This is a genomic window from Flagellimonas halotolerans (assembly GCF_035818535.1).
Classification (GTDB): domain Bacteria; phylum Bacteroidota; class Bacteroidia; order Flavobacteriales; family Flavobacteriaceae; genus Flagellimonas; species Flagellimonas halotolerans.
Genome location: NZ_JAYKYV010000007.1, coordinates 1 through 56,861, shown reverse-complemented (window position 1 = coordinate 56,861; position 56,861 = coordinate 1). Strand labels below are relative to the sequence as shown.

Genomic DNA, 56,861 nt, shown 5'->3' with positions numbered 1-56,861 from the left:
CGATTTTAAGGAATTGCCAATCATCAAAAACTCGCTCACATCTATATTTAAATGTTCGAGTAAATTTTTATAGTTGCTCTCTTTTTTATCGCTCAAAACTTCTACATGGTGAAAATATTTGGAAAGCCCGGATTTTTCCAACTTCCGTTCTTGGTCCAACAGGTCTCCCTTGGTCAGAACGATCAACCTATATTTTCCCACCAATTTGGATAGGACTTCCTCCACCCCGTCGAGCAATTCCACGGGATGGGATATCATTTTCTTGCCCAGGTTCAGTATTTCTCCAATGGTTTCTTGCGAAACCTTATTATTGGAAAGGTCCAAAGCAGATTCTATCATGGAGAGCATAAATCCTTTTATACCATATCCATAAATATCCAAGTTGGCCATTTCTATTTTAAATAGCTCTTGGTCTATCTTATTCTTGGTTTCGTAGCCTTCCAAGAGTGCTGCAAACTTTTCCTCGGTATCCCTAAAATAGGTCTCGTTTACCCAAAGGGTATCGTCTGCATCAAAACCGATTGTTTTTATGTTGGAGAAATCTACTTCCATATTTTTCTGGCTCGTTCTAAATCCTCAGGGGTATCAATTTCGATACCCGTGACATGGGTTTCCACCATTTTTATTTTCCTACCATACTCCAAAAACCGTATGGCCTCTATTTTTTCCTTGGCCTCCAATGGCAACATGGGTAATTTTTTAAAATCCATCAGAGCCCGCTTTCTGAAAACATATACCCCTTTATGCTTGTAGTAGGGGGCCTCCACTTCTTTGTCCCTTGGATAAGGAATCGGGGAACGTGAAAAATAAAGGGCGAAATCTTGATGGTCCACGATAACCTTTACCGTGTTGGGGTTGGATATTTCATCCCAGTCGGTAATCGGTGTCATTAATGATCCCAAATCAATTTCTTTCGCTGTATCATTTTTGAATACGTTGATGATTTTTTCCAAGCTTTCGGCATCAATAAAAGGTTCATCTCCTTGCACATTGATCACAACATCAACATCCATATCTTCCACGGCCTCCGCAATTCGGTCGCTACCGCTTTCATGCGTTGTTTTGCTCATAATCACATTTCCTCCTATCTCTTTGATCACATCGGAGATTATGGGGCTATCGGTGACTACGTACACTTCGTTAAACAGTTTTGTGTTGACGGCTGCTTCATAGGTTCGCACAATCACAGGTTTCCCACCAAGGTCCTGCATCAATTTAGCGGGAAACCTGGAGGCCTGATAGCGGGCGGGAATCATGGAAATTATATTCACTTTATTTCTGTTGCTTGAATGAATGTTATTTTTTGGGTCTGATTTTTCTGTAAATCCTGAATATGACCAATAATATAATGATCACCAGAATGGCTGCAATGGGCGGCACCAAGATGGATGCCGTACTAACGGCCACAGCTGCCCCGGTTTCCACCGTCGATACCAATGGATTGGCCAATCCTCCTGTGGTTCCGGTGGATGTTAACCTACCTGCTGCATTGGCCCCTTTTATGGCTGTTGCCGTTCCTCCCCCTGCAATTATGGCCAGGGACCAAGTGACCACGGGATCCAAATTTGCTGCTGTGGACACCACTACAGCGGTACCTGCTATTCCGGCCAAGGGAATGGCGATACTGTCCAATACATTGTCCACCCAAGGGATGAAATAGGCGAAAATTTCCACAATGGTTGCCACGCCCAAAGTAATGAGGGCGGTTAAACTTCCAATCCATTGCCAGCTATCATTGAGTTCCCAAACACCCAAATATGCGGCAAAACTAAGGGCGAAAAGCGGCAGAAAAACACGGAAGCCTACCGAGGCCGCCAATCCGATTCCAAGGAACAAACTTATTATGGTATCTGGTTCAATATTCATGCTGATGTCTAAAATAGGTTTTTCCTAGTCAAGAAAAAAATCATCCTTAAAACCTATCAAATAGAGTTGCCGCTGCGCCCTTGTAACAGCGGTATACAACCATCTTAAGTAATCCTTGTCCACTCCATTGGGCAAATAGGGTTGTTCCACAAAAACGGTATCCCATTGTCCCCCTTGCGATTTATGGCAGGTAATGGCGTAGGAGAATTTCACCTGAAGTGCGTTAAAAAAACGATTGTTCTTCACCCCTAAAAACTTTCGGTATTTGGATTTTTCGTGGGCGTAGTCTTTCATTACCTCTTGGTAGAGTTTGTTGCCATCTTCATAGGAGAGGGAAGGCGTCACCGCGGTGATCGTATCCAACAACAGAACGGTCTCGAATGGTTTTTGATTGGGGTAATCGACCATCTTAACCTTTACCTCCGCAAACTTAAACCCATAAAGCTCTTTGATGGCAAAGAGTTCCAACACCTCTATAATGTCGCCATTGGCTATAAAACCGGCTTCGGAATTGGGTTTTAGCCAGAAGTAATTGTTCTTTACGACCATCATGTAATCCCCGACCGAAATTTCATTGTCCAAAAAGAGAATGCGTTCACGAATGTTCTGATTGTACAGATTGGCCCTTTTGTTCGAGCGTACAATTATGGCCGTCTGTTCCTTTCCATTTTCACCATAAGATGAATCAATGGCTTCCTGTATTTCGTTACCATCGATTAAACGGACAATGTCCTTGTAATGGGCCAAATCAAATTTAAAGTCCTCAAAAAAATCGGATTGCAATTGCTCCCTAAGGTTGGTCGCATTGTAAAGGATGCCCGAATCATCCGATTGCCGCATTACCTCGTCCAGCTCCAAACATTCCACTTCCTTGTCATAATTCAAGGATAGGCGGTTTTCATCAAGTGCAGGACTCAACTCCAATTTTACGGGCGGTAATTGGGCGGTATCCCCGATCAATATTAATTTACAGTTATGCCCAGAGTGTACATAATACATAAGGTCATCCAAAAGCGAACCATTTTCGAACAGTTTGGAATCCGCGGGCGTATCCGGAATCATGGATGCTTCATCCACTATAAAAACGGTGTTCCGATGCTTGTTCGGAGCCAGGACAAATTGGATTCCCCCACCCGATTGCTTTTTGGGGAAATATATCTTTTTGTGTATGGTAAAGGCTTTATTTCCCGAGTAAACGGACATAACTTTTGCCGCCCTGCCCGTAGGAGCCATCAAAATCGAACTCATTTTAACTTTCCAAAGACTGCTCACCAATGTGGCCACCAATGTCGTTTTTCCCGTTCCAGCGAATCCCTTCAACAGGAATACATTGTCCTTTTTGCCCTCTAAAACAAAGTTAGCCAGCTTATTAAGTGCAAGACCTTGTTTTTGGGTAGGTGCGTGTGGAAATTTTTCAGTTAAAACCTTTAAAAAAGTGGGTGCGTCAAAATCCTTCATGAGTGCTAAATATAGTGGTCTTTTTTAAAGCAAAAAGTTTCCCAATAAAAAAAATATTGTAGATTTGTCTGTAACCACTAAATTAACTTTGAAAGACAGTATCAGATATGTTAAACTTAATTCTTATTGTTGTATTAATATGCCTTGTGACCATAGGGCTTGTTTTCGTTATTGATAGATTTTTACCTCAAAAAGTAAAGCCCGTTTTAATAATTCTATTTGGAATCCTGAGCATTTACCTTGGCTATAAAATATATCATTCCATAAACGCTCCTATTGAGTTTAACAAGGTAAGAAATGAAAGATTCACCAAAGTAATCAACAAGTTAAAGGACATTAGAGACTCGCAAGAAGCTTATAAAACTGTAAACGGAAAGTATGCCAACGATTTTGAAAGCTTGATCAAGTTCATCGACACCGGCAACTATACCATTACCACACAGCGCGACTCCTCTTTTATGAGGTACGACAGGGTATATCAAATTGAAATGCAACAGGACACCATTATCATTGACACTTTGGGTACTGTTAAGGTTAAGGACTCCCTTTTTGGGGCAGATGACCGTTACAAAACAATGATGAACGTACCTTACGCCCAGAACAATGAAAAGTTTGAAATGAAGGCCGACATTATCGACAAAAGTGGTTATAAAGCCCCAGTGTTCGAAGCCAAGGTCAAGAAAAGTGTAGTGCTTTACGATCAGCCAGAAGACTTGGTGGAAAAGGAAAACTCTTACCAGAGTGTTGAAGAAGTTAATGGTTCGGAAATAAAGGTTGGTTCCTTGACCGATGTTAGTACAAATGGAAACTGGCCACCTATATACGATAGGAAAAAGATAAATTAGCTATAGTACCGAACGATACAAATAGTGCCTATAGAAAACTGTCCATTCAAGCCGGCTTGAATGGACTTTCTTTTTGTGCACTGGACACCATTACCAATAAAATCTTAGCTTTTGAAAGGGTGAATTTCCAAACACAGCTCACCCCCTACCTGATGCTAAAGGAGTTAAAAGAAAAACTCAGTAAGCAGGGAGAAATAGAGAGGAACTTTTCCGAGGTTATGGTTATCCACAAAAACAATATGTTCGGTTTGGTGCCAAAGCCGCTTTTTAACAAAGAAGAGCTGCCCAACTACCTAAAATTCAACGCCAAGATAATGGCAAACGACCTTATTGCATACGATGAGGTTCCCAACCAAGAAATTATGAACGTTTACATTCCCTACACCAATGTAAACAACTATATTTTTGAACTTTTTGGAGAGTTTGAATTTAAGCATAGTGGTACCGTTCTTATCAACACCTTGTTGAACCAAAATAGGACTGCTTCGGAACCGATTTGCTATGTACAGGTATCCGAACGCGAGATGGAAATGATGGTGATGTCCGATAAAAAATTGCTCTTCTACAACCAGTTCGAGTACAAGAACAAAGAAGATTTCCTTTACTATCTATTGTTCAGCTTGGAGCAATTACAAATGGATTTGGAAAAAATTCAACTTAAACTCTTCGGAGCTATAGAAGAAGGCGACCCTATCTACGAACTTTGCTACCAATACATTAAAAACGTTTCCGTTTTTGCACCCAGCAATCCTTCCTTCCCTATGGACCAATTGGAAAACGAGAGCATAGACTTTTCCATTTTAAGCTCCCTTTAATGCGCATTATTTCAGGAAAATACAAGGGCAAAAGATTGACTGCCCCAAAAAAACTACCTGTTCGTCCTACAACGGACATGGCCAAGGAAGCCTTGTTCAACATCTTGAACAATCGCTTTTATTTTGACGAGCTCAAAGTGCTGGACCTATTTTCGGGAACAGGGAACATTGGTTTTGAATTTGCTTCGCGGGGTACGCAAAAGATAACAGCCGTAGATGGCCACCAAGGTTGTGTGCGATACATCTCCAAAACGGCACAGCAACTGGATTTTTCCATCAACACGGTAAAATCCGATGTATTCAAGTTTTTGCAAGGAACGCCGGATAAGTTTGACCTTATTTTTGCAGACCCACCTTATGATTTTGATACCGAACAATTTTTGAATATTGCCAATCTGGTGTTTGAACAAGGGTTATTGTTGGATGATGGACTTTTAATCATTGAACATTCCGACCAAACCAATCTATCCGAACATCCCAAATTTTCGGAGCAGCGTAAATATGGTGGTAGTATCTTCAGCTTTTTTGAAGTAAAATAAAAGCAGGCCGTAAGCCGGATTCTGTGCATCCCCGATTAATTTGGGAAACTCCTTATCATTTATCTAGACAAATGGTTGCCCAAGTGTTCCAACCGCCTACCCTCCAACTCGGGCGTGCAGCCCTCAAACATTGGTTTACATGACGTTTCACCGCATAGAGTTTGCCGATTTCACTACAGCCGAACTGTACTTGCTTTCTGTTGCACTGGTCCTCGCCTCACGGCGGACGGGCGTTACCCGCTATGCTGCACTATGGTGTCCGGACTTTCCTCCTTGCCCTGAACTTGATTCAGGATCCCAATGGACGCCGAAACAAGTTCGGCACACGGCGATAAGGTGGCCTGCTATTTGCAAAGGTAATCCAATTGTTAATAAAAAACGGCTTAACTCTGCACAAGCAGGCAACTTTGCCCGTTCCTATTTTTATATTTGTAGTAATTCTATTTTTCCCAGCATTGGAACCATTTATAGTATCAGCGAGAAAATATAGACCCCAAACATTCAAGGATGTAGTGGGCCAATCGTCCATTACCAATACCCTGATGAATGCCATTGAACACAACCATTTGGCACAGGCACTGTTGTTCTGTGGCCCTAGAGGTGTCGGGAAAACCACTTGTGCCCGTATTTTGGCCAAAAAAATAAACCAAGATGGCACAGAAAGGGAAGATGAGGATTTTGCCTTCAATATTTTTGAATTGGATGCAGCCTCCAATAACTCTGTGGACGACATTCGTAGTTTGATAGACCAAGTGCGGATTCCACCTCAAACGGGAAAATACAAAGTGTATATCATCGATGAGGTCCATATGCTCTCCCAATCGGCCTTCAATGCATTTTTGAAGACCTTGGAAGAACCCCCAAAGCACGCCATATTTATTTTGGCCACAACGGAAAAACACAAAATAATCCCGACCATTCTATCCCGTTGCCAAATTTTTGATTTTAAGCGGATCACGGTAAAGGATGCTTCACAATACCTAAAACATATTGCAGAACAACAAGGTATAGAAGCTGAAGAGAGCGCTTTGCACATCATAGCGCAAAAAGCCGATGGTGCCATGAGGGATGCATTGTCCATTTTTGACCGTGTAGTCAGTTTTTCCGGTAAAGAATTGACGAGAAAGGCCGTAACGGAAAACCTCAATGTTCTCGATTACGATATCTATTTCTCGACCACGGATTTGATTCTGGAGAACAACATTCCGGAACTTCTGGTGCTTTTCAACAAAACCCTGTCACTTGGGTTTGATGGCCACCATTTTATTACTGGATTGGCTTCGCACTTTAGGGATTTGATGGTTTGTCAACACCCCGATACCTTAAACCTGTTGGAAGTAGGTGAAGATGTAACGCAACAATACCAGGAACAGGCCAAAAAGGCCTCAAAACAATTTCTATTAAAGGCCATAGACCTCGCAAACGATTGTGATCTGCAGTACAAGACCAGCAAAAATCAGCGATTGCTCGTCGAGCTCACCCTCATGAAATTAGCGTCCATCACTTTCGATGGAGAAAAAAAAAAGCTGATTTCATAATTCCCGCCTCCTTTTTTAAAGGAAAAATCATCGGAACAAACGCTACAAAAGAACCCGAAAACAAGGGAGCTGGCACCGCCCAGGTCCCAAAAGAGGAAGCGCAAATACCAACACCGGCCCCAGAAGCAAAACCGGTAAACAAAGTTCCAGAACCAAAACAAGGGGATAAACAAGTGATAAGCGGACCCAAGGAAACGTATCGGCCCAAAAAAATTGAAATCAAGACTTCAGAAAAGCGGGTTTCCGGACTTTCGTTATCGAGCATTAAGGTCAAAAAAGCGCACGAGAACTCAAAATCGCCGGGCATAGACGAAAAGGACCTGCCCAAAGACGCTTTTGAAGAAAAAGAGATGCAACAACATTGGGATGATTTTGTACATCAACTGGAAAAGCAGGGCCGAAAAATATTGGCGAGCAATCTACAAAGTGATGTACCAAAACTCAAAAACGAGAACACCATTTGGATAGAGCTTCCCAATGGCACAATGAAGAAGGAAATAGAGCGAGAACAAAGTTTGATGCTGGATTACCTGAAACAAAAATTGAACAACTACTCCATTTCTCTTTACATTACCGTGAATGAGGAGGTGGCCAAAAAGTTCGCCTTTACTCCAGAAGAGAAATATGAAAAGTTACGGGAGAAAAACCCAAACTTGGATTTACTCCGTAAAGAGTTCGATCTAGATTTTTGATTTGTTCAGGAAACGGGTTCTCAATCCATATACCAACATCACAACGGCAGCGATCAAAGACCCCAAGGATTCCCTTCCCTCTTCAATATTTACGGTTTTCATGCCCTGGTCCAACCGAACACCTTCATAGGTTTCTGGCCAATACATGAAGAACAGCACCAAAAAGAAAATCGTTAGCAAAAAAAAGATGATAGGCTTAAGCTTCTTCAATAGAAAAAGTATTGATGCCACCGCAGCGGCCAAATAGAACAGTATCCATTTTATGGCATCCGGATCATTGAACTGTACTACTATGGCATAGCCAAACAAAAGCGCAAAAACAACCGCAAAAATTTTGAAAAAGGTTTCCATATCTATTGAATTACATGATTTTTCAGCACTCCGTAAACTTCCGTGGCAAGCAATTCCTGTTGGGGCAGATCACTTTCGCTATTGGTCACTAAAATGGGCCAATCTTCCTTGTCCTCTGGAATTCTTCCGTGGGACCCTTTCACCAATTCAGCCTTTAACGGAATAATGTCCAATACGGTTCTAAAGCCCAGTTTCTTTTTTAAGAGTTTCAACATCACCTTGGGCATAACCAATTTATCCGAAGGGTCGGTAAACATTTCTACGGGGTCATAACCCGGTTTTTTGTGGATGTCCACCATACGGGCATAATCGGGCGCCACGGCCTCATCTTCCCAAAAGTAATAGGTGAACCAACTATCCTTGTCCGCCACTAGCACAAAATCGCCTGCCCGTTCGTGATCTATATAATGGGCATCCCGTTCGTTCTTTGGGATAACTTTTTCAATGCCTGGAATTGTTTTCAAGTATTCATAAAGTTTGTCGTAGTCAACGGAATCTTTTGCATAAACGTGCGCTATTTGATGGTCGGCAACCGCAAAAGCCTTGCTTGCACCTGCATCCAAAAGTTCCAGTCCTCGCTCTACTCTAATACCCAAATACCCTTCTTTTCGTAAGTGTCGGTTAATGTGGATAGGGTTGGACACGTTGGTGATGCCATACTCGGACAACAAAACTATATTGGCCGATTGTGCTTCATAATACTCGACCAAATCCTTGACCACGGCATCAATTTCCCTCAAATCCTTTTGAAGGACATCAAAATTTAATCCGTGTCGCTGCGTGTTATAATCCAAATGGGGCAAATAGACCAATGTCAAGGTTGGATTGTTTTCCTTATCCATTTCCATCGTGGCATCAGCAATCCATCTACTGGATGCTATGGATGTTTTGGGTCCCCAGAATTTAAACAACGGAAATGTTCCCAACTTGTCTTGAAGCATATCCCGCAACTTGGCCGGATAGGTGTATATGTCCGGGATTTTTCTGCCGTCGGCCAGATAATTGGGGCGTGGCGTGGCGCTAAAATCCACAGTGCTGTACATATTGTACCACCAGAACATATTGGCACAGGTGAAGTCTGGGTTTAATGTTTTTAGTTCATCCCAAATCTTGTTTGATTGCACCAAGGGATTTCCCTGCCGCCAAAATTTGACTTCCAATTCTTCCTTAAAGAACCATCCGTTCCCGACAATACCATGTTCTGTTGGCCACTTGCCCGTTAGATAAGTACTTTGTGCCGAACAGGTGACAGCTGGCAAAACTGGTTTTACAACACTGCCCTTCCCTTTTTCCAGAAAAGTTTTTATAAAGGGGGTGTGTTCCCCAATCAATCTATTGGTAAGCCCCACAATGTTGATTACAACGGTCTTCTTCATTTTAATCTTGATTTCATCCAGTCCAGTTCCCGTGCAATGGACTCTGTAATCGGCACTTTGAGTTCATTGGGCAAAACATCCCAGGTATAGGTTTCCACTTCCATGTGATTGCTGACAAAATTGTCCTCCAAATGGTCCAACACCTTCTCAATCTGATCTTGTGTGGATTGAAGCAACCCATAATCCTTTAAAAATATGGGCACGTGAAAATGGGAGCGCAACTCTTTAAAAGGCTTCCTTTTTTCCAAAACAATGGGCAGATCGTTATATGTTTTCACTTTTCCATCCACCATTTCCGTAACCTGATGCAAATACACGGGCTCGTTGAATTGGGCCAAGGTGTTCCACAACTCCTCTTCCCTATCGCTGTCATACATTATTTTGAGGGCGGCACTCACTTGAATCTTACCTACATAAATGTTAGCCGCCTTGAACTTTTCAAAAGTCAAATTTGGCGCTTCGTAGGCCAATGCGAAATGACACACATCATAACATACCGTAATATATCTTTTGATTAGCCCCTCTGTTTTTTCCGCACTGAATTGAAACGGTTCAAAAGCCTTGGTGGCCTCGGGAACCAAATAATCTTGGTAGTAATCCAGTACCTCTTGGGTGTTCTCCAAAAACCCGTCGGGTTCCGGTTCTACATCCAAATGCATGTACCTACCCGTTGCTTTTTCAATTTGGTACAATTCAAGCGCAACCTTGACCATATTTTCCGCTCCTTTGGCAAAGGCCTGTTGCTTTTCTGATTCACCATCAAACCAATGCTTGTAGGAAACGGGCGATGTAGAAATACCACATTCCATGCCTTCCGGTGCCAAAAAGTCCAATTGTTTAAACAATCGTAAGGTATACTCCAACCGCTCATGTGTTGTCCAATCGGGCACATGCACTTGGTCTTTTACGGGCTCACCGTGAAAGTTCCCGTAGGGAAATCCGTTCATCGTAAAAACGTAACAGTCATTTTCGGATAGCCAATCTTTAAAGCCCTGAAGCTGTCCATTGTCCAGTTCCAAACTGGCCGTGTTGCCCAATCGAAGCCCCAGACCAAACGACTTGTTTGGGGAAACGGATTTCTTGATTTTTGGTAAATGTTGCTTTAGGCTGGTAAATGTTTCTTCCCAATCTCCACCGGCGTGGATATTGGTGCAATAGGTCAGATGATATTTATCCTTGATCCTCATAGAGAGTTTTGCGGTTTGTACATAAAGCTTCGCACTGCTTTTTCCATTAATTCATAATCGATACTGTGAACATCGGTTTTGGTCCCTATTTTGGGAATTAAGGGAATGGTGAGTTCGCCTCCCAAATGCTCCCGAAACTCTTCAATCCCGTTAAGGAGTTCTTTGATTTCCGCATCTTTTTCCAAAGGAACCTCCAAGTTAAAGCCTACTTTTCTCATGACCGATAGCACTCGCTCCAAATCATCTTGCAACACACCTACCAAACTGGCGTACACCATGTCTATGGCCATACCTATGGCCACGGCTTCACCGTGTCTGAGGCTGTACCCTGTCATATATTCCAATTTATGGGCCGACCAATGGCCAAAATCCAAAGGTCTGGAAGAACCATTTTCAAAAGGATCACCACCTTTGGCTATATGCTCCATATGCAATTCTGCGCAACGATGGATCAGATAGGCCATGGGCTCCATTTCCCGATTGGCCAGTGCTTCCGCATTGGATTCAATATACTCAAAGAATTGTTTGTCCTTGATCAAGGCCACTTTTATGGCTTCAGCTATCCCCGCCACCCAGTCACGCTGTTCCAAGGTCTTTAGAAATTCCAAGTCGTTGATGATAGCATAGGGAACAGAAAAAGTACCCAGGAAGTTTTTCTTATCAAAAGCATTTACGCTGTTCTTCACCCCCACAGCCGCATCGTTTTGGGCCAAAACGGTGGTTGGAATTCGGATGAGTTGTACCCCCCTATGAGCAATAGTGGCGGCATAACCCACCATATCAACCACTGCCCCACCTCCAATGGCCACTACAAATGAATGTCTGCAAATGGCATTTTCATTGATGGCATCAAGACATTTGTTAACACTGGATTGGTCTTTTTTGCTCTCTTCCCCACCTGGAACGGCAATAAGGTCAGTAAATTGGATTTGCTCCTTAAAGTGATTGCAATAATCTTCGATTTCCTTTCCTAGATTCGGATGATGGTCCAATACTCCTTGATCTAGCACGAAAAGACATTTTACGGCATAATTGGGACGATATTCTGCCAAAATGTTTTTGAACAAAGGGTTCCCTACCGCAAATAAACGCTGGGTAAAAAGCAATTGATATGTATACCGTACTTGAAATTCTTGTCGAATCGTAGGTAGCGTATTTTTATTCATAAGCTAGGTAACTGCAAATTGTTTGGCCAAATACATGGATAATGGCAACAGTAAGAGCGTCAATACTCCAATAATTAGATTGGCATGCGCAACAGCCATAGCGGCATCCAACAATATAATGGACAACACACCGGACTTTACAGCCTTCTTTATATTTTCTGGTGTATTATGTTGATATGCCCTGATCAAAGGTTTGAAAACCATAAAAGCAAAAAGCCCCAAAAACAATAGATACCAAAGGTCGCCATTTGCATACACTTGATGCAAATAAAACACGCCCGACAGCACTGCAACGTACAACAAACCCGCCAGCAGTATATTGCCCTTGTTCTTTCCGTGCACCTCTCCCCTGCTGATCATGGTCACAGCAAAAATAAATACGATGGGAACCAAAACATAGGGCCAGTTTTCCATTGAATTCAGTAAAGATATACCCATTAAAAGGTTAAGTCCCCTACAAATTCCCATATTGAGGGGTCCAATGAAAGCATGGTGCTTTGCAAATTTATCATAGGACAAAATGGCCAAAGCCAAAAAAATGGAAATGATACCACTATTGATATTGACCAAAAAAGCAAAGTAAATCCCCACCAAAAGCAAACCAAAGCCAAATGACCTTGCTTTGCCCAAAGGAACCATCCCACTTGGAATTGGCCTTTCGGGACGCTCCACTTTATCAATTGCAATATCAAAAACATCGTTGAGCACCACACCGCCCGCATACAAAAACACGGAGGCCAATACCAACATGAAAAATGGAAACCAATCCACAGTTGGTATTGCAAATATTCCTATTCCAGCAAATAGGCCCGATATGGACATACCTGCCAAAATATCGGCTGCGGCGGTAGGTAAATTGGGAGGCCTACACAGTTGGAGATATGCCTTTACACGTGGCCCCATTAAACAATTTTATTGTCCTCTACCTTTGGCTCCTGACCGCGCAAAACACTATTGTCATTAAACAGCTTTCGTTGGTCAATAGCCTCTGGATTCAACCAGTGTTCCTCTTTCATTTTTCCGGATCTTCCAAAAAAGTCCAAAGCATTTTGGTAGCACGTCTTTACCACGTCTTCACGAGCAATTCCGTTTTGCAACATCAGGTTTGCCGTTTTTGGAACGGCCAATGGATCGCTCACGCCCCAATCGGCAGAGCTATCCACGATAATATTGTCACTGCCGAACTTTTTCACCACTTCCACCATACGTTGGTTGCCCATTTTTGTTTTGGGGTAAATGGTAAATGCAGCGGTAAACCCTCGGTCCAGTACATCTTTGACCGTTTCTTCGTTGTTGTGATCTATCACCACCATTCCCGGGTCTATGCCATGCTCCAAACAGACTTCCATACTTTTAATGGTTCCTGCTTTTTTATCCCTGTGCGGGGTATGTACTTGGACCATCATGTTAAAGGCCTTGGCCAATTCCAATTGTTCCCGAAAAAAACGGTCTTCGGCCTCGGTTTGGTCATCGTAACCGATCTCGCCAATGGCCACCACATTTTCTTTGTGCAGATACAGGGGCAACAATTCCATCACCTCTTCGGCCAAGGGCACATTGTTGGCCTCTTTTGAGTTCAGTCCTATAGTGCAATAGTGTTTTATCCCAAACTGTGAGGCCCTGAACGGCTCCCAACCCACAAGACTGCTAAAATAGTCTTGAAATGAGCCTACCTGGGTCCTAGGCTGGCCCAACCAAAAAGATGGCTCTATCAGAGCAACAACCCCAGCCGCTGCCATAGCCTCATAATCATCCGTGGTTCTGGATGTCATATGAACGTGTGGATCTATTATCATTAAGGTATCATCCATGATCTTATAAATTTTTCCAGGTTATATTACCCTTCTCTACTTTTTGTAGGTGGGTATCATAGGTTTTGAGTAATTTTTTCGCTTCATCAGAGTTTGAATGGAAACAAACCAAGGTCGCTGCCTTTTGCTCCCTTTCCGTATCACTTTTAAATAAGCGCTCAATGTCATCAATTAGATTACCTTCCAGAAAATTGGATACGGGTCTCCAAAACATAGGCTCCACATCTCTTGATGCCGCCCATCTTTCGTGTGCATAATCGGAGATGATGCGCGCCAAATCCTTATTGGCCATTTTCTCTATTTCGGGTATCTTTTTCAAATCTTGCTGCATAAAGGCAGCCTTAAGGTACATTTGGTTCCACTCCGCCGTAGTAAAATATTGGGCCGAATATGGGTTATATTGGGATATCGCATTAAAAACCGTAGCAATATTGGTCCTTAACGCCTCTACGGCTGCAAAATTGAAATTCTTTGGTTCTGGCAAGAAAACCAAATATTTTAAAAAGGTTTCCAATTCGGTTTTATCAGCAACCTGAATCAATTGCTGCACGGGTTTTAAAAACTCATCCCCTGCTTCGAGGGCAGAAGAAAGTATAAAAACCCTGGAAATCTCCAAGGTGGATGCCTTTTGTGTTTCCAAGTACGTTTTCCATGCAAAATCCTGAGTACCAAAATCGGCAATGGGCGTATTTTGGATTTTGGAGGTGCACAGACTGTAGGTCATGTACAGATCCTTTTTGCTTTTTGCTTCAGAAATTTGTGCTACAGCATCAATTAACCATTGAAATTCAGAATTATTTAAATTTAATTGCAGAATATCGGAGAGATAATCTTTAGAGGTTTTGGCCATAAGATATAGACTAGAATCTGTTGGTTTTACAAATATAACTAGGGCACGGCGAATTTATTTAATCCTGTCGGATTATCTTTGCGGAAAAATACACATCATGCTAGGCCTAAAATTACCAACTGACCCAAGATGGGTAAACATTGTTGAAAAGAACATCGAAGAGATTCTGACGGATCATGCGTATTGCGAGCAAAAAGCAGCCAGTACTGCCATTTCGTTGATCATTGGTTTTCCGGAAAAGTCGGAATTGGTAAAGGAAATGACCGCTCTTGCCCGTGAGGAAATGGGTCATTTTAACATGGTGCACGATAAAATAGTAAAGCGCGGCTGGGTCTTGGGCCGCGAACGCAAGGATGAATATGTCATCGAGTTGATGAAATTCTTCCCAAAAGGCGGCAGCAGGGAAACCCACTTGGTCCACAAACTTTTGTATGCTGCCCTTATCGAGGCAAGAAGCTGCGAACGCTTTAGATTGCTATCAGAAGAAATAGCCGACGAAGAGTTGTCCGAGTTCTACCGGAACCTAATGGTCAGCGAAGCCAACCATTACACCATGTTCCTCAAGTTTGCCCGCAAATACGGCAAAAAAGGGGAGGTGGACCAAAAATGGGAAGCCCTCTTGGAGTACGAGGCACAATTAATGAAAGACCTCGGCAAAAAGGGGACCATGCACGGTTAGGATTCCAATTTCCTTTTGTAATAATTGTACATTTCAACCTGCGATCGCAGTTCGGCTTCCCCTTTGGCACGTTTTCTATAGGCATTGTCCTGTTTTGCGGAAAACACCCGTGCCTTGGAGTTATCTTTCCAAGAAATATCAAACGTATCCAACAGTTCCTGTCTAATATCGGGGTCGTAAATGGGACAGCCCACCTCTACCCTAAAGTCCAGGTTGCGCGTCATCCAATCTGCGGATGAAATATAGATTTTTGGGTCACCATCATTGCCAAAAATGAACAATCTGGGGTGTTCCAAAAACTTGTCCACCACACTTATGGCTTCAATATTTTCGCTCATGCCCTCTACACCGGGTATAAGACAGCATATTCCCCGAACAATCATCTGTATCTTAACTCCTGCCCTACTGGCCTCATACAGTTTATCCACCATTAGATAAGAGGTAAGGCTATTCATCTTTATTTTGATGTAAGCCTCTTTCCCTGCCTTGGCAAAGGCGATTTCCTTATCGATCATCTTCATAAAGGATGACTTGGTGTAATGGGGCGATACAATAAGATGTTTGTATTTATTGATTTTATAATTGGTCTCGAAGAAGCCGAATACCTTGTTCATATCCTTTAAGATACCTTGATGGGCCGTAAACAAGGTATAATCAGTATAAATTTTTGCTGTGGACTCGTTAAAGTTACCGGTACTGATAAAGCCGTACCTTTTGATACCCTCATTTTCTTCGCGCTCCACAAGGCAAATCTTGCTGTGTACTTTTAGTCCAGGTACGCCAAAGATTAATTTTACGCCTTCATCTTGCAAAAAGTTGGCGTATTCAATATTGTTCTGCTCATCGAATCGGGCCTGCAACTCTATCTGTACGGTTACCTGTTTTCCGTTTTTAACGGCGTTGACCAAAGCATTTGCAATTTGGCTATCGCTCTCCGCCAACCTATATATGGTGATTTTTATGCTACGCACCTGTGGGTCCAGGGCAGCCTCCCTCAAAAACTTGGTCACATAGCTAAAGGTATGGTATGGGGCATAGATCATATAGTCCTTATGGGCAATCATATCCAACAAACTCCCTTTCATGCTCAAGCCTTTAACGGGCAAGGGCTCTATCTTATCGTACATAAGGTCCTGGCGCCCCAAACTGGGGAAACCCATATAATCCCTTCGGTTATGGTAACGGCCACCGGGAATCACACTATCGGTGCCCATAATATCCATTTTTTCCTTCAGGAACTGGAGGGTGTCCTTGTCTATGCTCTTGTCATATACAAAGCGTACGGGATCGCTGATTTTCCGATGCTCCACACTGGAAGAAATCTTTTCAATAAAACTTTTGCTCAGATCGTTGTCTATATCCAATTCCGCATCGCGGGTAATCTTGATCATGTGGGCCGAAATGGACTCGAACTCGAACATGGTAAACACGCTGTCCAAGCAAAAGCGGATCAAGTCATCCAATATGATGACGTAGTTCTTCTCCCCTTCTTTTGGCAATACCACAAAGCGGTCTATTCCCTTCGGGATCTCTATCAAGGCATACCTGTTGTGCTTTCCTTTGCCCGAACCGTTCTTCATCACCACCTTAACGGCCAAATAGGCAGCGGTGTCCTTCAGGAGCGGAAACTCGGTAAGGTCGTTCAGGATAATGGTCATCAACTCCTGGTTCACCTTTTTAAAGAAATAATCCCGAATGAACTCTGCCTGACTTTCATTGACCTCGGTCTCCCTGATGATAAAAATATTTTCCTCACGAAGTTCCCTATCAATTTGTTGAAAAATTTCAAGGCTACGGGTCTGCTGATCAATCACGATTTTGGTGATTTCCTCCAGCAAATCCTTGGCCCTTTCTCCGCCCAAAACACTTTTACCCGTTTTTCCGGCATCCACAATACGTTTTACCGTGGCATATCGCACCTTAAAAAATTCATCCAAGTTGTTACTGAAAATCCCTAAAAACCGTAACCGGTCGATCAATGGCACCCTATGATCTTTACTCTCTTGCAGTACCCTGGCATTAAATTGCAACCAACTGATTTCCCTGTTTATATATTCGTTCTTTGTTTTTACCATCTATTTTTTCAAGTGTTTTGGAAAGACCATTTGCTCTGTGGTTCCCTCGGATATTTTGGACCAATCGTCCACACCAAATGTAATGTGTACAAGTCCAGCTGTGGGAACGTTCTCAATATACTGATCTCCCCAAGTATTTGCAAGCGAGGTAAAGGCATAATTGTGACCAAAGATGGCCACTGTATTCAAATTATTGTCCAAATGCCGGACAAATTGCTGTACGCTATTGCCCGAAAAATCGTAAAGCATATCGTTGACCTTGAATCCCGACAGGCCAAATTCCAGATTTCTTACAAAGATCATACTGGTATGTAAAGCACGATTGGCTGGGCTTGAATAAATAAAGTCTATTGAAGGGGCATGCAAAGCAAAGGTTTGGGAAACCAAATGGGCATCGTTTATTCCTCTTTGCTTTAAAGGTCTGTCCTTATCGGAGACATCGTAATCCCATGAGGATTTCCCATGTCGCATCAGTATCAATTGTTTCATCTTCTAGGGGTTAGGGGGCCAATCGCTCAATTTTCCAATCAAAATCTTCCTGGAGGGAGTATCGTATCCGATCGTGCAATCGGTTAGGGCGACCTTGCCAAAATTCCATGGAAATGGGACGAACCAAATATCCTCCCCAATGCTCGGGCCTGGGCACTTCCTTGCTTTTATATTGCTGTTCGAGCTGCTTCAACTTATCCTCCAAATATTCACGGGACGGAACTACCTCGCTTTGGTCAGAAACAATGGCACCTAGTTTACTGCCATGTGGGCGGGATTCGAAGTATCCATCGGAAAGATTTTCGACTATTTTTTCCGCGGTACCCTTTATAATGACCTGACGTTCCATATTGGGCCAAAAAAAAGATAGGCAAACCGATGGATTTGCTGCAATGGCCCTTCCCTTTTCACTTTGATAATTGGTATAAAAAATAAAGCCTTCAAAAGTGAATTTTTTCATTAAAACCACCCTGCTTTTTGGAAATCCATCCAATCCAATGGTAGAAATCGTCATGGCGTTTGGTTCGTCTACCCCTTCTGAGGCTTCTACCTCATAAAACCACTTTTGAAATTGCTCCAGCGGGTTTTCCTTTATGGAAGCTTCGGTCAGCTCACTTTTTTCGTAAGTTTTTCTATAATCACCAAGGTCTTTTTGCATGACGTGAAGTTCGGGAAATTTACCTTGATTGCAAAGCTTGGAATTACATTTCGATTTACAATTAACTAGGAACAACGACAAAAAATGGATTTCCCGTCGCTTGGCTCGCTCGACACGGTACAAACAGATTATTTGAAATCAAAAACTTTACCATCGTCGGCTAGGTCCACCACTGGAAAAACATCATTGGCTTCTTTTTTAAATAGTTCGATGGATTTGTAGCGCGTGGAATAGTGGCCCAATATCAGCAATTTGGCATTGGCCTTTTTGGCGATTTGTGCAGCTTGCTTGGATGTGCTATGTTTTGTTTTTTCGCAAAGGTGTTCCTCGGATTCCAAAAAAGTGGATTCGTGATACAGCACCGTCACATCTTTAATAATGGGCACAATGGCCTCATTATAGACCGTATCGCTACAAAAAGCGTAGCTTTTGGGTTCCGGTGGGTCCAAAGTGAGTTTTTTATTGGACACCAGATTGCCCGATGCATCAATACCATCCTTTCCTTTTTTAATATTGTTGAACTGACTCTTATCTATGCCGTACTTTCTGGCCGCTTCAATGTTGAGGGTCCTCGGGGATTCCTTCTCTTGAAACAAAAAACCATTGGTGTATACCCTATGGATCAACGGAACTGTTCGGACGGTGACTTTTTCATCCTCAAAAACCAGTTCGGATTCTTTGGATTCCAATTCGTGGAATATCAACGGGTAATCGGTCCAAGAATCACCCAATTTTAGAAATAGGGTGATGGCCTGTTTGATCCCTTTTGGGCCGTATATGTGCAGTTCTTTGTCCCTGCCCAACAACCTAAAGGTTGAAATCAAACCGGGAAGACCAAAAAAATGGTCCCCATGGAGATGCGATATAAAAATGTGGTTGATCCTGGAAAACTTGACCTTGTATTTTCTCAACTGCACTTGGGTTCCCTCACCGCAATCGATCAAAAACAGATGGTTCTTTATTTCGAGTACCTGCGAAGTAGGGTTGGTAAATGTTCGTGGCGTAGCGGCATAGCACCCAAGTACGGTCAATTTCATATACCCAGGTCGCGTTCTATTTCTTCCATTTCGATAAGGTCCTTGGCCTCTTGTAGGGTAGGCACCACGCTTATCTCTTCAGGAATCTCGTCGTAGTTTAACTTATCGGTCACCAAAACAAATGACCTGCCAGCACCTTTGTGGGTGTTCGAAATGTCCAAAAACTCCAATAAATCGGCAATTTTTAAGGTATTGAAAGAAAAAAGGTTGACAACAATATTGTCGTGCTTGAGTTTTGGGTATGCTTTGTTGAGGTTTTCCAAAAAACCGCTTAAGGTGGTCTTTTCCTGAAAAACAATCGTTGTTGTTCCGTCTTTGTCGAAAATCATCTTTTACTTAATTTTTGATGCCAATAGGTAAAGTACTGCCATACGTACTGCCACTCCGTTTTCTACCTGATGTAAAATAATGGATTGGTCGGAGTCCGCTACATCACTGGTTATTTCCACACCGCGGTTTATAGGGCCGGGGTGCATGATCACAATTTGTTTGTCCAAACTGTCCAACAGTCCCTTATTGACCCCGAATTGTTGCGTGTATTCACGAGTGGATGGGAAATAACTGATATCCATACGTTCGTTCTGAACACGGAGCATATTGGCCACATCGCACCATTCCAAGGCCTTTTTTAGGTTGGTCTCCACCCCTACTCCCAGAGATTCTATATGTTTGGGAATAAGTGTTTTTGGTCCACAGACTTTTACGTTGGCCCCTTGTAGTTTTAAGGCAAAAATATTGGACAACGCTACCCTTGAGTGAAGGATATCACCAACTATTACCACATTTTTACCTCCCACATCACCTAACTTTTCGCGGATGGAATAAGAATCCAAGAGTGCTTGCGTGGGATGCTCGTGGGCACCATCACCAGCATTTACGATAGCCGCTTTTACGTGTTTTGACAAGAAAATGCCCGCTCCTGGATTGGGGTGCCGCATCACTACCATATCCACTTTCATGGACAGGATGTTATTCACGGTATCGATGAGGGTCTCCCCTTTTTTTACGGATGATTGTCCTGCGGAAAAATTGACCACATCGGCAGAAAGTCGCTTTTCGGCCAGCTCAAAAGATAGCTTTGTACGGGTACTGTTCTCAAAAAAGATGTTGGCTATGGTAATATCACGAAGTGTGGGCACTTTTTTAATGGAACGATTGATCACTTCCTTAAAATGATCGGCCGTTTCAAATATGAGCGATATATCCTTTTTGTTCAGATATTTGATTCCCAACAAATGGTTTACACTTAATTCGCTCATTCCCTTTTATTTGCTTACTAAATATACTTTATCCTCACCGTCGTTCTCTTCCCACATCACCTTTACTTTTTCTCTATTGATGGCATCCACCTGCCTGCCCCTATACGTTGGTTGTATGGGCAAATGTCTGCTAAAACGCCTATCTATCAACGTCAATAGTTCGATGTTGCTTGGTCTTCCAAAGGATTGGATGGCCGTTAGTGCCGCCCTGATGCTTCTTCCGGTATAGAGCACATCATCAATGAACACCACTTTTTTATCCTCCACCAAAAAATCCATTTGTGTGGAATTGGCTTTTAGGATTTCTCCACGTCCAAAATCGTCCCTAAAAAATGTGATGTCCAAGAAACCAAGGTCAATATGTTTGATCTTGTATTCTTTTTTGAGAATCTTTACCAACCTTTCTGCCAAAAAAACGCCTCTGGGCTGGATACCGATCAATGCGGTATCGGTAAAATCCAAATGGTTTTCCATTAGCTGACAGGCCAACCGGTGCAGTATGATGTTAATTTCCTTTGAAGTAAGCAGAACTTTTTGACTCATATGCTATGTGCGACCAACTCGGTTGAATACAAAAGTAAGCAATTCTTTAAAATGTTCGGGCCATAAAAAAGCCCCGACTGTTTCCAGCGGGGCTTCGTATCATTGAAAAGTCCGATTATTTTTTCTTGGAATCGGCTTCCATTTTGTCTTTCAATGCTTGCAATGCGGAGTTGGCATCTCCAAGGGTCGGAGCAGCTTCATCGGATGATGCGGCTCTTTTCTTGGCTGCAGCTTTCACATTTCTGTCTTCTTGCTCTCTAAAGATTGCAGTATGGCTTGCCACCACTCTCTTGAAATCCTTATTGAACTCGATGATCTTGAATTCGGCCTCTTCTCCTTTTACAAGTTTCTTGCCGTCTTCTTTTTCCATGTGGCGTTGTGGAACAAATCCAACGATATCCTCGTTGAAGTCAATGGTAGCTCCTTTGTCAACAACCTCTGCAATTGCAGCTTTGTGCACGGTACCTTCAGCAAACTCTTCGGAGTACTTGTCCCAAGGGTTCTCTGTGGTCTGTTTGTGTCCAAGGCTCAATTTGCGCCCTTCTACGTCCAATTCCAATACTTCCACCTCCAAGGTATCGCCTACGGCAACAAACTCGGATGGATGCTTGATTTTCTTTGTCCAAGAAAGATCGGAGATATAGATCAAACCGTCGATTCCTTCTTCCAACTCTACGAATACCCCAAAGTTGGTAAAGTTTCTAACGATTCCCTTGTGCCTTGATCCAACAGGATATTTGGAAGTGATATCTGTCCATGGGTCTGGCGTTAATTGCTTAATACCCAACGACATTTTACGATCTTCCCTATCCAAGGTCAACACAACAGCTTCAACTTCGTCTCCCACGTTTACAAAGTCTTGGGCGGATCTTAGGTGCGTACTCCACGACATTTCTGAAACGTGGATCAAACCTTCAACGCCATCGGCAACTTCGATAAATGCACCGTAATCGGCGATTACAACCACTTTACCTTTTACTTTGTCGCCAACTTTGATCTCATCACCCAAGGCATCCCATGGATGTTTCTCCAATTGCTTAAGACCCAACTGGATTCTTGACTTGTTATCATCAAAATCAAGGATAACAACGTTCAATTTCTGGTCTAGGTCCACAACTTCGTTCGGGTGGTTGATCCTGCTCCAAGATAGGTCGGTAATGTGAACCAATCCATCCACACCTCCAAGGTCGATAAATACCCCGTAAGATGTAATGTTCTTCACGATACCTTCCAGTACTTGACCTTTTTCCAATTGGCCAATGATCTCTTTTTTCTGCTCTTCGATATCCGCTTCGATCAAAGCTTTGTGGGAAACCACTACGTTCTTGAACTCGTGGTTGATCTTCACTACTTTGAACTCCATGGTCTTGCCTACGTACTGATCGTAATCGCGGATAGGCTTCACATCAATTTGGGAACCTGGCAAGAATGCCTCGATGCCGAATACGTCCACAATCATACCACCTTTGGTACGACATTTAACGAATCCAGTAACGATCTCTTCTTTGTCGTGTGCGTTGTTAACACGCTCCCACGCCTTGATGGTTCTTGCTTTACGGTGAGACAACACCAATTGACCGGTCTTGTCCTCACGGATATCTATAAGTACCTCAACTTTATCACCAACTTTAAGATCGGGATTGTAGCGGAACTCATTCAAGGAAATTACACCTTCGGACTTGGCATTGATATCAATGATCGCCTCACGGTCTGTCATGTGAACCACTTTTCCTTCCACTACTTCCTCGTCGGCAGTGTCCACAAAGTTTTCCTCTACTAGTGTCTCGAATTCCTTGAGCTTGGTATCATCTACGCGCTCAATTCCTTCTTCGTACTTGTCCCAATCAAAATTTTCAAGAAACTCCTGAGGATCTTGCTTGGGTTCTGTTTCTTTTACTTCTGGTGCTGCGGCAGTTTCTTCTACCTCAACGTTTTGTTTTTCTTCAGCCATGCTGCTGATTAAAATTTGTATTCCACGTTTTACAAGAGTTGAACAATTACCGCGGAAGTGGTTTTTAAAATGATTTTCTAAAATTCCCTTTTTCTCTTGCCTCCTTGCCAAAAGGGGTGCAAAAATACAATTAAATTCTTGATATACAAAGCCTACAAGCAAGGTTTCAGCAAAAAAAGTATTCCCATTATTTAACAGCAAAATTTGAGCATATTAACTATCTTGAGAATTCTAATTGTTAACTGTAAAAAATCGAATTATGAGTGTTAAAGCAAAATATCAACCTGTACTAGATCTAGGTGAGAAATTGGAAGTAAAAAACGGGGATGTGAATGTTGAAGGCGATATCTTAAAAATAAAAGGGATGACCAAGACCCAATACGAAAAAAACCTATTGTGGGACAAGATCAAGGAAATTGGTGGGGAAAAGCCATCGGACATTAAAGCGAACATTACCGTGGAAGATGATTCCGTTTACCACAGACATACGGTGAAGAGCGGGGAATCCTTGAGCAAGATTGCGAAGCATTATTACGGCGACCCGATGAAGTACACCAAAATTTTTGATGCGAACACCAATATTTTAAAGGATCCGAACGTGATCCACCCCGATCAGGTGTTGGTGATTCCGAATTTGTAAGGAATTGCCACATGGACAGAATAAGAAAAAGCGCCCTTTGGGCGTTTTTTTGGTTTTTGGGGATTTCCACGTTTGGGCACAACCGTGTAGTGCCGACCCAGCTATTGCATCCATCAATCCATACTGGAATTTTAAACATAAAAATGCTAACTTCACTTATCGGTCGATATAAATCATTAAAACGATTCATATCTTTTGACGCTGTATCCCATGGGAGAACGAACCCATTACAAATTGGATGACCTGGCATTTTAAAGGGACGATATCCATAAATCCCTACTGGCAGGCACAATTATTCACATTTAATTTTTTAAAAATGAACAAAAAAGAATTCAAGGCCAAGGCGAACCAAACCATTGACGGGGTTTCGGCTAAAATCCACGAGTTGAAGGCAAAAAAAGAATCTGCCAGTGGGGACGCAAAATCTAAGTATGACAAAGCAATTAGGGATTTGGAGTCAAAACGATCGGACTTGGAAAGTAAATATGCCGACCTTAAAAATGCATCCGAAGAAAAGTGGGATGAAGCAAAAGATGCGTTTTCATCCGCTTCAGACTCTTTTAAGGAAGGATTTGACAAGTTGAAAGGCTTGTTCTCTTGATTAACCAACAGGGCCTGTAGATGATTTACAGGCCCTGTTCTTTTATTTGATAAAATGAAAAAACTGCTCTTTTTCTGGAAAGAATTGCTTGCCACGTTCTGGTTTGTACCTGTTATAATTATTGGTTTAGCAGTAGTATTGTCAGTAAGCTTGGTTTCATTGGATAATATGATAACCATTCCACAAGAAGGTTGGATTCGCTTTTTCTCGGTGAACAGCTCCGATTCTGCAAGAAGCATTTTATCTACTATTTCAGGTGCCATGATCGGTGTTGCAGGAACAGTTTTTTCAGTAACATTGGTTGCTTTGACACTTGCCTCCTCTCAATTTGGCCCTAGACTGATAAAAAACTTTATGTACGTACGCCTCAACCAAGTAGTTTTGGGTTCATACATTGCCACGTACCTATATTGCCTATTGGTTTTAAATGCTATAAAGGAAGGAAATGGATATACTTTCATTCCATCCATTTCCATTTTTGTTGCCATTTTAATGGCCGTAGCAAATATTACTTTGCTTATCGTATTTATACACCAAATTGCAGTAAGTATCCAAGCGGACAAGGTTATTTCTGATATATCAGACCTTATTTTGGAACAAGTAGAAACGCTTTTCCCGGAAAAAATAGGGGATGAACTCAAGGACAATAAAGATTTTGATGAAGATGCTGCTATTTCCAACTATCAAAAACAAACACGTATCAAATCTCCCAAAAATGGTTATCTGCAATACTTGGACAGCGAAGTAATATCAAAGATAATAACTGATAATGATTCCTTGTTTGAATTAAAGCACAGACCGGGTAGCTTTTTAGTGAAAGACCAAGAAATCGGCGTAATTTATTCAAACATGGATTGGCAAGCAGAATCCATAGATGAACTACTACACCAATTTGTTTTTGGAAAAATAAAGACCTCCCAGCAGGATTTGGAATTTTCAATCCATCAAATGGTAGAGATTGCGGCCAGGGCATTATCTCCAGGGGTAAACGACCCATATACCGCAATTGCATGTATTGACAACCTAACAGCGACTATGTGCTACTTGGCACAAGCCAAATTCCCTTCAAAGTATCGTGTTGATGAAGACGGAAATCTTAGGGTTATTGCAAATGTATTGGATTTTGAAGGTGTATTAAATGCCGCATTTAATCAAATCAGACAATTTTCAGCAGGAAGCACCTCGGTAATCATAAGGCTTTTGGAAGCATTGATAACCATCCAAAATTTCACCAAACGAGAAAGTCACAAAATGGCGATAATCAATCATGTTGAGATGGTGTTGCGATTGGGAAAAGAAACAATAAAAGAAAAAAATGACCTTGACGATTTGGAAAAAAGAGCGAACCTAATTTTGAAGTAATGAAGAACTACTGGCTACAACAAGTTGTATAAGGGCAACTCCAAAATCAGAAACTATTCTAAGCCCTGCTTCGCAATCACCCGTTGGGAGTACTTGCGGTTTTTACAAAAAAGAGCAAGAACCCACTTGGAACCTAAATCTGAATAAATCAAAAATAATTACCAATTCGGTAACTTTTTGCTACATTTGCGACAAACAATCATAATGTGAGGGTAATAGCCAAACGCACATTACGGAATTTCTGGGAGAAACAGGCCGACAGCGAGGATCAATTAAAGGCGTGGTTCAGGGAAACCGAAAAGTCCGAATGTAAAAACATAAACGAACTAAAAAATGATTATCCAAGCGCAAGTGTTCTAAAGGACAACAGAATTGTTTACAACATCAAAGGAAACAACTATCGGTTGATCGTAAAGTTCAACTTTGAATATCAAATATGCTGGATACGTTTTATTGGAACCCACGCGGAATATGACAAGATTGACGCAAACAACATCTGACAAATGAATATAGTACCAATCAGAAACGAAAAAGATTATCAAAATGCCCTCAACAGGCTTGAGGATATTTTTGATGCAAAAAAAGGAACGGAAGAAGGAGACGAACTGGAAATCCTTTCGATTTTAATCGATCGTTTCGAGAATGAAAATTTCCCAATCGATATGCCAGACCCAATTGAAGCCATCAAATTCCGAATGGAACAAATGGGAATGAAACAGAAAGACTTGGCAGAAGTTGTGGGGTTTAAAAGTAGGGTCAGCGAAATTTTGAATAAAAAACGAAAGTTGACTTTGGGAATGATTCGAAAACTAAACACCGCGCTTCATATTCCAACTGAAGTCTTGGTTCAGGATTATTAAAAACGACAGAACCGTATATCGCCAATCATCTAAAACACCAACACATCAACCCAGCTTTGCAATCACCCGTTGGGAGTAATCATAAATCCGCTCAAACTGCTCTTCCAAGCCCATGTCGCTGTTATCAAACTCAATGGCATCCTTGGCTTGGGTCAATGGTGAAATGGTACGGGTAGAGTCGATTCGGTCGCGTTCCTCCACATTTTTAAGCACTTCGGGATAGGAGACCTTCTCCCCTTTTTCCAGCAATTCCTTGTAGCGGCGAGCCGCTCGGGTCTCGGGAGATGCGGTCATAAAAAGTTTTAGTTCCGCGTCTGGAAAAACAACGGTACCGATATCACGGCCGTCCATCACGATGCCTTTATCCTTGCCCATTGCTTGTTGGATCTTCACCAATTTTTCACGGACTTCCTTAATTGCGGCAACGGGACTTACAAAACCGGACACCCGCATAGATCTTATTTCCTGCTCCACATTTTCATCGTTCAAAAACATTTCGGAACGCCCCGTTTGCTTATTGGGCAGAAATTTGAGGTGTATTTCCGATAGTTTATCAACCAAAGTGGCCTTATCCAACTCCCCTTTATCGTTGATGATACCCTCTTGCAAAGCAAAAAGGGTCACCGCTCGGTACATGGCACCCGTATCCACATAAATATAATTTAAGGCAGAAGCCAACCTTTTGGCAATGGTACTTTTTCCTGTGGAGGAATATCCATCTATTGCTATTGTTATTTTTCTCATCGAAACAAAAATAGGGATAACACCCCTAAAGTCGCCTTTAGGGGGGAATTCCTTTACAAAAAGTCCTTTGGGCCTTTGAAGTTGGAATATATCAAATGTAGTTGAGACTAGAGTTTTTTTGCATTCTTAACCTTTTGCTTGGTAATCGCAATGTCGATAACCTCGCTCATGTCCGTTACATAATGGAACGTAAGCCCTTTCAGGTATTCGTCCTTGATTTCCTCAATATCTTTTTTGTTATCCGTACACAGAATGATTTCCTTAATGCGCGCCCTTTTAGCGGCCAAAATCTTTTCTTTGATCCCTCCCACGGGCAAAACCTTGCCCCTGAGCGTAATCTCGCCCGTCATTGCCAAGCTCTTCTTCACCTTACGCTGAGTGAAGAGTGATACCAGCGAGGTCAGCATGGTGATACCCGCACTCGGGCCGTCTTTTGGCGTGGCACCTTCGGGCACGTGAATGTGCACATTGTATTTATCGAAAACCTCTGGATCGACCCCATAGGTTTCTGCATTGGATTTTATGTATTCCATGGCAATGGTGGCGGACTCCTTCATCACCTTACCGAGGTTACCGGTAATGTTCATGGCACCCTTTCCTTTGGAAAGAATGGATTCGATAAACAGAATATCGCCTCCAACACTTGTCCAAGCCAAACCTGTGACCACCCCGGCCACATCGTTGTTTTCGTACTTATCGCGTTCCAAACGGGCCGGGCCGAGGATTTCCTCAATATTTTCGTTGGTCAAGGTAACATTGTACGCCTCCTCCATAGCAATGGATTTTGCAGCATAACGTACCACTTTGGCTATCTGTTTTTCCAAACTACGCACTCCGGACTCACGGGTGTAGCCTTCCACAATTTTCTCCAATTGCCGTTTCCCTATTTTCAGGTCTTTTTTGGAAAGTCCGTGCTCCTCCAACTGCTTTGGCAACAAATGGCGTTTGGCAATCTCCACCTTTTCCTCGATGGTATAACCCGTAACGTTGATGATTTCCATACGGTCGCGCAAGGCAGGCTGTATGTTGGACAGGTTGTTCGCCGTGGCAATAAACATTACTTTGGACAAATCGTACCCCATTTCCAGGAAATTATCGTGGAACTCGCTATTCTGTTCAGGGTCCAATACCTCCAACATCGCGGAAGACGGGTCCCCTTGGTGACTGCTTGCCAGTTTATCGATTTCGTCCAAAATAAACACGGGGTTGGAAGTTCCAGCTTTCTTCAAACTTTGAATAATACGACCCGGCATGGCACCAATGTAGGTTTTTCGGTGTCCTCGGATTTCGGCTTCATCACGCAGGCCGCCCAAGGACATGCGTACATACTCCCTGCCAAGGGCCTCGGCCACGGATTTCCCCAAAGAGGTTTTACCCACCCCTGGAGGTCCGTACAGGCAAAGGATGGGCGATTTCATATCGTTGCGCAGCTTCAAGACCGCCAAATATTCTATAATCCTTCGCTTTACATCTTCCAGACCGTAATGATCTCGATCCAAAATCTTTTGGGCACGCTTTAGGTCGAACTTATCCTTGGAATATTCGTTCCATGGCAAATCCAACAAAAGGTCCAAATAATTGCGTTGGATGGAATACTCGGCTACTTGTGGGTTCATACGTTGCATTTTGGAGAGTTCCTTCTCAAAATGTTCCTGTACTTTTTTGCTCCATTTTTTCTTTTTGGCCTTTTCTGCCATCTCATCCACCTCTTCCTCATACGATAACCCTCCAAGTTCTTCTTGAATGGTCTTCATTTGTTGGTGGAGGAAATACTCGCGTTGCTGTTGGTCCATATCACTGCGGACCTTGCTCTGGATATCGTTGCGCAGCTCCAATTTTTGAAGTTCCATGTTCATGTACTTCAAAGTGGCCAATGCCCTTTCCTGAAGATTTGGCATCTCCAAAAGTTGCTGCTTTTCTTTAACCGCAAGATTCAGGTTGGAAGACACAAAATTGATCAAGAACGAATTGCTCTGAATGTTCTTGATGGCAAAAGTGGCTTCGCTCGGAATATTGGGGTTGTCCTTTATGATTTTAAATGCCAGTTCCTTGATGGAATCGATGATGGCCTCAAATTCGCTTCCTTTTTCATCGGGCCGCTCCTCCGCGGCCTCGCTCACCTTGGCCGTGATATACGGTTTCTCGGTCAGAACCGCATCTATTTTGAACCGTTTCTTTCCTTGAATGATCACCGTAGTATTTCCATCGGGCATTTGAAGCACCCTTAGGATACGGGCAACGGTACCCACTGTGTTGATGTCCTCAAGACCGGGGTTTTCAACACCTTCGTCCTTTTGGGATACCACTCCAATGGTCTTGGTGCCATTATTGGCATCCTTGATCAAATTGATGGATTTGTCCCTACCTGCTGTAATTGGAATTACTACTCCGGGGAACAGCACCGTATTTCTGAGGGGCAATACCGGCAAAGTTTCCGGCAGGCTCTCCCTGTTCATCTGTTCCTCGTCCTCAGGGGTCAACAACGGGATCAACTCCGCATCTTCATCCAGCCCTTGTAAATCTATATTGTCAAAATTGGTAATTTTCATCTCTCCCATATCAACTTTTCGGTCATTTTGTCATAATCCACAAACGACCCGTGTTTTTATTCAACATTAAAGCCTGCACAAACCCCTCAAAATCAATGTTTATGGTGATTCACAAGCTTATTATCACCCATTAATTGGCAATTCTTGTGCCATTAAAAATCAAATTTTAAGAAAAAAGTGTAACAAATGCTAAATTGTGTAATCTATAAGACAAACAAATCATTTTTTGAGCCACCAAAATGAACATATTGACACACTGCTCGAATTGTGCATGCAAGGGAAGCAAAGTGCACAACTAGAGGTTTACAACCGTTATTACAAAGCGATGTACAACACCGCTTTAAGGATTGTAAAGCATACCGCCGAAGCAGAGGATGTGATGCAGGAATCGTTCCTGAGCGCATTTACCAAGCTGCATACCTTTAAGGGGGACGTCACCTTCGGGGCATGGTTAAAGCGGATTGTGATCAATAACAGTATTTATCATTACAAAAAGCAGCGGAAAAAACGCGCTGCGGATTTGGATGATGTAATGTACAAGGTCGAAGATAATGATGGAGTTGCTTCAGATCAAAATGGTTATACAGAACTGAAGGCTCAAAAAGTGATGGAAACCATGAAAAGTTTGAAAGACAATTACAGAGTTTCTTTGACCTTACATTTAATTGAAGGGTACGATTACGAAGAAATCAGTGAGATAATGAACATTAGCTATGCTAATTGTAGAACCACGATTTCGAGGGCCAAACAAAACCTGAGAAAAATGTTGACCGTAAATGTGTAGTTATGAACAAAGATAATTTAGATAGGTTGTTTGAGAGACTCCACGGAGCGTTTGATGTAGCGGAACCGCAAAGCGGACACCAAGAACGCTTTCTGGAAAAGCTGGACAAAGATCAGGGCACCATTGTTCCAAACGAGAGAATATCTTGGTGGAAACCTTTGTCCATAGCTGCATCCATTGCCCTAATGGCACTCTTGGGCTACCAAGCCTTTGGCCCACAACCCAGCATCAAGCAACAGGTAACAAAAATTGCCCCCGAAGTTTCCCAAACCGAGTTCTATTTTGCGAATTTGATAGAGGAACAGGTTGAGGAGCTGAAAGAGGAGAAAACACCGGAAACGGCCCAATTGGTGGACGACACCTTGGCACAATTGGAAAAACTGGACAAAGATTATGAAACCCTTGAGCAGGATTTGGTAAACGGCGGCGACAGTAAAATTATCCTGAGTGCCATGATTACCAATTTCCAAACACGAATCGACCTTATAAAAGAAGTTTTGAGCCAAATAGAAAACATTAAGAACTTAAAATCACAAAATGATGAAAGCTTTACTATTTAAATACATTTTTTTCGCCTTGGCTTTGATACCGCTTGTTGCGATTGCCCATGTGGATAACCAAAAGTTGAACGGGAGGTATACCAAGGAAAAAACCATAAAAAAAGAGTACAACGTTAATTCCGATGCCCTCTTTAAAGTGAAAAACAGTTATGGCAACCTCAACATTACCTCTTGGAACGAAAACCGTGTGGTTATCGAGGTACATATAAAAACCAACGGTAACGATGAAGATCGCGTTCAAGAGCGACTGGAGGAGATTGATGTGGACTTTGAAAACAGTTCAAGCATGGTATCCGCCATAACACAATTTGGAGACCAGAGCAATAGCTGGGGATGGAGCTGGGGAAAACGCAAAAAAGTGAGCGTACAGGTAAATTACACTATTAAACTGCCCGTTAAAAACAGTGTAAACCTAAGCAATGACTATGGTAGCATTATCCTTGACCGTATTGACGGCCACGCCAAGATTAGCTGCGACTATGGAAATTTGGAAATCGGTGAGCTTCGTGGGCGCAACAATGAGCTTAAGTTCGACTATACCTCTCGATCTACTTTTGATTATGTGAACAGTGCCGAAATTGTAGCGGACTATTCCGGGTTTACCATCAAAAAAGCTGGGAACCTGAACATAAGGGCCGATTATACCAATGCTGTCGTTGAAGAGATGAAAAATCTGGAGTACTCCAGCGATTACGGATCTGTCGAAGTGAACAACGTAGAAAATGTAACTGGCAACGGAGACTATATTGGTGTAAAACTGGGCAATGTACACGGCAATGTTTCCATAAACGGCGATTATGGATCCTTAAAAATAGACCGTTTGGCCCCAGATGCCGGAAACGTGGAAATACGAAGCGATTACACAGGCATTAAAATAGGTTATGACCCTGAATACCATTTCGATTTTGAGATTTCTGCCGAATATGCCGGGGTAAATGGCAAGGAGAATTTTGAAATCAACATCAGTAAAGAAAAATCCACCGAGAAATACTACAGCGGCTACTACGGAAAAGCAAATTCTGGAAACAGGGTAAGCATTACCAGTGACTACGGGGGAATCTCATTTTATCAAAATTAACATCAAATCAAAAACAATTTTAAACACAAGATCATGAAAAAACTTATCACACTTACCCTGGCATTGGGAATGATATCCTGTACCAGTGCCCAATGGGGAAAACGAGTTAAAGGAAATGGCGATTACGTAACTATTGAACGCTCCGTAGGCAACTATGACGGTGTCGCCCTTGCAGGTTGGTTTGATATAGACCTGGTATCGGGGAATGAAGGGGAAATTACCCTCGAAGGGGAATCCAACTTATTGGAGCATATTAAAACAGAGGTCAAAGATGGAAAGTTGGTCATTAAAGCGGAAAAGGGTATGAATCTCAGGCCATCCAGTTGGAACAAGGGCATTCATATTACCGTTCCAGTGGAATCCATTGAATTTGTGAGTCTATCGGGCTCTGGAGATGTTGTAGGCAAAACCATGATAAAGTCCGACCGTTTCAATGCAAGCATGTCGGGTTCGGGCGACGTTAGCCTTATGGTAGAAGCAGAAGAAGTAGAAGCTGCACTATCAGGCTCCGGAGATATAAACCTATCCGGTAGGGCAACGGACTTTACCGTGTCTGTTTCGGGCTCTGGAGATATAAAGGCATACGACTTAGAGGCCGATTTTGTGAAGGCAACGGTTTCCGGTTCCGCTGACATTAAAGTTACCGCCCACCAATCCATTGATGCCAGAGTGTCCGGTTCGGGCGACATCCATTACAGGGGCAACCCTAAAAAAATAAAATCAAAAGCTTCCGGTTCGGGGGACATAACCAAAGGATAAGACCGGGTTTATCATCAAAAAATGAAAAAGCCCTGAAAGTTCCAGGGCTTTTTTATGCAACTTGTCTTGCATCTATTTTTGCATTGCCCCACCTATTTCTTTCCAAGTGACCAACTTGATGTTTTCTTCCTCCAAAATCTTGGCACATTCCTCACTGGTAAAAAAATCGTAATCGTTTTGGCGCCATTTAGCTCCCCAGTATGGATGTTCAAAAGACATGCCTTGGCTCTCCAGATCGTCATAAGCGCAATGTATGATCATTACATGAACTCCAGGCTCCATGGCCCTGAGCGTATCAGCATAATATTTTGACATGGCATCCTTATCAAAGTCTTGGGGAGCAGCCCCAAAAATTTGATTGACCACCGCCATGGGTTCAGGGGCGTCCTCCCCTCCCAATTGTTTTATTTGATGATTGACCATGGTCGGAATACCATACTCCCTCCCCAATTTTGTGTACAATTCATAGTAACGGGGATCTGTTGCGAACAAACACCCCATGTGACTGTCCAAATGGGTTGGGTTGACCCCCATAGCAATCGCCTTATCAATCTGTGCCCTTAGTTCAATTTCAACCTCCTCTATCTTTGCATTTTCCCAAAGTTCATTACAATCGCTATAAAAATATCCATTGGCGTCCACTAAACTTGATACTTTGGAGCGGGATGCCACAGGCCCGTATCGTAACAGTTTCCATTCACTGGTCAAGGTCAAGTGTATGCCCAGATCATGATCTGGGTTTGCTTTTGCATATTGGGCCACTTCGGGGAACCATGGTGTGGGCACCATAATACTGGCACTGTTCACGGAGCCTTCTTCCAGGGCATTGAATGTAGCTTTGTTCACGGTGTGGGTCACCCCAAGGTCATCGGCATGAATGATCAAGAGTTTGGTGTCCGCAGGGAATCCAAGTCGTTCCTGGAGACTTTTTTGGGCATGGAGCCCTTTTCCTGTCAACCACATTGAGAGGAAAATTAATAAGAAGTTTTTCATGTGTCTAGTTATTTTTATTGACGCGAGTCAGCAAAAAGATACCGATTAAAAAGAATATGGCCAAGAATATAGTGCTGTTACGCATACTTCCCGTAAGTTGCGCCACCATTCCGTACATAAGCGTTCCGATGATGATGCCTATTTTTTCCGCAACATCATAAAAACTGAAAAACGATGTGGTATCCGTAGTCTCGGGCAAAAATTTGGAATAGGTGGAACGGGACAAGGCTTGAATCCCTCCCATCACAATACCGACCAATCCAGCGGCAATGTAAAAGTCCATGGGGGTCTGTAGGAAATAAGCATACACGCAAAGCAATGTCCAAATTATGTTAATGACTATAAGTGTTCGGATATTCCCAAAAATCTTGGAGGCCCTTGCGGTTACCGTTGCCCCTAAAATAGCCACAAGCTGAATCAGCAAAATACTTACAATCAATCCCATGGTACGTTCATCGTCCGAACCCCAAACAATTTCCTCTTCCCCAAAATAGGTGGCTATCAACATAATGGTCTGTACCGCCATACTATAGGTGAAAAATGCCCCTAGGTAGCGCTTCAGCTTCCTATTATGTCCAAGTTGGCGCCAGACCTGTTTTAACTCTTTAAAACCATTCAGGATGATATGATGGCGTTCACCTTCACGCTTGTACCCTTTGGGTAAATGTGCAAAAGTGTATTGGCTAAAGAGTATCCACCAAATTCCAACGGAGATAAAGGAATACTTCATGGCCTTGATCTCTGCTACCTCACCACCACTATCGGTGATGCCAAAAAAGTCAGGCTCCATCACCATAGCCAAATTAAACACCAATAATATAACACTGCCAATATACCCCAGAGAAAAACCTTTGGCACTGATCCCATCCTGCTGTTCTGGATAGGCGATATCCGGCAAATAGGAATTGTTGATGGCAAAACTGACCCAAAACCCTACAAGTCCAAAGAAATAACAGGCGAGGCCAAAATAAATATGCTCCAAAGAGAACCAATATAATCCAATGCACGAGCCCGCTCCCAAATAGCAGAAGAACTTGAGGAATACTTTTTTGTTCCCCAAATAGTCCGCCACGCCCGAGACGAGAGGGGTTACAATAGCTATAAAAACAAAGGCCAGGGAGGTTACATAGCTGATCAATGGGGCTCTTGCAATTTCACCACCAAAAATAGTGACCTGCTCTATGGCTGCGGTCCTAAACAATAGCCCATAAAAAAGCGGGAAAATTGCGGAGGATATGACCAAGCTGTACACCGAATTGGCCCAATCGTAAAACGCCCAAGCATTCAATAGTTTTTTGCTTCCTTTGAGTGCCAGTGTCTGTGCCATAATTTTTATTTACAAAAAAATGTCACTTCGAATCTGCTTTAAAAACCCTTTTGGTAACTGTGGGGTTTTCATTTGGCTCGAAGTGACATTCACTAATTATTCTTTACATCTATTTGAACGATGTTACCCCAAATTTACGTGCTTCTTGTTTTGCAGCAGGGGCCCATTGGGTCAAATTGTTGATTCTGGTATCGTTGGACGGGTGCGTGCTCAAAAACTCCGGAGGAGCCTGTCCACCCGATTCCGCTTTCATGCGCTGCCAAAGTTTGGCGGCCTCATCTGGATTGTATCCGGCAATTGCCATAATCTGCAATCCTATTTTATCGGCCTCGGTTTCGTGGTTTCTGCTAAAGGGAAGCATTACCCCGATCTGGGAGCCCACACCATAGGCTTGGTTGAACAATCCTCTGGTCTGGTCATCCTTTATGGCCACATTTCCGGCCACTGCACCAATCTGCTGTATGGTGCTCGCACTCATGCGTTGGGCACCATGATCGGCCAAAGCATGTGCCACTTCGTGTCCCATTACAACCGCAATACCAGTCTCGTTTTGAGCTATCGGCAAAATACCGGTGTAAAACACAATCTTACCCCCCGGCATACACCACGCATTTACCGTTTCGTCCTCCACCAAATTATATTCCCATTGATAGTCCTTTAAATACCCTGGATATCCGTTGGCGTCCAACCAACGTTCCGCAGCTGAAGCAATCCGCTGCCCTACCCTTGTGATCATTTGGGCTTCGGATGTTCCTTTGACCACTTTGTTTTCTTCCAAAAACTGATCATATTGGGAGAAAGCCATGGGAAACATTTGGCTATTGTCATAAAAATTAAGTGTGCTCTTTCCAGTAAATGGATTGGTCTTGCAAGCCATCACTGCCAAAAACACCAAAAAGGTAAGACTAAGCTTTTTCATAGGTAAAATTGTTTTGTATTATGAAAATTACAAAATTTTATTTTCCGAAGATGTGAAGCTCCGTGAAATCCTTACCAACTTCTATCGAGTTATTGCCGTTCAACTTAATATCGTTCAAATCGACTTCTTCATTGTCAAGCTCCACGGTTTCAATGGTAAAGGGGAGTCCGTGGAAGGTCATTTTAAATGTGTTGTAAGGTGTAATGAAATTGCCATCCTTAAACTGCTGAATGATCAATTCGTTTTCCTTGCCCGTCAATTTAAACCGTCTTAGGCTATACCTTCCTTTTTTGTAATCGTAACCCTCTTGTTGGTCCTCGTATACTTTGGAATTTTCGGTACCTTCTTTATAATACACATCAATGCCCAACTTCTCGATCTCCTTTTCCCCAACATATTGCTGTACCGGGTATTTAGGAATCATGGCGCCTTCTTTAACGAACAATGGAATGCGGTGGATTTCAGCAGACACCCAACGCTCAACTCCTCCCGCTATCAACTCATCCGTCCAGTAATTGTACCAATTCCCTTTTGGAAAATACATTCTCCTACCTTGTGCATTGGGCTCTTGCACCGGACATACCAACATTTGTTTTCCAAATATGAACTCATCGGTTCGGAAATGGGTCTGGTGGTCTTCCTGATCGTAAAAAACCAAGGATTGAAGCATCGGAAAACCTTCTTTGATGTAAGTATAGAACATGGTGTAGAGGTAAGGCATTAGTTGGTACCTCAGCTCGATAAACGCTCTTACTATGTTCGTGATTTCATCACCGAACGACCAAGGTTCTTGGTCTCCGTGGTCACCACTTGAGTGTACCCTGCAAAATGGATGGAAAACGGCCAATTGCATCCAACGGGCAAACAATTCGCCATTGGGCTGTTCGGCAAATCCACCAATATCGGAACCTGCAAAGGAATATCCGCTCATGCACAAACGTTGCATCTGTACGTTGGCAATCCATAGGTGTTCCCATGTGGCGACATTATCGCCTGTCCAAGTGGCACAATAGCGCTGTGTACCGGCATATGCCGCCCTGGTAAGTACAAAGGGCCTGCGGGGAAACATATATTTTTTGACACCTTCGTAGGTTGCGCGCACCATTTGCATTCCATATACATTATGCGCCTTTCTATGGCTACAGGGATGCCCGTCATAATCGTGCCTCACATCCAAATTGGCGGTTTTTGTGGGAACTTCCATTACAGCGGGCTCGTTCATGTCGTTCCAAACCCCGCTAACGCCCAGGCCTGCGATCATTTCCTTGTACAGGTCCGCCCACCATTCTCGAACTTTGGGATTGGTAAAGTCTGGGAACTTACATTCGCCCGGCCATACTTTGCCTTTAAAATGGGGGCCATCCGCCCTTCTACAAAAGAATCCATTGTCCATGGCCTGTTGATATACCCAATACTCGCGATCTATTTTGATTCCGGGGTCTATCATGGTGATGACCTTGAAGCCATCATCCTCCATTTCCTCGATCATTTTTTTGGGATTGGGGAAGTATTGGTTGTTCCAGGTAAAACACCTGAACCCTTCCATATAATCAATATCCAGATAGATGGCATCGCAGGGTATGTTCAACTTCCTAAACTTCGAGGCTATATCCTTTACCTTTTGCTCCGGGTAATAACTCCATTTGGATTGGTGGAAACCCAAGGCCCAAAGTGGCGGAAGCTCTGGAACGCCGGTTAGATCGGTATAAGATTCCACGACCTCCTTCATTTTGGGACCATAGAAAAAGTAATAGTTCATTTCGCCCCCATCGGCCCAAAAACTGGTGACATTTCGTTTTTCGGCAGCAAAATCAAAATACGTACTGAACGAATTGTCGAAAAATATACCGTAAGCTATGTTTTCCTTTAGCCCAATATAGAAAGGGATGGATTTGTACAGTGGTTCCTGGTCTTTTCCATAGGCGTAGGAATCCGTCACCCAGTTGTTCACCCTTTTTCCTTTTAGGTTGGTGTGCGATGCCTTATCCCCCATTCCATAATAGCTTTCGCCGGAATGGCATACTTTGCTCATTTTTACCACGTTCCCGCCAAAGTCAAAGTTTTCCTCCCAATGGAAACCGAGTTCGTCCTCGGTCAGGATCACATCGTCCATATCGACAATCTGAACCTTGAGATTGGCCTTGTTGATATATATTTTGATTTTGGAGGTAATTATCACATACTCCGGTATTTCCTCCTCTACGGTAAGTTCGTTGTACCCTAGGTTGACATCTTCGTTTATGGCATAGGAGAAGTCGGGTTCAAAAACATATTCCGTACCATACCTAAAGCGGACCACACTGTCCCTTAGAATGGTAACTTGTAGAATGACACCGTTTTGGGTGGTGAAATATATTTTGTCGTTTTCTTGTTTAAAATCGACTATGTGATTGGGGATTTGATTCCCTCTTTTTTCAATTTCCGTATTGGTTATCATCTGTAATCAGTTGAGGCTAGCAAAAGAACTACAAAAGCCTGAATAATTAAAAATATGTTTTGAAAAGCAATCAACTACAACGTTTTAGTCGCCCGTTTATTTATAAACGACCACACCCAAGGGTGGCAGGTTCATCAAAACGGATTGCCCGTACCCATTCCATGCGGTTTTGGAAGGTTTTATTGTTTTCTTTCCAACTCCGCTGCCCGAGTATTTTTTATCATCGCTATTAAAGAGCAATTTTAAGGTCGAAGTCTTTGGAATGCCCAACCTATAGTTTTCACGAGGTACAGGGGTAAAGTTGCAAACAACGATCAAATCATCTTTAGGGTCCGCTCCCTTTCTAATGTACGATATGACCGTGTTTTCCCGGTCGTTGTACTCGATCCACCGAAATCCCTCTGGCTTAAACTGCTTTTCGTAAAGCGCCGGTTGGGCCTTGTACATTTTGTTTAGGTCCTTGATGGTTTCTTGTATACCAGAATGGAAATCATATTGTGTCAAGTCCCATTCCAGACCCTCTTGGAAATTCCATTCGGAAGATTGTCCAAACTCGCCCCCCATAAACAAGAGATTGCCTCCTGGATGGGTGAACATATATCCAAAGAGCAATCTCAGATTGGCAAAACGTTGCCATTCGTCCCCGGGCATTCGGTTCAATAAGGATTGTTTCCCATACACCACCTCGTCGTGCGAAAAGGGCAACATAAAATTCTCGGTAAAGGCATAGGTAAGGCTAAAACTGATGGCATTTAAATCATACGATCGGTGAATGGGGTCTTTTTTAAAGAACTCCAAGGTATCGTGCATCCAGCCCATCATCCATTTCATACCAAAGCCCAGCCCGCCGTAATGAACAGGTTTGGTTACACCCGTAAAGGCCGTGGATTCCTCGGCAATGGTCTGCACTCCTTTAAAGCTGGCATATACTTCTTGGTTCATCTCCCGCAAAAAGGACATAGCTTCCAAATTCTCGTTATTGCCATACATATTGGGCTCCCATTCACCATCTTCGCGAGAATAGTCCAAATAAAGCATGGATGCCACGGCATCGACCCGCAATCCATCCACATGGTATTGATCGAGCCAAAAAATGGCATTGCTTATCAAAAAGGCGCGTACTTCGTTTCTTCCGTAGTTAAAAATAAGGCTTTTCCAGTCGGGATGATACCCCCTTCGCCTATCCGGATGTTCATATAGGTGCGATCCATCAAAAAAACCGAGTCCATGGGCATCTTCTGGAAAATGGGAAGGTACCCAATCCAAAATAACACCGATACCGCGTTGGTGCAAGGCATCTACCAGAACCTTAAAATCCTCTGGTTTGCCAAAACGCGAAGTAGGCGCAAAATACCCTGTTATTTGATACCCCCACGAAGGATCATAGGGATATTCCATCACGGGCATCAACTCCACATGGGTAAAGCCCATTTCCTCTACATAATCGGCCAATTGCTCCGCCATCTCCAGATAGCTGAGCGATTCCCAGCCGTTCTTTTTCTTCCAGGAACCCAAATGTACTTCGTAGACGGAATAGGGCTTGTCCAAGCCATTCCTTTTCTCGCGGGTTTCCATCCAGTCCCCATCCTTCCATTGGTAGGCGTCGTCCCAAACCAGCGAAGCTGTTTGTGGTGATTGTTCACAAAAGCGCGCAAAGGGGTCGGCTTTCTCTGTCCAAATGTCGTTGTTGTTGGAGTGTATTTTGTATTTGTACTTGGTGCCCTTGTCCACTCCGGGGATAAATCCCTCCCATATACCACTACTGTCCCAACGCACATTCAATTGGTGTTCGCTAGCGTTCCAGTAATTAAAATCGCCAACCACACTGACGGATTTAGCGGAAGGTGCCCAAACAGCAAAATACGTACCTTTAACACCGTCCACCTCCGTAAGGTGCGACCCCAATTTTTTGTAGAGCCGAAAGTGTTTGCCTCCTTTAAAAAGATTGATATCAAATTCTGTAAAAAAACTATGAGGAACTACCTTGGACATATATCTGGGTTTAGTACTATACAATAATAAGCATCTTTGAGCAAGAATACGATTATAACAAGAGGTTTGGCATTGGAAACAACATTTTTTTTTAAAATGGAACGCTTTTTGATTTTAATGTAGCAACAGATAAAATGAACACAAACTAAAAATCCAAAATCATGAATAAATTTAGTACAATTTTAGGTGTCGTAATCGTTTTTATCCTCGCTGCATGCGAAGGTCCTCAAGGCCCACCCGGTTTTGATGGGCTTGATGGGTTAGATGGACAAGACGGTCTTGACGGTATCCAAGGGCAGGTTGTTGAAGTGGAGGGTGTAAACTTTGGCTACGATGGTGACGCCAACCTTTTTAGCACCTTAATCACTTTTTCAGATGTAACCGATTTCGAAGTATTTGAATCTGATGCCGTTTTGGTATACAGACACGATGGTGTTATCGAACTTAGCGATGGTTCCACTGCCGATGCCTGGACACAACTGCCCCAAAATTATTTCTTGCCGGGAGGCACCATGCAATACGTTTTCGCCCACACTTTTGTGGACTTGGAAATCTTTATTGATGGAAATTTTGACCTATCAGGTATAAGCACCGATTTTACGGATGACCAAATCTTCAGGATCGTATTTGTGCCCAGCGAGTTTGCAGAGGCTTCAAAATTGGACACCTCAAATATTGAAAACGTAATGTCCGCCTTAAATATTGGCGAAGAAGAGGTGACAAAGTTGGACATCAACTAAGTCACAAAAAAGCAGTATCTTAAGTCTCATTGTAAATCAATGGGACTTTTTTGTTGGCTTTTTTTGAAAGGATTTCAAACCAATTCCGTCGAATCACATAAAAAACGAATCATGGGAAAAAAATTGCTATTACTTCTTTTAGTCGTATTTGCCGGATGTAAAGGCACATCACAAGAAGAGAAAAAAGAAACTACCAAGGAAACAGCCTTCAAAGTAAACAAAACCGATGCGGAGTGGCGGGCGGAACTCACCGATATGGAGTATTACGTACTTCGAAAAGCTGCGACGGAAAACGCTTTTTCCAGTGAGCTTTTGGATAACAAGCAAAAAGGCACCTATGTTTGTGCAGGTTGCGGCACGCCCTTATTCAAAAGTGAGCATAAGTTTGAATCCGGAACAGGATGGCCTAGTTTCGACCGAGAGATCAAGGGCAATGTAGCATACGATACCGACTATAAAATAGGGGTGCCGCGCACCGAGGAGCATTGCGCGGTCTGTGGCGGCCACTTGGGACATGTTTTTAACGACGGGCCCAGCAACACCACCGGAAAAAGACATTGCATAAACGGGGCTGCTCTTGATTTTATCCCGGACAACAATTAAACGTTTTAAAAACTATATGGACAAAAAATACGGTATAAACAAAACCGAAGAGGAGTGGAAACAACAACTATCCCCTGAAGAATATTATGTTTTAAGACAAAAGGGAACCGAACGCCCCTACACGGGCAAGTTCGACCTGCATTTTGAAAATGGCGACTACCACTGCAAAGCATGCAATGCTAAACTATTTGAAAGTGAACACAAGTTTGAAAGTGGTTGCGGATGGCCCTCTTTTGACCAAGCCGTAGCCGGTGCCATTGAATACATTCGTGATACCAGTCATGGCATGGTTCGTACAGAGACTGTCTGCGCCAATTGTGGCAGCCATTTGGGACATGTTTTTAATGATGGGCCCAAAGAAACTACAGGACAACGCTACTGCATCAACTCGGTGAGCATTGATTTTGATCCTGAGGAATAAATTGGGTTCCCAACATAACTTTCGCCCTAAGCGCAAGTTTTTGGCCGTTTCACAAACTAATCCATATTTGCGTTTTTTCAACTTGGGAAATGGGTATGGTTTTCCGTACTTTTGCACCTGCCGAGACGGCATATTTCTAATCTAACAACTAAAATCAAAATCTAATGAGCAAGTTCGATATAATTGTTTTGGGAAGTGGTCCAGGTGGATATGTTACTGCCATCAGGGCGTCACAATTAGGTTTCAAAACAGCCATTATAGAAAAAGAAAGTTTGGGAGGCGTATGCCTTAATTGGGGGTGTATCCCTACCAAGGCCCTTCTAAAATCCGCTCAGGTTTTTGAATATCTAAAACATGCCGAAGACTACGGTTTGAACGCCAAGGATGTTGCACATGATTTTGATGCCGTTGTAAAAAGAAGCCGTGGGGTTGCCGATGGAATGAGCAAGGGAGTTCAATTCTTGATGAAGAAGAACAAGATTGAGGTCATTAATGGGTTTGGAAAGGTAAAACCTGGCAAAAAAGTTGAAGTAAAGGCCGAAAACGGTGACACCACCGAGTATTCAGCCGACAATATTATAATTGCCACCGGAGCGCGCAGTCGTGAATTACCAAGTCTTCCACAGGATGGTGAAAAGGTAATCGGTTACCGCGAGGCCATGTCCTTGAAAAAGCAACCCAAGAAAATGATCGTGGTGGGCAGTGGTGCCATTGGTATGGAGTTCGCCTATTTCTATCACTCCATGGGTACCGAAGTTACTGTAGTGGAATATATGCCGAACATTGTTCCTGTTGAGGACGAAGATATTTCCAAGCAATTGGAACGTAGCTTCAAAAAATCGGGCGTCAAGATCAAAACCTCTGCCGAGGTCACTAAAGTTGACACCTCTGGCGATGGCGTAAAAGCCACCGTAAAAACCAAAAAAGGGGAAGAGGTTCTTGAGGCTGACATTGTACTATCTGCCGTCGGAATCAAAACCAACATTGAAAACATCGGTTTGGAAGATGTTGGAATTGCCACGGACAGAGATAAAATATTGGTGAACGATTACTACCAGACCAACATTCCCGGTTACTATGCCATTGGTGATGTTACTCCAGGCCAAGCCTTGGCTCACGTTGCCTCCGCAGAGGGAATCCTTTGTGTGGAAAAATTGGCGGGCATGCACGTTGAAGCCTTGGATTACGGAAATATTCCAGGTTGTACGTATTGCATTCCCGAAATAGCCTCTGTTGGAATGACGGAAAAACAGGCCAAAGAAAAAGGATACGACCTTAAAATTGGCAAGTTTCCTTTCTCCGCCAGTGGTAAGGCAAAAGCCGCAGGGACCCCGGATGGTTTTGTAAAGGTTATTTTCGATGCCAAATACGGTGAGTGGCTAGGTTGCCACATGATTGGGGTTGGTGTAACCGATATGATCGCCGAGGCCGTAGTTGCCCGAAAATTGGAGACCACAGGTCATGAAGTATTGAAAGCGGTACACCCGCACCCGACGATGAGCGAAGCGGTAATGGAAGCCGTTGCCGATGCTTATGATGAAGTAATCCACCTATAGACTATGCTGAAGATTTTTAGGGCCACTGCTATTTTAGAAGGTATTTCCTATCTACTCCTTTTCGGAATGACCATGCCGCTGAAGCATTGGGCAGATATTCCTGAACCGAACCAAGTTGTTGGTATGGCACATGGAATATTGTTTATTCTATATGTAGTGGTGGCCATCGTTTTTTGTTGGGAAAAAAAATGGAAACTAAAAAGGTTCATCGTACTCTTTGTTGCATCCTTGCTCCCCTTCGGCACGTTCTACGCCGATAAAAAATACCTAAAGAATCTAGCTTAAAAAGCTCTGGATGGCCAAATCGTAGCTTTGAAGCCCAAAACCAAGGATAACACCTTTGGCCCCAGATGATATGTACGAAACGTGACGGTATTCCTCACGCTGGTGCGTATTGGAAATGTGCACCTCGATTACCGGGGTTTCCACCGCCTTAACTGCATCACCAATGCCTACAGAAGTATGTGTATAGGCAGCGGCATTTAGAACAATACCGTCGTAATCAAAACCCACTTCCTGTATTTTACCGATCAGCTCCCCCTCTATATTGGATTGATAGTATTCCAATGCTACATCGGGAAACTTTTCTTGCAATTGTTTAAAGTAATCTTCAAAAGTGGTGTTTCCGTACACTTCGGGTTCTCGTTTTCCCAATAAATTTAGGTTGGGCCCGTTGATGATCATTAGTTTCATAGCTGTAAAAATATGGTATTTTTTCAAGCACAAAAAAAGCGAAAGGGAAACCCTCTCGCTTTTTTATATTTTCTAGGTAACAGATGATGATTAGTTGAACCTGTATCCAGCACCAACTGTAAGGGTATTGATATCTACAGCATCACCAAAATCACCTCCCCTGCTTATTTGAAGGCCATATCTGGCTTCAACAAACCAATTATCATCGATTTGATAACCACCTCCAAAAGCTAGATCAATTCCAAGTTCACCGTCTGGCACGTCTTCCAACAAATAATTGATTTGTGGACCTGCTTGGATGTTAAACTTGTCGGCAACTTTATATTTGAACATTACGGGAACATATAAAGATGTCAAGTCATTTACAAAACTCAAAAGCAAAGAAGGTTCAATGTCGAATTCTTCAGAGAGGTAGAAGTTATAACCGCCTCCGAGATAAAAGCCCAATTCACTGTCACTTACATCCCCGAAAAACTCATCGCCCGAGTCAAAACTCATGGATACATTGTTGAATCCTGCTTTGGCTGCAAAACCTTCCTGTCCAAAGGTGTTTACCATAGCAAATCCAACAAAAAGAACTGTCAATACAAATACTTTTTTCATAATTAAAGGTTTAATTTTAGTTAAGGTTACAAATATAGCAATGTCATTTTTTTGGCTTAAAAAGATAAAATGTTTATTTAATTGGATGTTTTTACAAGAAATCATCAATCTATTGCGAATTGAGGCCCAATTCCGTTTGACCTACATGATTATCGGAAAAAAAAATATGTACCGGTAGCTCCAAAAAAGGTGGCTTCATCATAAAGGTCAATGCCCAACCCCAAGACAGCCCTGTAATTTGTTTGGGCCTTAACGGATAGGTTACCAAGCATAAACAAAGCAACAGCTAAAAGTAGTTTTTTCATTTGTCAAGTGTGATCAGTGGTTAATATTCAGAATTTAAACTGCAGGATTTGGGGGTAAAAACAGCTGCTTTTTCTTTTCTAAAACAAAAATAAAATTCCCAATGTCGCCATCGAGAAATCGTAATCATCACTTATTTTTACATAAGAAATGTTTATTTCAGTGGTGCTATTGAGGTTGGCACCAATAATGGGCCTTAAATAAAGCCCTCCTGTATTACCATCATTTATTCCAACGGCATACCCTACATCGGCACCGATCTTAAAATCGTAGGTGGGGTATATTCTAAAAGCACCCGCTACAGGAACATATTGAATATTGGGAAAGTCACCCTCAACCACCACAGGGCCAAAATCTGCCGTATCGTTGTTAATAAAGGCATTCATAAATCCTGTAGAGATACCTGCATCAATGAGCTCTGAAACCCCCCAATGATATCCTAAATCCAGACCTAGTTCAAAATTTGAAAAATCGGAAATATCCCCAAATGGAATCCCTAAATGAACCCCTGCTTTAAAATTTGTCCGATCCACTCGCTGCGCCATGGATGAAAAACTTACGGCAACCAAGGCTATGATCACCATTACAAATGTCTTTTTCTTCATTGTTAAAATTTTATTAACAACAGAACGTCATCTTCAGCAAAAAAGTGTCTTCTGATGTAATTTTCCTACAAAATGGACATTTTCAATTATTTATCCATTCAATTTCTATTGGGAAAGTATTAAAACTTGTGGTTTTTAATCCCCTCAATTGACCAAAGGGCAATTTGAGTTGACCAATGCATACTTCTAAATCGATCCTGAAAATGGAATGTCACTATATTTGGTGATATGAACTGGCAACAAGCAATAAAGGACTACCAAAATTATTTGAAGATAGAACGGGGTCTTTCCCAAAATTCCATTTTAAGTTATGCCATGGACCTTCAAAAGCTCGTCCGTTTTCTTGAGGTGAATTCCATTGATGAAAAACCCGTGGCAATCCCTCGGGAAACGGTTCAACAGTTTATCTATGATATTGCCAAAATAGTGAGCCCTAGAACGCAGGCAAGGATCATTTCGGGTTTAAAAGGTTTTTTTACCTATTTGGTCTTTGAGGATTACCGGGAGGATAATCCCATGGATCTTATCGAAACCCCAAAAATTGGAAGAAAGTTGCCCGACACCCTTTCCGAGGAGGAAATAAACAATTTGATTGCCGCCATCGACCTATCCAGACCCGAAGGGGAACGCAACAGGGCCATTTTGGAAACCTTGTATGGTTGTGGTCTTCGGGTATCGGAACTCATCAATCTAAAATTATCCGACCTGTATTTTGATGAGGATTTTATAAAGGTAACGGGAAAGGGGAACAAACAACGCTTTGTCCCGATCAGTGAGGTGAACCAAAAATACATCAACATATATTGGAAAGAGGTCCGGGTGCATTTGCCCATAAAAAAAGAACACGAGGATTTTGTTTTTTTAAACCGTAGGGGCAACCAATTGACCCGGGCCATGATTTTCACCATTGTTAAAAGACTTGCAGAAAAAATTGGGTTGGATAAAAATATCAGCCCCCATACCTTTCGGCATTCCTTTGCTACCCATCTTTTGGAAAATGGTGCCGACCTTAGGGCCATACAACAAATGTTGGGGCATCAGAGCATTACCACTACCGAGGTGTACATGCATGTTAACCGTACACATTTGACGCAGGTTCTCAAAAATTTTCATCCGAGAAGATAAAAAATCTCAAAATTTTATTCGGGTTCCCATCTCAAGCCGAGTGCTCACTCCTTCCAGCCCCATACTATAAAAATTGGATGCTTTGATCGGACGGACCAGCTTTACATCCAAAAGCATATTTTCACGAACTTGGTGCTCCATCCCAAGAAAAATTTCATGGCGCGGGTCGGGATTTGGATATCCCCTGCCACTATGGTACAAATCCCATTCCTTTTGATATCCTCCCAACATGTAAAGTTTTTTTCCGACCCTTTGGTCTAGCTGCGCACCTAGACTGAACCTGTCTGCTTGGTAGCGTCGGTAATGTTCGCCAATAACTTGGATTTCTGTATCCTCCAAAGCTTCAAAATTGATACTGAACCAGGCAAAATGTGATAATTCATCAAATTTTGGATAATTAAAACCCTCAATATAGATTGGAGACTCCGCGATTTTGGAAACAACAGTACTATTTTGGGCGTGAATCGTCAGACTGAACAACATGGCTAAGGTGAGAAAAAAGGCTGATCTGTACATGGCAAGTGTTTTACTACAATTTACCAAAGCTTGAACAACCCACCATAACCATTAGCTAAATTTCAACCTTGGTGTTTGAAATTCAGCAAACTACATCAGTCCTGCATCAGGGTATTCTTTTCCACCTTGTTCTGTTTTTTAAAAGGTCGGATAATCAATCGGGCTTCACGGTCAAATCGAATATAATTGTACACCCAATTGATAAAGACCACTACCCTATTTCTAAAACCGATCAGAAAATATAGATGCACAAACATCCAAACAAACCAAGCAAATACGCCTTGAAACCTGAATTTTGGCAAATCCACCACCGCCTTGTTCCTTCCTACGGTTGCCATGCTGCCCTTATCTTTATAAACAAAAGGTCTCATCGGTTTGTTCTCTATCAATCGAACCAGGTTGTCCCCAAGGTTTCTCCCTTGTTGTATGGCAGGTTGGGCCATCATGGGGTGTCCATAAGGAAACTCCTTCGTTTCCATTTGCGCCACGTCACCAATGGCAAAAACATCTTCCAGTCCCATAACCTGATGAAACTCGTTTACTTTTAAACGTTTGTCCCTGCTAAGAAGTTCCTCGGCATCCAATCCTTTTAGTCCCACTGCTTTAACTCCAGCGGCCCAAACCAAGGTTTCTGCCTCAAAAATTGTTTTGGTGCTTGTGGTTGCCTTTTTGCCATCGTAATCGGTTACACGGATGTTTTTCCAAACATTTACCCCGAGCTCTTCCAAAAACTTTTCCGCTTTCTCCGATGCTTTTTCGCTCATTGCCGGCAAAATCCTATCGCCGCCTTGCACCAAGTTTATTTGTGCCCTACGGGTATCCAGATCGGGGTAATCCTTCGGCAAAATCCCTTTTTTGATCTCTGCCAAAGCCCCTGCCAGTTCAACCCCTGTGGGACCACCGCCCACTATAACGAAGTTCATCAAGGCATCACGCTCATGGAGGTCATCCGTTAAAAGTGCCTGCTCAAAATTTTCCAGGATCAAGCTTCGTAAATTCAGGGATTGCGGAATGGTTTTCATGGCCATACCCTTGGCCTTAATGTTCTTATTACCAAAAAAGTTGGTTTCCGAACCCGTTGCTACCACTAGGTAATCATAAAAAATCTCCCCGATATTGGTCTTGATTCGTTTGGTATCCGTTTTAACTTCCTTCACCTGTGCCAATCTAAAAAAGAAATTGGGATAGCCCTGCAACACCTTTCTGATGGGGTATGCAATGGAATCAGGTTCCAGCCCACCTGTGGACACTTGATACAGCAAGGGTTGAAAATTGTGGTAATTGTGTTTATCCAACAGAACCACTTGGGCTTCTTTTTTACTTAATTTTTTGGCTAATGCAATGCCTCCAAAACCGCCGCCTATAATTACGACTCTTGGATAACTGGATTGAGGAATGTTCATGCTCGACATACCGACAAATTTAAGTATTACCTGTTTGAGCGGGTCATCCCAGGCCTGGTTTTTTTGTATCTTTAGCATCTAACTCAAAAAAACTTCGACCCATGAAAAAAATTCTCCCGCTAGGTGCACTGCTATTGTTGTGCACTATGGGTATCCATGCCCAAAAAAAGAAAAACGATGTAATCAAGGCTTTAGATTCAAAATCTGAAAAGTATACTGAAATTGCCCATGAAATATGGGACTTGGCTGAAATGGGATATTTGGAAGAGCAAAGTTCCGCCCTTTTACAAAAAACCCTTTCCGATGCCGGGTTCTCCATCGAAACAGGGATTGCCGGTATCCCAACGGCTTTTAAAGCCGAATATGGATCTGGGTATCCTGTAATTGGTATTTTGGGGGAATACGATGCCTTGCCCGGCCTTTCTCAAGAGGCTGTTCCAGAGAAAAAATCCGCTGGTGGGGCTGCCGGTCATGCCTGTGGGCACCACTTGTTTGGAACGGCATCCACCGCTGCGGCGATTTCGGTAAAGGACTGGATGGATGCCAACAACATTAAAGGGACCATTCGCTTTTACGGATGCCCGGCCGAAGAAGGTGGTTCCGGTAAAGTTTATATGGTTCGCGAAGGCGTGTTCGATGATGTGGACGTGGCCTTGCATTGGCACCCAAGTTCGGCAAATGCCGCCAGTGCCGGTGCCGCATTGGCCAACAAATCCGCCAAATTCAGGTTCCATGGGGTTTCTGCGCACGCCGCGGCCGCACCACAAATGGGACGTTCGGCATTGGATGGCGTAGAGGCCATGAATGCCATGGTAAACATGATGCGCGAGCATATCCCCGAAGATGCACGAATTCACTACGTAATCACCGATGGAGGTAAAGCGCCAAATGTTGTTCCCGACTTTGCCGAAGTGTATTATTACGCAAGACACAACACCAGGGATGTGGTCGTTGATATTTTTGATAGGATCGTAAAAGCAGCGGAAGGAGCTGCGATGGGAACAGGAACTACCATGGAGTATGAAATGATCGGGGGAACCCACGAACTCCTGCCCAACCTGACCGTGCAAAAAATAATGTACGACAACCTGGTGAAAGTAGGTGGGGTTACTTACAATGATGAGGAAAAGGCCTTTGCCGAAAAAATATCCAAAACTTTGGGCAAAGGCGCACCGGACATTTCCACTGCCGAAAAAATCCAACCATACAAAGAAACAGCCAATGCATTTGGTTCCACCGATGTGGGAGACGTTAGTTTTACCGTACCAACAGCTGGTCTGGGAACGGCGACATGGGTACCCGGAACACCTGCACACAGTTGGCAAGCCGTAGCTGCCGGAGGTATGAGCATTGGCTCCAAGGGAATGATGGTAGCCGCCAAAACCATAGCCCTTACCGCAATGGATATTTTTGAAAACCCAAAAACAATAGAGGCCGCCAAAAAGGAATTGGAGGAAAGAAGGGGAAAAGACTTCAAGTATATTCCCATGTTGGGCAACAGACCTCCTGCATTGGACTATCGTAAATAGGTTTTTCATCAAACACTGTAACAAATGTTGCTTTCCGCATACTTATAATTAAAGCAACTTTACCAACCGTTTAGTGAACAAAGAACTGGAACATCGTTTTGTGACGGAACTTGAGGACAATCAAAATATTGTCCATAAGGTATGTAGTCTCTATACCAACGACAAAGACTCCCACAACGACCTGTTCCAAGAAATCACTATTCAATTGTGGAAAGCATATCCAAAGTTTCGGGGAGATGCCAAGTTTAGTACATGGATGTACCGTGTGGCGTTGAATACGGCCATCACCTTGTACCGGAAATCAAAAAAAAGGGTAAAGACCCAGGATTTTGAGTCGGTCCTCCATAAAATCAAGGCCACGGATTATGACGATACGGAAGAACGGCAGTTAAAACTGATGTACGACGCCATAAAACAGCTTGGTGATATTGACAAGGCCTTGGTATTCCTCTATCTGGAAGACAAGGATTACACGGAGATAGCCGAAACTTTGGGTATTACGGAAGTAAATGCGAGAGTGAAGATGAGCAGGGTAAAAAATAAATTAAGAACCATATTAAATCCTTGATTATGCTGGATGAACTGGAGCTCTTGAAAAAAGATTGGCAGAAGCGGGAAGCAGAGCTTCCCAAGCTGTCCTATGAGCAAATCTATCCGATGACCAAAAAAAAGTCATCATCCATAGTTAAATGGATTTTTTATATCAGCATCATAGAGTTTGTGTTCTGGGCGGGTATCAATATTATTTTTAGCGGTCCAGAAACCATGCAGGAGCTAAAGGACATGCATATCTATATGGTCGTTATGGCCCTTAACATCATCAACTACGCCATTATCCTTTACTTTATCTATAAGTTTTACATCAATTACAAAAAAATATCGTTCACGGATTCCTCCAAGAATTTGATGCGGACCATTTTAAAGGTAAAACGAACCGTAACACAATATGTCTGGTTCAATCTCATCATCTTCACCACCTATTTGATCATAAACATGTACGGGGCACTCCTTTATGGTTCCGAGGGACAGAAAATTGTTGAAGCTGCATCCAAAGACGGGGACAGCATAACATTTTGGGCCATGGTGATCGGGATATCCGTAGTATTTATAGCCGCTATCCTATTTTTAATATGGCTGTTCTACAAATTACTTTACGGTATCTTACTAAAAAGACTTAGGAAAAACTACAACGACCTTAAAAGGTTAGAGGTCTAATCGTCCAACTTGCCCTTATAACTGTAGCGTCTTTTTTGGTTTTCCTCCTCGTAGGCAAGAAGCTCCTTTTGGGGGATTACCTTTAGGAAAGATGGATGCTGCTCAATGGCATACTCCAATTTTTCCAATATGGCATCAATCGACTCGTTGTCGTAATCAATATCCAATGGCTCTTTAATTTGCATGGATTGAAGTATCCCTTTCTTCTTGACACGAAGCCCTTTCTTGTCAAACGAACGTCGGAACCCATCAATAACCACGGGAACCACAACGGGTTTATATTTTTTTATGATGTGAGCGGTACCTTTTCGCAATGGTTTCCAAGGTGTTGTTGTGCCTTGTGGAAAGGTTATTACCCACCCATCATCCAAGGCTTTTCCAATATTGGAAATATCACTGAACTTCACCTGTCGGTTCACATTTTGACCATCGGCCCTCCAAGTTCTCTCAATGCTTATGGAACCTGCATAGGCCAAAATTTTGGTCAATAGACTCTTTTTCATGGTCTCCTTGGCCGCTACGTAGTAAATATTCAATTTGGGGTACCAGAGATAGCCCAAATTTTTAATATTGTCCTCCCGCCCACTCAAACTGGCATTAAAAACATGGAACATGGCCACCACATCGGCAAAATAGGTCTGGTGGTTGCTCACAAAAAGAACATTGTTTTCGGGCAAATCGCGGATAATCTGCGACCCTTCTATCTCGAGAGTATTAAATCCTTTGTAACGCTGGTGTGTCATCATACCGGCGATACGGATCAGCCATCGTTTAAAAAATAAAATATGTCCAAAAGGATTTTTCTTAAACAGACCCATGTATAGCGTTGATTGTTGACTGCAAATTTACAAAATAGCTTCAAAGCACCTGCCGTAAAAGTTCCTTGATCTCGCTCATCATCATGGCCGTAGCGCCCCAAACTGTGTAACCATTTAATTTAAAGGCAGGTACATTTATGTTTTGTGCGTAAGAAGTGCTCAAAATTTCTTCAATATGGTTGGAATCATCCAAAAAATCCCTGAGATACACCTCGACCAGGCTTTCCACTTCGCTTTCTTCCTTGATAAATGGTCGCGGGTTCGGATAGATCCCGATGTAAGGCCTTACCAAAAAATTACTGGGCGGAATATACACTTCACTAAGTTCCTTGATCACCTCAACCGCTGTAGGTGGTACGCCAACTTCCTCATGGGTTTCCCTTAGGGCAGTTTGCATCAGGTCCCTGTCCTCTTTTTCCACCTTTCCGCCCGGAAATCCGATTTGGTTGGAATGCACGCCTTGGTACACTTTCCGAAGTATCAAAAGTAAGCGGGTCTCTTGTTCCAAATCTGGATAAAATAGCGCCATGACCCCGGCCCGCTTGGGGTTTACATCTTGCACTTTGTTCTCCTTCAACCAATCCACACGAAGCTGTGGGGACATTTTATGATGCGAATCCTCCCCAGGAAGTGGGAGATTTTTTAATTTTAGGGCACGTTGACAAAATTCATTAAAATCCATGCTGTTGAGACATTCGGCTTTAACTACAAGTATATTATTTTTTTTATTCGTTTCCTGCGGAGAATCCCCAAAGAAGGACAAAGACAAAGTTGAGGAAAATATTGCAAAAACGGACACTGTTCCCCAAACACAGATAGATACTGTAATGGAAGAAGAAGAGGAAGAACCCTTTAAGCTTACCGAGGAAAATGCCATCGACTTCTTTTTCGATTACGAAAAAAACTTAAAAAAGGACAAGGTAAAAATCACCACTACCATGGGCAGTTTCACCATTGAGTTGTATGATGATGTGCCTTATCACAAAGCCAATTTTATTTATTTGGCCCGGCAAAAGTATTTTGACAGTACCCAGTTCCACAGGGTTGTGAAGGATTTTATTATTCAAGGGGGCAACTCGGATGACAGGAAAATAGCCCAAAAACGGAGTGAAATAGGAAGATACCTACTCCCTCCTGATGCCAAAAAAGGCCATAAACATCACCGGGGAACCATTTCCATGCCCAGTAGCGAGAGGGACAACCCCCATAAATTGGCCTCACCGTACGAGTTTTTTATTGTGGTTACCGATCCAGGCTCCTATCATCTTGATGGCTCTTACACTCCTTTTGGCCGAGTAGTCGAAGGAATGGATGTAGTGGACGCGATAAACAATGTTCCCGTAGGTGATGGCGATTGGCCCTGGCAAAACGTTTACATTCTCAAGGCCGAGGTATTGTAAACCAATCAAAAAATACTATAATTTAACAGCCCTCAACACATAACTAAACTCAGCATGATACAAACTGACAATTTTACTTATGCAACTAGTGGGCAATCTTACCAAGGAGTGGTTGCCTACGATGATAGCATTAAGGGCAAACGCCCTGTGGTTATGGTCTCCCATACATGGGTAGGCCAATCAGACTTTGAAACAAAAAAGGCCTCGGAACTTGCCAAACTAGGATATTTAGCTTTTGCCATTGATGTGTACGGCAAAGGGAAAAGAGCCAAGAATGCGACCGAGGCCGAAGCATTGATGAACGAATTATTGGTCGATCGCCAAGAGCTGCTCGACCGGATACTTTTAGCACTCGACAAAATAAAGGAACATGATTTGGCCAACACCGAAAAGGTTGGAATTATAGGATTTTGCTTTGGTGGAAAATGCGCTTTGGATTTGGCCCGTTCCGGCACCGACATCAAAGGGGCGGTGTGTTTCCATGGAATCTTTGACCCGCCCGGCCTGGACCACGAAGGGGACATCAAGGCAAAAATATTGGTACTGCACGGTTGGGAAGACCCGTTGGCGTTTCCCAAGGACATTGTTTCCTTGGGTTACGAACTCACCGAACGCAATGCGGTCTGGGAAATGGATGTTTTTGGTCATACGGGACATGCTTTTACCAACCCCAATGCCAATGCTCCTGATGATGGCATGATGTACAACCCTTTGGCCAGTGATCGGTCTTGGCAGCGTATGTCACACTTTTTTGAAGAGGTTTTTGCCGATTAATATACGATTCGACAAATTGTATTTTTGCTTTCTTATTGGTTCTCCAGACTTTTCGAAAACCTTTTTTCTTTCGTAAAGGGAAACAAGGACCGCCATAATTATGAGGTTTTTCATAATATATTGCCCAACAAGGGTCAAGGACAGTGGTGCTTCCCCAAAAACATCGCCCGGAAAAAAGAATAGCGGTGCAAAGGTGCATACCATGTGGGCCAAAGCCATAATCACAGCTTGCCTTCTAAAAAATCCGAACACAAACAAAAAACCCAATCCTACTTCCCAAAAGGCAAGTAGGAATATGGAAACCCCATCGGGTATCAATCCAAAAGTAAGTTGATGCATGGTGCTTTTTGCCAAATCTTCGGCCGGGCTAAGGTTTGGGACAAATTTTAATGCCCCAAACCAAAAATATACCAAGCCCACGGAAATGGCCAGCAAATTTTCTTTAATGTATTTTCGCAAGGGTCATCGAAGTTTAATTATTGAATTCATTCATTAGTTTTGGGTCAACTTTTACCTTGCTTCGTGCAAATCGGTACGAGACCCCTACATTGATCAAGTAATCTGCAAAAGCGGCATCCCCCTGTCTAGGCTCTCCTGTCATCTGTTGTGTTTCCAAATCGGTTACACTCTGCGGACGTTCCCTTCTCACTGCGAACGGCACATTGAGGTTCAAGGAAAAATTATCTTTCATAAAAGCGATTCCAGGGTCAATGGAGAGTACGTTCCCAGGTCTTCTAAAACCTTCATTGCCACCAATAAGGTCCTTCACGGGCACACCTTCGTAGCGTGCTCCCAATGAGGCGGAAATGGTATTGCCCAAACTATGGCTTACCCCGGCGCGGAGTGAAAACTGGTCTGGAACGGCCATAATGGCCTCATTTTCCAAAATTGGGCTCAAAGTTTCCCTAAATGTCCGTGTACCGTTGGTCTCCCTTGGGTTGATCAAATAAAAACCACCTCCGTAGGCAAAAAATCGTTCGGCAATCTTTTGGTAAAACTGAAAATCCAAGGTGATCCCAAATCCACCATCCCCGGGCTGAATACTTTGGTCCACGGGTCTCACCTGTGGCCCTCCTTCGGGCCCAACATTGTAAAAAATATCGGAGGCATTGTAGCTTCCCGTTGGCAGCTTAAGCCCTAAACCCAATGCCAAATTTCCGTTTTGGTGTTTTTCAAGATCGAAAAGCCAATAGCCAACACCTGCCCGAATATCGGCCAAGCCACGGGAAAAAGTGGTGTTGCGCTCATCGCGTCCGTGTTCGTACAACGAGGAACGCGTATTTATAACGGTGGGGATGGTAATACTGGCATACCATCTGTTGGATATTCCATAGGTCAAGAAGAAATCCCAAGAATGGGAATGATTGATAACTTCGGTCTCATTGGAAACCCTGTCCGGTTCCTCTTCGGTTCCCCTAAAATGACGGAAGGATTTGAAATATCTGTAATTGCTTCCAATTTGAATGTCACCCGGACCCAATAAATTATTCTCCAAAGTATTCCCTACACAAGAGGAAAAATGTCGTATGGCAACACACCCTTGTGCGCTAGCCTGATTGATTCCAAGAAATGAAATCAGCCCTAAAAATGCAATGATCAATGATCGTGATGTTCTCATACCTGTACTACTGATTGGTTGTTTATGTTACTTGGGTGCCAATGTAGCGGTATACACAAGGGATTACGACTAATCGTTAGTTTGTATTCTATAAAAATAAAGACAAGAAAAGAGAATGAATCGTGAAGTGTTACCTTGGCAAAAAAAGC

The 56,861-nt window shown here is 42.9% G+C and carries 60 protein-coding genes, 1 other RNA gene and 1 pseudogene (1 of these 62 running past the window's edge); 25 read left to right on the top strand and 37 right to left on the bottom strand.

The features are described from left to right. The 4 genes in view from VM932_RS09920 to VM932_RS09905 are tightly spaced (at most 40 nt apart) and all read right to left on the bottom strand, a layout consistent with a single transcriptional unit that may run on beyond the window. Positions 1-552: the 5' portion of an HAD family hydrolase gene (locus VM932_RS09920; protein WP_326278654.1), read on the bottom strand. It extends 156 nt beyond the left edge of the window; only the first 552 of its 708 coding nucleotides appear in the window; it begins with the start codon at positions 550-552; its stop codon lies beyond the left edge, outside the window. Beyond that, the gene (gene kdsB, locus VM932_RS09915) at positions 543-1,256 is read right to left on the bottom strand and encodes a 3-deoxy-manno-octulosonate cytidylyltransferase (RefSeq protein ID WP_326278790.1); all 714 of its coding nucleotides are present in this window, start codon (positions 1,254-1,256) and stop codon (positions 543-545) included. The genes VM932_RS09920 and kdsB overlap by 10 nt, the downstream gene beginning before the upstream one ends. A 40-nt stretch (positions 1,257-1,296) precedes the next feature. Beyond that, complete coding sequence (locus VM932_RS09910; RefSeq protein ID WP_428979731.1) at positions 1,297-1,866, bottom strand: DUF4126 domain-containing protein; 570 nt, start codon at positions 1,864-1,866, stop codon at positions 1,297-1,299. Positions 1,867-1,890: 24 nt separating this feature from the next. Continuing rightward, positions 1,891-3,324 (bottom strand): ATP-dependent DNA helicase, encoded by a 1,434-nt coding sequence (locus tag VM932_RS09905; protein ID WP_326278653.1) that lies wholly within the window; start codon positions 3,322-3,324, stop codon positions 1,891-1,893. Between the two features lie 107 nt (positions 3,325-3,431). Here VM932_RS09905 and VM932_RS09900 point away from each other — a divergent pair, with 107 nt between their 5' ends. The 3 genes from VM932_RS09900 to rsmD are packed head-to-tail and all read left to right on the top strand — an operon-like array spanning position 3,432 to position 5,523. Continuing rightward, positions 3,432-4,169 carry a hypothetical protein gene (locus VM932_RS09900; RefSeq protein WP_326278652.1) on the top strand — a complete coding sequence of 246 codons (738 nt, stop codon included), beginning with the start codon at positions 3,432-3,434 and terminating at the stop codon, positions 4,167-4,169. Between the two features lie 56 nt (positions 4,170-4,225). Beyond that, positions 4,226-4,984, top strand: a complete 759-nt coding sequence (locus VM932_RS09895; protein ID WP_326278651.1) for a DUF3822 family protein — start codon at positions 4,226-4,228, stop codon at positions 4,982-4,984. Further along, positions 4,984-5,523 carry a 16S rRNA (guanine(966)-N(2))-methyltransferase RsmD gene (rsmD, locus tag VM932_RS09890; RefSeq protein WP_326278650.1) on the top strand — a complete coding sequence of 180 codons (540 nt, stop codon included), beginning with the start codon at positions 4,984-4,986 and terminating at the stop codon, positions 5,521-5,523. The genes VM932_RS09895 and rsmD overlap by 1 nt, the downstream gene beginning before the upstream one ends. Here rsmD and rnpB read toward each other — a convergent pair. Then, an RNA gene (gene rnpB / locus VM932_RS09885) (RNase P RNA component class A) lies at positions 5,519-5,871 on the bottom strand. The genes rsmD and rnpB overlap by 5 nt on opposite strands. A 107-nt stretch (positions 5,872-5,978) precedes the next feature. Between rnpB and VM932_RS09880 the strand changes: the two are divergent. Then, positions 5,979-7,753 (top strand): annotated as a pseudogene (locus tag VM932_RS09880) (DNA polymerase III subunit gamma/tau). Here VM932_RS09880 and VM932_RS09875 read toward each other — a convergent pair. Genes VM932_RS09875 through VM932_RS09845 form a run of 7 tightly spaced genes read right to left on the bottom strand, consistent with a single transcriptional unit; the run spans position 7,742 to position 14,494 of the window. Further along, a complete protein-coding gene (locus VM932_RS09875; protein ID WP_326278649.1) occupies positions 7,742-8,104 on the bottom strand; it encodes a transmembrane 220 family protein in 363 nt (120 codons plus the stop codon). The pseudogene VM932_RS09880 and the gene VM932_RS09875 overlap by 12 nt on opposite strands. Before the next feature lie 2 nt (positions 8,105-8,106). Then, positions 8,107-9,480, bottom strand: coding sequence for an alkaline phosphatase family protein (locus VM932_RS09870; protein WP_326278648.1), 1,374 nt, complete (start codon positions 9,478-9,480; stop codon positions 8,107-8,109). Then, positions 9,477-10,667, bottom strand: coding sequence for a metabolite traffic protein EboE (gene eboE / locus VM932_RS09865; RefSeq protein ID WP_326278647.1), 1,191 nt, complete (start codon positions 10,665-10,667; stop codon positions 9,477-9,479). The genes VM932_RS09870 and eboE overlap by 4 nt, the downstream gene beginning before the upstream one ends. Further along, positions 10,664-11,833, bottom strand: coding sequence for a 3-dehydroquinate synthase (locus VM932_RS09860; RefSeq protein WP_326278646.1), 1,170 nt, complete (start codon positions 11,831-11,833; stop codon positions 10,664-10,666). Before VM932_RS09860 ends, eboE begins: the two co-directional genes overlap by 4 nt. Before the next feature lie 3 nt (positions 11,834-11,836). After that, a complete protein-coding gene (gene eboC / locus VM932_RS09855; protein WP_326278645.1) occupies positions 11,837-12,736 on the bottom strand; it encodes a UbiA-like protein EboC in 900 nt (299 codons plus the stop codon). Further along, the gene (locus VM932_RS09850; protein ID WP_326278644.1) at positions 12,736-13,644 is read right to left on the bottom strand and encodes a TatD family hydrolase; all 909 of its coding nucleotides are present in this window, start codon (positions 13,642-13,644) and stop codon (positions 12,736-12,738) included. The genes eboC and VM932_RS09850 overlap by 1 nt, the downstream gene beginning before the upstream one ends. A 4-nt stretch (positions 13,645-13,648) precedes the next feature. Beyond that, positions 13,649-14,494, bottom strand: a complete 846-nt coding sequence (locus tag VM932_RS09845) for an EboA domain-containing protein (protein ID WP_326278643.1) — start codon at positions 14,492-14,494, stop codon at positions 13,649-13,651. A 97-nt stretch (positions 14,495-14,591) separates the two neighbouring features. Between VM932_RS09845 and VM932_RS09840 the strand changes: the two genes are divergently transcribed. Further along, positions 14,592-15,173, top strand: coding sequence for a MiaE family protein (locus VM932_RS09840; RefSeq protein WP_326278642.1), 582 nt, complete (start codon positions 14,592-14,594; stop codon positions 15,171-15,173). Here the strand turns inward: VM932_RS09840 and ppk1 are convergent. The 8 genes from ppk1 to rpsA form a co-directional block, all read right to left on the bottom strand. Beyond that, entirely contained in the window at positions 15,170-17,248 is a 2,079-nt protein-coding gene (gene ppk1 / locus VM932_RS09835; RefSeq protein WP_326278641.1) for a polyphosphate kinase 1, read from the bottom strand. The genes VM932_RS09840 and ppk1 overlap by 4 nt on opposite strands. Next, positions 17,249-17,737 (bottom strand): SixA phosphatase family protein, encoded by a 489-nt coding sequence (locus VM932_RS09830; protein WP_326278640.1) that lies wholly within the window; start codon positions 17,735-17,737, stop codon positions 17,249-17,251. Positions 17,738-17,747: 10 nt separating this feature from the next. Next, positions 17,748-18,395: a pyridoxamine 5'-phosphate oxidase gene (pdxH, locus tag VM932_RS09825; RefSeq protein ID WP_326278639.1), complete on the bottom strand. Its 648-nt coding sequence runs from the start codon at positions 18,393-18,395 to the stop codon at positions 17,748-17,750. A gap of 128 nt (positions 18,396-18,523) precedes the next feature. Continuing rightward, complete coding sequence (locus VM932_RS09820) at positions 18,524-19,432, bottom strand: ribonuclease Z (protein ID WP_326278638.1); 909 nt, start codon at positions 19,430-19,432, stop codon at positions 18,524-18,526. After that, complete coding sequence (locus VM932_RS09815; protein WP_326278637.1) at positions 19,429-19,761, bottom strand: ribonuclease Z; 333 nt, start codon at positions 19,759-19,761, stop codon at positions 19,429-19,431. Before VM932_RS09815 ends, VM932_RS09820 begins: the two co-directional genes overlap by 4 nt. Positions 19,762-19,764: 3 nt before the next feature. Further along, positions 19,765-20,691, bottom strand: a complete 927-nt coding sequence (locus VM932_RS09810; protein ID WP_293164964.1) for an aspartate carbamoyltransferase catalytic subunit — start codon at positions 20,689-20,691, stop codon at positions 19,765-19,767. A 6-nt stretch (positions 20,692-20,697) separates the two neighbouring features. After that, on the bottom strand, positions 20,698-21,234 hold the full coding sequence (gene pyrR, locus VM932_RS09805; protein ID WP_326278636.1) for a bifunctional pyr operon transcriptional regulator/uracil phosphoribosyltransferase PyrR: 537 nt from the start codon (positions 21,232-21,234) through the stop codon (positions 20,698-20,700). 115 nt (positions 21,235-21,349) lie between these two features. Continuing rightward, positions 21,350-23,185, bottom strand: a complete 1,836-nt coding sequence (rpsA, locus tag VM932_RS09800; RefSeq protein ID WP_041801974.1) for a 30S ribosomal protein S1 — start codon at positions 23,183-23,185, stop codon at positions 21,350-21,352. Positions 23,186-23,444: 259 nt separating this feature from the next. On the opposite strand from rpsA, the gene VM932_RS09795 reads away from it, so the two are divergent. The 5 genes from VM932_RS09795 (at position 23,445) to VM932_RS09775 (ending at position 26,648) form a co-directional block, all read left to right on the top strand. Next, positions 23,445-23,825, top strand: a complete 381-nt coding sequence (locus tag VM932_RS09795; RefSeq protein WP_326278635.1) for a LysM peptidoglycan-binding domain-containing protein — start codon at positions 23,445-23,447, stop codon at positions 23,823-23,825. Positions 23,826-24,141: 316 nt separating this feature from the next. Then, positions 24,142-24,426, top strand: a complete 285-nt coding sequence (locus tag VM932_RS09790; protein WP_014033730.1) for a sll1863 family stress response protein — start codon at positions 24,142-24,144, stop codon at positions 24,424-24,426. Between the two features lie 54 nt (positions 24,427-24,480). Next, the gene (locus VM932_RS09785) at positions 24,481-25,788 is read left to right on the top strand and encodes a DUF2254 domain-containing protein (protein ID WP_326278634.1); all 1,308 of its coding nucleotides are present in this window, start codon (positions 24,481-24,483) and stop codon (positions 25,786-25,788) included. A 206-nt stretch (positions 25,789-25,994) separates the two neighbouring features. After that, positions 25,995-26,288, top strand: a complete 294-nt coding sequence (locus VM932_RS09780; protein WP_326278633.1) for a type II toxin-antitoxin system HigB family toxin — start codon at positions 25,995-25,997, stop codon at positions 26,286-26,288. A 3-nt stretch (positions 26,289-26,291) separates the two neighbouring features. Then, positions 26,292-26,648: a helix-turn-helix domain-containing protein gene (locus VM932_RS09775; RefSeq protein ID WP_014033727.1), complete on the top strand. Its 357-nt coding sequence runs from the start codon at positions 26,292-26,294 to the stop codon at positions 26,646-26,648. A gap of 45 nt (positions 26,649-26,693) precedes the next feature. Here the strand turns inward: VM932_RS09775 and cmk are convergent, their stop codons facing one another. Together cmk and lon are read right to left on the bottom strand one after the other, a co-directional pair. Further along, the gene (gene cmk / locus VM932_RS09770; RefSeq protein WP_326278632.1) at positions 26,694-27,392 is read right to left on the bottom strand and encodes a (d)CMP kinase; all 699 of its coding nucleotides are present in this window, start codon (positions 27,390-27,392) and stop codon (positions 26,694-26,696) included. 107 nt (positions 27,393-27,499) lie between these two features. Next, entirely contained in the window at positions 27,500-29,950 is a 2,451-nt protein-coding gene (lon, locus tag VM932_RS09765; RefSeq protein WP_326278631.1) for an endopeptidase La, read from the bottom strand. A gap of 217 nt (positions 29,951-30,167) precedes the next feature. Here lon and VM932_RS09760 point away from each other — a divergent pair, with 217 nt between their 5' ends. From VM932_RS09760 to VM932_RS09745, 4 genes are read left to right on the top strand one after another with little or no spacing between them, the layout of a single operon-like run. Further along, positions 30,168-30,725 carry an RNA polymerase sigma factor gene (locus tag VM932_RS09760; RefSeq protein WP_326278630.1) on the top strand — a complete coding sequence of 186 codons (558 nt, stop codon included), beginning with the start codon at positions 30,168-30,170 and terminating at the stop codon, positions 30,723-30,725. Between the two features lie 2 nt (positions 30,726-30,727). Continuing rightward, positions 30,728-31,285 (top strand): hypothetical protein, encoded by a 558-nt coding sequence (locus VM932_RS09755; RefSeq protein ID WP_326278629.1) that lies wholly within the window; start codon positions 30,728-30,730, stop codon positions 31,283-31,285. Then, positions 31,266-32,363 carry a DUF4097 family beta strand repeat-containing protein gene (locus tag VM932_RS09750; RefSeq protein ID WP_326278788.1) on the top strand — a complete coding sequence of 366 codons (1,098 nt, stop codon included), beginning with the start codon at positions 31,266-31,268 and terminating at the stop codon, positions 32,361-32,363. Before VM932_RS09755 ends, VM932_RS09750 begins: the two co-directional genes overlap by 20 nt. A gap of 33 nt (positions 32,364-32,396) precedes the next feature. After that, on the top strand, positions 32,397-33,122 hold the full coding sequence (locus tag VM932_RS09745; protein ID WP_326278628.1) for a head GIN domain-containing protein: 726 nt from the start codon (positions 32,397-32,399) through the stop codon (positions 33,120-33,122). Positions 33,123-33,194: 72 nt separating this feature from the next. Here the strand turns inward: VM932_RS09745 and VM932_RS09740 are convergent, their stop codons facing one another. The 5 genes from VM932_RS09740 to glgB all read right to left on the bottom strand — a co-directional run bounded on the left by VM932_RS09740 (position 33,195) and on the right by glgB (position 40,790). After that, entirely contained in the window at positions 33,195-34,115 is a 921-nt protein-coding gene (locus VM932_RS09740; protein ID WP_326278627.1) for a polysaccharide deacetylase family protein, read from the bottom strand. A 4-nt stretch (positions 34,116-34,119) separates the two neighbouring features. Further along, the gene (locus tag VM932_RS09735) at positions 34,120-35,442 is read right to left on the bottom strand and encodes an MFS transporter (RefSeq protein ID WP_326278626.1); all 1,323 of its coding nucleotides are present in this window, start codon (positions 35,440-35,442) and stop codon (positions 34,120-34,122) included. A 109-nt stretch (positions 35,443-35,551) separates the two neighbouring features. After that, positions 35,552-36,361 carry a M48 family metallopeptidase gene (locus VM932_RS09730; protein WP_163625584.1) on the bottom strand — a complete coding sequence of 270 codons (810 nt, stop codon included), beginning with the start codon at positions 36,359-36,361 and terminating at the stop codon, positions 35,552-35,554. A 37-nt stretch (positions 36,362-36,398) separates the two neighbouring features. Next, positions 36,399-38,798: a glycoside hydrolase family 31 protein gene (locus VM932_RS09725; RefSeq protein ID WP_326278625.1), complete on the bottom strand. Its 2,400-nt coding sequence runs from the start codon at positions 38,796-38,798 to the stop codon at positions 36,399-36,401. Positions 38,799-38,894: 96 nt separating this feature from the next. Further along, complete coding sequence (glgB, locus tag VM932_RS09720; RefSeq protein WP_326278624.1) at positions 38,895-40,790, bottom strand: 1,4-alpha-glucan branching protein GlgB; 1,896 nt, start codon at positions 40,788-40,790, stop codon at positions 38,895-38,897. Positions 40,791-40,951: 161 nt separating this feature from the next. Between glgB and VM932_RS09715 the strand changes: the two genes are divergently transcribed. From VM932_RS09715 to VM932_RS09695, 5 genes are all read left to right on the top strand, one after another. Then, complete coding sequence (locus VM932_RS09715; protein ID WP_326278623.1) at positions 40,952-41,530, top strand: collagen-like triple helix repeat-containing protein; 579 nt, start codon at positions 40,952-40,954, stop codon at positions 41,528-41,530. Positions 41,531-41,641: 111 nt separating this feature from the next. Next, positions 41,642-42,133 (top strand): peptide-methionine (R)-S-oxide reductase MsrB, encoded by a 492-nt coding sequence (msrB, locus tag VM932_RS09710; protein WP_326278622.1) that lies wholly within the window; start codon positions 41,642-41,644, stop codon positions 42,131-42,133. A 16-nt stretch (positions 42,134-42,149) separates the two neighbouring features. After that, entirely contained in the window at positions 42,150-42,554 is a 405-nt protein-coding gene (msrB, locus tag VM932_RS09705; protein ID WP_326278621.1) for a peptide-methionine (R)-S-oxide reductase MsrB, read from the top strand. A 164-nt stretch (positions 42,555-42,718) separates the two neighbouring features. After that, positions 42,719-44,110, top strand: coding sequence for a dihydrolipoyl dehydrogenase (lpdA, locus tag VM932_RS09700; RefSeq protein WP_326278620.1), 1,392 nt, complete (start codon positions 42,719-42,721; stop codon positions 44,108-44,110). A gap of 3 nt (positions 44,111-44,113) precedes the next feature. Beyond that, positions 44,114-44,395, top strand: a complete 282-nt coding sequence (locus VM932_RS09695) for a DUF3817 domain-containing protein (RefSeq protein WP_326278619.1) — start codon at positions 44,114-44,116, stop codon at positions 44,393-44,395. Here the strand turns inward: VM932_RS09695 and aroQ are convergent. The 4 genes from aroQ to VM932_RS09675 all read right to left on the bottom strand — a co-directional run bounded on the left by aroQ (position 44,387) and on the right by VM932_RS09675 (position 46,314). Beyond that, complete coding sequence (gene aroQ / locus VM932_RS09690) at positions 44,387-44,803, bottom strand: type II 3-dehydroquinate dehydratase (protein ID WP_326278618.1); 417 nt, start codon at positions 44,801-44,803, stop codon at positions 44,387-44,389. The genes VM932_RS09695 and aroQ overlap by 9 nt on opposite strands. Positions 44,804-44,893: 90 nt before the next feature. Beyond that, positions 44,894-45,406, bottom strand: a complete 513-nt coding sequence (locus VM932_RS09685) for an outer membrane beta-barrel protein (RefSeq protein ID WP_326278617.1) — start codon at positions 45,404-45,406, stop codon at positions 44,894-44,896. A 149-nt stretch (positions 45,407-45,555) separates the two neighbouring features. Further along, positions 45,556-45,711, bottom strand: a complete 156-nt coding sequence (locus VM932_RS09680) for a hypothetical protein (protein WP_326278616.1) — start codon at positions 45,709-45,711, stop codon at positions 45,556-45,558. Between the two features lie 78 nt (positions 45,712-45,789). Continuing rightward, complete coding sequence (locus VM932_RS09675) at positions 45,790-46,314, bottom strand: hypothetical protein (protein WP_326278615.1); 525 nt, start codon at positions 46,312-46,314, stop codon at positions 45,790-45,792. 228 nt (positions 46,315-46,542) lie between these two features. On the opposite strand from VM932_RS09675, the gene xerD reads away from it, so the two are divergent. Further along, complete coding sequence (gene xerD / locus VM932_RS09670; protein ID WP_326278614.1) at positions 46,543-47,439, top strand: site-specific tyrosine recombinase XerD; 897 nt, start codon at positions 46,543-46,545, stop codon at positions 47,437-47,439. A 6-nt stretch (positions 47,440-47,445) separates the two neighbouring features. Here the strand turns inward: xerD and VM932_RS09665 are convergent, their stop codons facing one another. Together VM932_RS09665 and VM932_RS09660 are read right to left on the bottom strand one after the other, a co-directional pair. Continuing rightward, a complete protein-coding gene (locus VM932_RS09665; RefSeq protein ID WP_326278613.1) occupies positions 47,446-47,955 on the bottom strand; it encodes a hypothetical protein in 510 nt (169 codons plus the stop codon). Positions 47,956-48,050: 95 nt separating this feature from the next. Continuing rightward, positions 48,051-49,358 carry an NAD(P)/FAD-dependent oxidoreductase gene (locus tag VM932_RS09660; RefSeq protein WP_326278787.1) on the bottom strand — a complete coding sequence of 436 codons (1,308 nt, stop codon included), beginning with the start codon at positions 49,356-49,358 and terminating at the stop codon, positions 48,051-48,053. Positions 49,359-49,459: 101 nt separating this feature from the next. Between VM932_RS09660 and VM932_RS09655 the strand changes: the two genes are divergently transcribed. From VM932_RS09655 to VM932_RS09645, 3 genes are all read left to right on the top strand, one after another. Beyond that, positions 49,460-50,887, top strand: coding sequence for an amidohydrolase (locus tag VM932_RS09655; RefSeq protein ID WP_326278612.1), 1,428 nt, complete (start codon positions 49,460-49,462; stop codon positions 50,885-50,887). A 73-nt stretch (positions 50,888-50,960) separates the two neighbouring features. Beyond that, complete coding sequence (locus VM932_RS09650) at positions 50,961-51,455, top strand: RNA polymerase sigma factor (protein ID WP_163625598.1); 495 nt, start codon at positions 50,961-50,963, stop codon at positions 51,453-51,455. Positions 51,456-51,457: 2 nt separating this feature from the next. Next, positions 51,458-52,102 (top strand): hypothetical protein, encoded by a 645-nt coding sequence (locus VM932_RS09645; RefSeq protein ID WP_326278611.1) that lies wholly within the window; start codon positions 51,458-51,460, stop codon positions 52,100-52,102. Here VM932_RS09645 and VM932_RS09640 read toward each other — a convergent pair. Beyond that, positions 52,099-52,920 (bottom strand): lysophospholipid acyltransferase family protein, encoded by an 822-nt coding sequence (locus VM932_RS09640; RefSeq protein WP_326278610.1) that lies wholly within the window; start codon positions 52,918-52,920, stop codon positions 52,099-52,101. The two genes, VM932_RS09645 and VM932_RS09640, sit on opposite strands and share 4 nt — an antisense overlap. 40 nt (positions 52,921-52,960) lie before the next feature. Further along, positions 52,961-53,602, bottom strand: a complete 642-nt coding sequence (locus tag VM932_RS09635; RefSeq protein WP_326278609.1) for an NUDIX hydrolase — start codon at positions 53,600-53,602, stop codon at positions 52,961-52,963. A gap of 4 nt (positions 53,603-53,606) precedes the next feature. Between VM932_RS09635 and VM932_RS09630 the strand changes: the two genes are divergently transcribed. Together VM932_RS09630 and VM932_RS09625 are read left to right on the top strand one after the other, a co-directional pair. Then, a complete protein-coding gene (locus VM932_RS09630) occupies positions 53,607-54,320 on the top strand; it encodes a peptidylprolyl isomerase (RefSeq protein ID WP_326278786.1) in 714 nt (237 codons plus the stop codon). 54 nt (positions 54,321-54,374) lie between these two features. Continuing rightward, a complete protein-coding gene (locus VM932_RS09625; protein ID WP_326278608.1) occupies positions 54,375-55,094 on the top strand; it encodes a dienelactone hydrolase family protein in 720 nt (239 codons plus the stop codon). Here VM932_RS09625 and VM932_RS09620 read toward each other — a convergent pair. Together VM932_RS09620 and VM932_RS09615 are read right to left on the bottom strand one after the other, a co-directional pair. Further along, a complete protein-coding gene (locus tag VM932_RS09620; RefSeq protein ID WP_326278607.1) occupies positions 55,062-55,553 on the bottom strand; it encodes a hypothetical protein in 492 nt (163 codons plus the stop codon). The two genes, VM932_RS09625 and VM932_RS09620, sit on opposite strands and share 33 nt — an antisense overlap. Before the next feature lie 13 nt (positions 55,554-55,566). Then, positions 55,567-56,712 carry a hypothetical protein gene (locus VM932_RS09615; protein WP_326278606.1) on the bottom strand — a complete coding sequence of 382 codons (1,146 nt, stop codon included), beginning with the start codon at positions 56,710-56,712 and terminating at the stop codon, positions 55,567-55,569. Between the last annotated feature and the right edge of the window lie 149 nt (positions 56,713-56,861).

What these genes read in the sequence shown, in the direction of transcription:
- VM932_RS09860 (WP_326278646.1), bottom strand. Translation starts at nt 11,833, where the DNA reads ATGAATAAAAATACGCTACCTACGATTCGACAAGAATTTCAAGTACGG.
- glgB (WP_326278624.1), bottom strand. Translation starts at nt 40,790, where the DNA reads ATGTCCAAGGTAGTTCCTCATAGTTTTTTTACAGAATTTGATATCAAT.
- lpdA (WP_326278620.1), top strand. Translation starts at nt 42,719, where the DNA reads ATGAGCAAGTTCGATATAATTGTTTTGGGAAGTGGTCCAGGTGGATAT.
- VM932_RS09665 (WP_326278613.1), bottom strand. Translation starts at nt 47,955, where the DNA reads ATGTACAGATCAGCCTTTTTTCTCACCTTAGCCATGTTGTTCAGTCTG.
- VM932_RS09640 (WP_326278610.1), bottom strand. Translation starts at nt 52,920, where the DNA reads ATGGGTCTGTTTAAGAAAAATCCTTTTGGACATATTTTATTTTTTAAA.
- VM932_RS09660 (WP_326278787.1), bottom strand. Translation starts at nt 49,358, where the DNA reads ATGAACATTCCTCAATCCAGTTATCCAAGAGTCGTAATTATAGGCGGC.
- VM932_RS09715 (WP_326278623.1), top strand. Translation starts at nt 40,952, where the DNA reads ATGAATAAATTTAGTACAATTTTAGGTGTCGTAATCGTTTTTATCCTC.
- eboE (WP_326278647.1), bottom strand. Translation starts at nt 10,667, where the DNA reads ATGAGGATCAAGGATAAATATCATCTGACCTATTGCACCAATATCCAC.
- VM932_RS09755 (WP_326278629.1), top strand. Translation starts at nt 30,728, where the DNA reads ATGAACAAAGATAATTTAGATAGGTTGTTTGAGAGACTCCACGGAGCG.
- VM932_RS09845 (WP_326278643.1), bottom strand. Translation starts at nt 14,494, where the DNA reads ATGGCCAAAACCTCTAAAGATTATCTCTCCGATATTCTGCAATTAAAT.
- VM932_RS09790 (WP_014033730.1), top strand. Translation starts at nt 24,142, where the DNA reads ATGAACAAAAAAGAATTCAAGGCCAAGGCGAACCAAACCATTGACGGG.
- VM932_RS09655 (WP_326278612.1), top strand. Translation starts at nt 49,460, where the DNA reads ATGAAAAAAATTCTCCCGCTAGGTGCACTGCTATTGTTGTGCACTATG.
- VM932_RS09905 (WP_326278653.1), bottom strand. Translation starts at nt 3,324, where the DNA reads ATGAAGGATTTTGACGCACCCACTTTTTTAAAGGTTTTAACTGAAAAA.
- VM932_RS09815 (WP_326278637.1), bottom strand. Translation starts at nt 19,761, where the DNA reads ATGATTTTCGACAAAGACGGAACAACAACGATTGTTTTTCAGGAAAAG.
- VM932_RS09645 (WP_326278611.1), top strand. Translation starts at nt 51,458, where the DNA reads ATGCTGGATGAACTGGAGCTCTTGAAAAAAGATTGGCAGAAGCGGGAA.
- rsmD (WP_326278650.1), top strand. Translation starts at nt 4,984, where the DNA reads ATGCGCATTATTTCAGGAAAATACAAGGGCAAAAGATTGACTGCCCCA.
- VM932_RS09795 (WP_326278635.1), top strand. Translation starts at nt 23,445, where the DNA reads ATGAGTGTTAAAGCAAAATATCAACCTGTACTAGATCTAGGTGAGAAA.
- VM932_RS09900 (WP_326278652.1), top strand. Translation starts at nt 3,432, where the DNA reads ATGTTAAACTTAATTCTTATTGTTGTATTAATATGCCTTGTGACCATA.
- VM932_RS09810 (WP_293164964.1), bottom strand. Translation starts at nt 20,691, where the DNA reads ATGAGCGAATTAAGTGTAAACCATTTGTTGGGAATCAAATATCTGAAC.
- eboC (WP_326278645.1), bottom strand. Translation starts at nt 12,736, where the DNA reads ATGGGGCCACGTGTAAAGGCATATCTCCAACTGTGTAGGCCTCCCAAT.
- VM932_RS09615 (WP_326278606.1), bottom strand. Translation starts at nt 56,712, where the DNA reads ATGAGAACATCACGATCATTGATCATTGCATTTTTAGGGCTGATTTCA.
- lon (WP_326278631.1), bottom strand. Translation starts at nt 29,950, where the DNA reads ATGGGAGAGATGAAAATTACCAATTTTGACAATATAGATTTACAAGGG.
- rpsA (WP_041801974.1), bottom strand. Translation starts at nt 23,185, where the DNA reads ATGGCTGAAGAAAAACAAAACGTTGAGGTAGAAGAAACTGCCGCAGCA.
- ppk1 (WP_326278641.1), bottom strand. Translation starts at nt 17,248, where the DNA reads ATGGTAAAAACAAAGAACGAATATATAAACAGGGAAATCAGTTGGTTG.
- VM932_RS09850 (WP_326278644.1), bottom strand. Translation starts at nt 13,644, where the DNA reads ATGGATGATACCTTAATGATAATAGATCCACACGTTCATATGACATCC.
- VM932_RS09840 (WP_326278642.1), top strand. Translation starts at nt 14,592, where the DNA reads ATGCTAGGCCTAAAATTACCAACTGACCCAAGATGGGTAAACATTGTT.
- VM932_RS09725 (WP_326278625.1), bottom strand. Translation starts at nt 38,798, where the DNA reads ATGATAACCAATACGGAAATTGAAAAAAGAGGGAATCAAATCCCCAAT.
- VM932_RS09675 (WP_326278615.1), bottom strand. Translation starts at nt 46,314, where the DNA reads ATGAAGAAAAAGACATTTGTAATGGTGATCATAGCCTTGGTTGCCGTA.
- VM932_RS09730 (WP_163625584.1), bottom strand. Translation starts at nt 36,361, where the DNA reads ATGAAAAAGCTTAGTCTTACCTTTTTGGTGTTTTTGGCAGTGATGGCT.
- msrB (WP_326278621.1), top strand. Translation starts at nt 42,150, where the DNA reads ATGGACAAAAAATACGGTATAAACAAAACCGAAGAGGAGTGGAAACAA.
- xerD (WP_326278614.1), top strand. Translation starts at nt 46,543, where the DNA reads ATGAACTGGCAACAAGCAATAAAGGACTACCAAAATTATTTGAAGATA.
- VM932_RS09745 (WP_326278628.1), top strand. Translation starts at nt 32,397, where the DNA reads ATGAAAAAACTTATCACACTTACCCTGGCATTGGGAATGATATCCTGT.
- VM932_RS09875 (WP_326278649.1), bottom strand. Translation starts at nt 8,104, where the DNA reads ATGGAAACCTTTTTCAAAATTTTTGCGGTTGTTTTTGCGCTTTTGTTT.
- VM932_RS09685 (WP_326278617.1), bottom strand. Translation starts at nt 45,406, where the DNA reads ATGAAAAAAGTATTTGTATTGACAGTTCTTTTTGTTGGATTTGCTATG.
- VM932_RS09785 (WP_326278634.1), top strand. Translation starts at nt 24,481, where the DNA reads ATGAAAAAACTGCTCTTTTTCTGGAAAGAATTGCTTGCCACGTTCTGG.
- VM932_RS09870 (WP_326278648.1), bottom strand. Translation starts at nt 9,480, where the DNA reads ATGAAGAAGACCGTTGTAATCAACATTGTGGGGCTTACCAATAGATTG.
- VM932_RS09820 (WP_326278638.1), bottom strand. Translation starts at nt 19,432, where the DNA reads ATGAAATTGACCGTACTTGGGTGCTATGCCGCTACGCCACGAACATTT.
- aroQ (WP_326278618.1), bottom strand. Translation starts at nt 44,803, where the DNA reads ATGAAACTAATGATCATCAACGGGCCCAACCTAAATTTATTGGGAAAA.
- VM932_RS09750 (WP_326278788.1), top strand. Translation starts at nt 31,266, where the DNA reads ATGAAAGCTTTACTATTTAAATACATTTTTTTCGCCTTGGCTTTGATA.
- VM932_RS09775 (WP_014033727.1), top strand. Translation starts at nt 26,292, where the DNA reads ATGAATATAGTACCAATCAGAAACGAAAAAGATTATCAAAATGCCCTC.
- pdxH (WP_326278639.1), bottom strand. Translation starts at nt 18,395, where the DNA reads ATGCAAAAAGACCTTGGTGATTATAGAAAAACTTACGAAAAAAGTGAG.
- VM932_RS09910 (WP_428979731.1), bottom strand. Translation starts at nt 1,866, where the DNA reads ATGAATATTGAACCAGATACCATAATAAGTTTGTTCCTTGGAATCGGA.
- kdsB (WP_326278790.1), bottom strand. Translation starts at nt 1,256, where the DNA reads ATGATTCCCGCCCGCTATCAGGCCTCCAGGTTTCCCGCTAAATTGATG.
- VM932_RS09740 (WP_326278627.1), bottom strand. Translation starts at nt 34,115, where the DNA reads ATGAAAAACTTCTTATTAATTTTCCTCTCAATGTGGTTGACAGGAAAA.
- cmk (WP_326278632.1), bottom strand. Translation starts at nt 27,392, where the DNA reads ATGAGAAAAATAACAATAGCAATAGATGGATATTCCTCCACAGGAAAA.
- VM932_RS09625 (WP_326278608.1), top strand. Translation starts at nt 54,375, where the DNA reads ATGATACAAACTGACAATTTTACTTATGCAACTAGTGGGCAATCTTAC.
- VM932_RS09735 (WP_326278626.1), bottom strand. Translation starts at nt 35,442, where the DNA reads ATGGCACAGACACTGGCACTCAAAGGAAGCAAAAAACTATTGAATGCT.
- VM932_RS09695 (WP_326278619.1), top strand. Translation starts at nt 44,114, where the DNA reads ATGCTGAAGATTTTTAGGGCCACTGCTATTTTAGAAGGTATTTCCTAT.
- VM932_RS09830 (WP_326278640.1), bottom strand. Translation starts at nt 17,737, where the DNA reads ATGAAACAATTGATACTGATGCGACATGGGAAATCCTCATGGGATTAC.
- pyrR (WP_326278636.1), bottom strand. Translation starts at nt 21,234, where the DNA reads ATGAGTCAAAAAGTTCTGCTTACTTCAAAGGAAATTAACATCATACTG.
- VM932_RS09635 (WP_326278609.1), bottom strand. Translation starts at nt 53,602, where the DNA reads ATGGATTTTAATGAATTTTGTCAACGTGCCCTAAAATTAAAAAATCTC.
- msrB (WP_326278622.1), top strand. Translation starts at nt 41,642, where the DNA reads ATGGGAAAAAAATTGCTATTACTTCTTTTAGTCGTATTTGCCGGATGT.
- VM932_RS09680 (WP_326278616.1), bottom strand. Translation starts at nt 45,711, where the DNA reads ATGAAAAAACTACTTTTAGCTGTTGCTTTGTTTATGCTTGGTAACCTA.